The following is a 57671-nucleotide window of genomic DNA, read 5'->3' as shown; positions in this document are numbered from 1 at the left end:
ACTACATTAATGGCGGCAATTGCCGTGGAACCAATCCAGTTTCCAACAAAAATAGTGTCCACGAGAATATTAAGGGACATCACTAAAATACCTATAGATGCAGGCACAGCTTGCTTAATAAGCAATTTCCCAATAGGACTGGTACCTAACTCTACAGATGATATTTTAGCCATATTAATTTCCCATGAAAATGGAAATCTCTTTAATAGTTATACATTTTCGGAAACTGCCCAGTTATTTATCCATTTTGCAAGTAAATTAACCCAAGGTGCATCGGCATTTAAGCACGGAACAGTGGTGAAATCTTTCCCTCCCATTTCGTGAAAAATTTCTTCTCCTTCCATGGCAATTTCTTCAAGTGTTTCTAAACAATCACTAACAAATGCAGGCGTTACAATAGCCATGTTTTTAACACCTTCTTTACCTAAACGTTCAATAGTTCTATCTGTATACGGTTGTAACCACGGATCAAAACCCAAACGCGATTGAAAGCTAGTAGAATACGTGCCTGGCGCAAAACCAAGTTTTTCAGCTACCAAACGGGTTACTTCTTTACATTGATGTCTGTAGCAAAATTCATGAGCCGGTGATGGCGTTGCACAACAGCTTCCATCAATTTTACAATGCGATTTTGTAATATCACTTTTGCGAATATGGCGCTCTGGAACACCATGATAAGAAAATAATAAATGTTCGTAATTTATGCCTTCTAAATTTCGGGCTATACTGCTAGAAAGCACTTCAATATATTCTGGATTATTATAAAAAGCAGGTAAACTGTCTATTTTTATATTTGAGAAATGTTCTTGGCGAATTTCCTCAGCCAACACCAAAATAGTTTCGGTAGTGGCCATAGCAAATTGCGGATATAATGGAATAAGAAAAACCTCGTCCACACCTTTATCTACTAATTCTTGCAAACCTTTTTTAATGGACATGCTACCATAACGCATGGCTAAAGCCACTGGATACTGAATAGCTTCCTGAACTTTATCTTGCAATTGTTCAGATAAAACAATTAATGGAGAACCTTCTTCCCACCATATTTTTTTATAAGCGGCAGCAGATGCTTTTGGACGTGTATTTAAAATAATACCTTTAACAAGTAATGTGCGTGCCCAAAGTGGCACGTCAATTACGCGTTCATCCATTAAAAATTCGCCTAAATATCGCTTTACATCTTTAGGTTCTGGGCTATCTGGTGAACCTAAATTAACTAGTAAAATGCCTTTTTTCATTGAAAATGTATTTGGTTTTAGCTGTGCTTCGAAAGTGTAAAATTCAAAACTACGAAGATACGGACATTATGTATTTTTTTGGAGTTGTGCCATATTTCTTTTTAAAGGCTGCAATGAAATGACTGGAGGTGCTGTAACCTACTTTTAGCCCAACTTCATTTACATTATTGTCACCGGATTCCAGTAATTTTCTAGCTACTTCCATTTTATAGTCAAATAGAAAACTAAAAACTGTGTCGCCATAAATTTCTTTAAAACCTTCTTTGAGTTTCTTTAAGCTTAATTGAATTTCATCAGCGAGTTCTTGGAGACTTGGAGGTTCTGCCATTCTTGCAATAATAATATCTTTCGCTTTCTTAATTTTAAGCACATTGGTTTCATCTGCTAAAAAAGGACATTGCTCAATATTGGCGTCTTCACTTCTGTTGAAATATAAACTCAATAACTCATAAGCTTTGGCCTTAAAATAAAGGCTTTTAACTGATGAATTTAAATTGTAATTGATAATTTGATTCAAAACAATAGCCATGGAAGGCGAAATAGCGCTGTCTTTATAATATTTTTTATCCTTATTATCACCACTTAAAAACGTGATATAATTAGCTTCTTGAGAAAACAATCCGTGAAATTTTTGAATGGAAAATACAACTGATACCAACCAAGATTTTGGTTGCACATTCATATAAATGGGTAAATCGCGCTGCGGATTGTATAGTAATAAAGCCGTTTCCTCCTTGATATTCAATGAATAACTCCCATTATTAAACATAAAAATACTAGAACCTTTTAAACAGAAATGAAATTGAATGAAACTACTATCAATCTCGCGTTCAACTATTTCAGCCTGATTGGTGTCATTTTGATGGGTTAAAATTATAAAACCGTCTTCAACCGTTGTTTCTTTAAAAGTTCTTTGAGCGACATTTTTTGGTGTTTCTGTCATGTGGAATATTTCGTTTCTATTTAGATTCATTCTAAACTAATTGGTTCAAAGCTGCTGCTACGACTGCAAAAGTATGACATTTATCATATTAATTTTAAAAATTACGCTAAAAAACCCTTAACGACACTATTAGTTCTTTGAGCGTTACTTTATTCAACTTTACCACAATACATTTGTTTGGAATTTCAAAAACACTATGCTTCAATACCAAATTTCTAAAGGGACCTACTTCTACGCTATTGGGTTAAGCTATAAAAAAGCAGATGCTGAAATACGCGGTCACTTTAGTTTAGATGAGAATTCAAAACAAGCACTTTTAGAACAAGCCAAAGCAAACGGTGTTGAAAGCTTGATAGTTACATCTACTTGCAACAGAACCGAAATTTACGGATTTGCAGAGCATCCTTACCAATTAATTCAATTGTTGTGTGATAATACCAAAGGTACGGTAGATGAATTTCAAAAAGTAGCATATATCTATAAAAATCGTGACGCTATTTCGCACATGTTTCGTGTAGGATCGGGTTTAGATAGTCAGATTTTAGGCGATTTCGAAATTATAGGTCAATTAAAGAATGCCACAATTGCTTCCAAAAAATTAGGATTAGTAAACGCCTTTATTGAACGTTTAATTAATTCCGTTATTCAAGCCAGTAAACGTATTAAAACGGAAACGAATATTTCTTCTGGCGCTACCTCTGTTGCCTTTGCTTCTGTTCAGTATATTTTAAACGAAGTTCAAGACATTTCTTCCAAAAACATTCTTTTGTTTGGAACGGGAAAAATAGGCAGAAATACGTGTGAGAATTTGGTGAAACATTCCAAAAACTCGCATATTACGCTTATAAACAGAACCAAAGATAGAGCGGAACGCATTGCTGGAAAATTTAATTTAATTGTAAAGGATTACGCCAACTTGCAAGAAGAAATTAGCGATTCAGATGTTTTAATAGTTGCCACTGGCGCTCAAATGCCAACCGTTGATAAAGATATTATTCAAAATAAAAAACCGTTATTAATTCTAGATTTATCTATTCCTAAAAACGTGAACATTAACGTTACCCATTTACCGAATGTTTCGCTTATCCATATGGATCAATTATCTAAAATGACGGATGCCACCATAGAAAACAGACGTTTAGATATTCCTTTAGCAGAAGCTATTATTGAAGAAGTTAAGGTAGAATTCCAAAGTTGGTTAGAAACGCGTAAATTTGCACCCACTATTAAAGCATTGAAAATGAAATTAATCGATTTCAAAAATGCGGAATTAGATACACAACGTAAAAAAATTGTCGATTTTAACGAGTCGCAAGCTGAAATTATCAGCAATAATATTATCCAAAAAATTACCAATCATTTCGCTCATCACTTAAAAGATGATGCGGTTACTACCGATGAAAGCCTAGAACTTATAAAAAAAGTCTTTCAACTAGAAGAAACATTAAAACATGTCTAAAATAATACGCATTGGCACGCGCGATAGTGAATTAGCACTATGGCAAGCCAAAACAGTTCAAAGTCTTTTAGAAGGTCTTGGACATAAAACCGTGATTGTGCCTGTAAAATCTGCAGGCGATTTAGTTTTAAATAAACCCATTTACGAACTGGGAATTGTTGGTGTTTTTACAAAAACACTAGATATTTCCATGTTGAATAACGACATTGATATTGCCGTACATTCATTTAAAGATGTACCAACGCTTTTACCAGCAGGCATTGTTCAAGCAGCCGTTATTAAAAGAGGTAACGTAAAAGATACCTTGGTTTTTAAAGATAATGAAGAGTTTTTATCTCAAAAAGAAGCCGTTATCGCCACTGGAAGTTTACGTCGTCGTGCCCAATGGCTTAACCGGTATCCAACCCATACGGTTGAAGATATTCGTGGGAATGTTAATTTACGTTTACAGAAACTACAAGATAATGATCATTGGAATGCTGCAATTTTTGCAGCAGCAGGCCTTGGACGTATTGATAAAAGACCTGAAGATGCCATCAACCTAAACTGGATGGTGCCAGCGCCAGCTCAAGGTGCTATCATGGTAACAGCTTTGGAAGAAGATGAAGAAATTCGCGCTATTTGTGCTGAAATTAATCATGAAGAAACTGAAATTTGCACCACCATTGAACGTAAGTTTTTAAATCTTTTAGAAGGTGGTTGTTCTGCTCCTATAGGCGCATTGGCTTTTATAAAAGATGAGGAAATTAACTTTGTTGGTGTTCTTTTAAGCCCAGACGGAAGTAAAAAAATTGAAGTCACCCGAAATGAAAAATTAGGGGAACATCATAATTTAGCTAAATTCTGTGCTGAATATGTGATAGAACGTGGCGGAAAACGTTTAATGGATGATATTAAACGTTCGGATAGAAAAATCAATATCTTTTCAACAAAACGCTTAACGGACGATCAAAAACTTCTATTTCACACGGACGTTGTTTCAGATAGTAGTGATTTCGCAAAAATTAGTTTAAACCGTATTCACCCTAGTGTTTTGAAAAAAGAGATTCAAAACGTCATCATTACCAGTAAAAATGGTGTGGAATCTTTAACCACTAATTATTCAGCTGCCGAATTGCAGTTTAAAAATATTTACTGCGTTGGTCGTCGTACCAAACGCATGATTGAAAAACGCATCGGACCCGTTAAACATGCCTCTAATTACGCTGAAGATTTAGCAGCGCATTTGGTGGAATTTATGGATGGCACGGAAGTAACGTATTTCTGTAGTAATCTGCATTTAGATACCATTCCAAAAGTTTTGGGTGAAAACAACATCAAAGTTCACGAAGTAGAAGCTTACCAAACCAAGTACGACGGTAAAAAACTTGACGCTTCTGTTGAAGGTGTTATGTTTTACAGCCCATCTACAGTGGAAAGTTATATTCAGAAAAACGAAGCGCATGGCGTTGCATTTTGCATTGGAACCACCACGGCGGACGAAGCCAGCAAATATTTTAAAGATGTCCGTATTGCTAAAGTACCAACCGTAGAAAGTGTTGTGGAATTAGTAAACGAATTTTATTTATAGAAAGTTAAATTAAAACAATTCCTTTTTTATAGGAATACCTAGAGATATGAGCATTAAGAACGATTTATTTTTAAGAGCATTAAAAGGAGAAACCGTAGAGCGTCCTCCCGTTTGGATGATGCGTCAAGCTGGTCGTTATTTACCAGAATTCATGGAAATTAAGGCCAAGTATGATTTCTTTACGCGTTGCCAAACTCCAGAATTAGCAAGTGAAATCACCGTGCAACCAATTCGCCGTTACGGTATGGATGCTGCCATTCTATTTAGCGACATTTTAGTGATTCCACAGGCCATGAATATCGAGGTTCAAATGAAACCTAATTTTGGTCCTTATTTACCGAATCCTATTCGCACGCAAAAGGATGTAGATAAAGTTATTGTTCCTGATGTTACTGTAGCTTTAGATTATGTATATCAAGCGATTAAAGCCACTAAAGAAAAATTAAATGATGAAGTGCCATTAATTGGTTTTGCGGGTTCACCTTGGACTATTTTGTGCTATTGTGTACAAGGTCAAGGCAGTAAAAACTTTGATAAAGCCAAGGAATTTTGTTTTACGAATCCTATAGCTGCACATCAATTACTTCAAAAAATTACCGATACTACCATTGCTTATTTAAAAGAAAAAGTGAAAGCTGGCGTAAATGCCGTTCAGGTTTTTGATTCTTGGGGTGGCATGTTATCACCAGTAGATTATCAAGAATTTTCTTGGCAATATATGCAACAAATTATTGATGCTTTAAAAGACGAAACTCCTGTTATTGCTTTTGGAAAAGGCTGTTGGTTTGCTTTAGATACTATGGCAAAATCTGGCGCTTCTGCCTTGGGTATTGACTGGACATGTTCGCCTAAAAACGCCCGTTATTTAACCGGTGGAAATATTACTTTACAAGGTAACTTTGATCCAACACGTTTATTTTCGCCACCAGCGGAAATTAAGAAAATGGTGCATCAAATGATTACCGAATTTGGAAAAGATAAATACATTGTAAACCTAGGTCATGGTATTTTACCAAATATACCTTTGGATAATGCCAAAGCATTTATTGATGCTGTTAAAGAATACCGTGAGTAAACAATGTTATGAAATTATACACGGAATCGTTTTCATTGGAAGTTCTAAAACTACAAGACGCGCAAAGCTTAAGTCGGTTAATGATTTCCAATGGAAGACGATTTCAACAATTTTTACCTAAAACGCTTTCACAAAATCTTTCTGAAGCGGATTCCAAGAATTACATTCAACATAAAACTAAGCAACTTAAAAATAAAGATGAATTTACCTTTGCTATAAAAGATAATGATTCTGGAGATGTGGCTGGTTTAGTCATTTTAAAAAACATAAATCTTACTTTAAAACAAGGTGAATTTGCCTATTGTTTAGGGCAGAAATTTTCTGGTAAAGGTTGGATGACTCGAAGCGTTAAAGCTGCTATAGACTATGGTTTTAACGAATTGAATTTAGAAACGCTCCAGATTATTATTCATAAAGCTAATTTACCGAGCATCCAGATTGCAGAACGCAACGGTTTTATTTGGGTTAAAACATTGGAAAATGAGCATTTCAATGAAGAATCTGTTCTAGATATGGAACTTTACGAATTATATCATGAAAAATAAATTTTACCAATACATACAAGAATTACAGGATACCATTACAGCAAAATTAGAAACCGTTGATGGGAAAGCTAAATTTCAAGAAGATATTTGGGAAAGACCAGAAGGTGGCGGCGGCAGAACCCGCGTTATAGAACATGGTAACGTTTTTGAAAAAGGAGGTGTTAATATTTCTGGCGTGCACGGAAAATTGCCAGACAGTATGCAAAAATACTTCGGTGTAGAAGATGCCGATTTTTTTGCCTGTGGAATTAGTTTAGTATTACATCCTAAAAACCCAATGGTTCCTGCGGTTCATGCCAACTGGCGCTATTTTGAAATGTATGATAAAGATGGAAATATTGTGGATCAATGGTTTGGCGGCGGACAAGATTTAACACCTTATTACTTATTTGAAGCCGATGGAAAACATTTCCACACCACTTGTAAAACTGCTTGCGATAAGCATAATCCTGAATTTTATCCAAAATATAAGGAGCGCTGTGATGATTATTTCTGGAATTCCCACCGTGATGAAGGTCGTGGTTTAGGCGGTTTGTTTTTCGATTATTGCAAAGCAACCAACGACATGAACATGGAAGACTGGTATAATTTTGTAACCGAAGTGGGCGATAGCTTTTTAGAAGCCTATGTTCCTATTGTTGAAAAACGAAAAACGTTGACTTACACTGCTGATCAACGAACCTGGCAGGAAATTCGTCGTGGTCGTTATGTAGAATTTAATCTAGTACATGATAAAGGCACACTATTCGGACTTAAAACAAACGGCCGAATAGAGAGTATTTTAATGAGTTTACCGCCACATGTGCAGTGGGTTTATGACCACCATCCCGAACCAGGAAGTGAAGAAGAAAAATTAATAAAAGTATTACAAAACCCTATAGATTGGGTGTAATCCCGATTCAATTTAAGTTATGAATTGTTACTGCGGAAATTCTAAAACCTATAGCGACTGTTGTGAAGTATTTCATTTAAACCAAGGGAAAACTGAAACAGCAGCACAACTTATGCGATCTCGATATTGTGCGTTTGTTTTGGCTAACGGTGATTATTTAATGCAAACCCATCACAGCTCTACAAGGCCAATTTCAGAAAAAGAAGCTATTGTAAAATGGGCAAAATCTGTAATCTGGATAAAACTAGAAGTCTTAAAAACGACTAAAGGTTTAAAGAATGACCAAGAAGGCACGGTGTGCTTTAATGCTTATTTTAGTGAAAACGGTAAGGCTGACGTTATTTATGAAAATTCAGCTTTTATAAAAGAAAATGAAACCTGGTATTACTTAGGTTATGCCAAAAATCAATAAAACATGTATCCATTAAAAAGAAATAGAAGATTAAGAACAAACGAAGCAATTCGTTCATTAGTTCGTGAAACAATCATTTCACCAAACGATTTTTTAGTACCACTTTTTGTGGTAGAAGGAAAAGGCGTTAAAGAAGAAATTGCGTCCATGCCTAATTACTTCCGCTACAGTTTAGATTTACTAGAGAAAGAAGTAAAAGAACTTTGGAGTTTGGGTTTAAAATCTGTTTTACTCTTTGTAAAAGTTCCTGATAATTTAAAAGATAATAAAGGGACGGAAGCCATTAATCCCAATGGCCTTATGCAACGTGCCATTAAAACGGTTAGAAATGCCTGTCCAGATATGTTAGTGATGACAGATGTTGCTATGGATCCATACTCTTCTTACGGACACGATGGCATTGTTCAAAATGGTCTAATACTAAACGATGCCAGCGTTGATGTTTTAACGGAAATGAGTTTGTCTCATGCGCGTGCTGGCGCTCATTTTGTAGCACCAAGCGATATGATGGATGGCAGGATATTAAGCATTCGTGAAGCTTTTGAAGATGAAGGTTTTTATGACACGGGAATTGTAAGTTATTCCGCAAAATATGCATCCGCATTTTATGGTCCATTCCGTGATGCTCTAGATTCAGCTCCAGTTGATATGGCGAACGTTCCAAAAGATAAACAAAGTTATCAAATGGATCCCGCTAACCGTTTTGAAGCCATTCGTGAAACCGAAATGGATATCGATGAAGGTGCGGACATTGTTATGATCAAGCCAGGATTATGCTATTTAGACATAGTTCGTGAAATTAAAAACGCCGTTGATGTTCCAGTTGCAGTTTATCAAGTTTCTGGTGAATATGCTATGCTAAAAGCCGCTGCAGAACGAGGTTGGTTAAACCACGATGCTGTTATGATGGAGCAAATTACAGCCATTAAGCGCGCAGGCGCAGATGTTATTGCCTCATATTTTGCCAAAGATGTGGTGAAATTATTAAATTAATAATGCCCTTTTTAAACCTCACTGATTAGCCAAATTTGTGAGGTTTAGAACGTGCATTTAAAATCCAGAAAAAACCAGATGATTTTGTAAATTAGCAAGAAACAAAATTCACGTTAATGAGCACACTCATTCTTTGGGCTACTATTTCAATTTTCTTTTCCTTTCTATGCTCCATTCTGGAAGCTGTTTTATTAAGCGTTACGCCAACCTTCATCAATATTAAAAAACGAGAAGGTAAAGCCTATGCGCTTCAGTTGGAAAAACTTAAAAATGATGTTGATCAGCCCTTAATAGCCATTTTAACATTAAATACCATTGCCCATACTTTAGGCGCCATGATGGTTGGTATTGAAGCAGAAAAACTACCTTTTAAAATTGAATTTTTTGGAATTAATACCGTCGGAATTATTTCGGCAATTATGACCTTGCTTATCCTGATAGTTTCGGAAATTATCCCAAAAACTATTGGTGCTTCCTATTGGAAATCCCTAACGCCATTTACAGCAACAGCCTTACATATTTTAATATTTCCGTTGAAATACACAGGAATTCTATGGCTTCTACGTTTAACAACAAAATTAATAGGAGGCAAAGGTCATGGCAGCGTATTGAGTCGAGAGGATTTTAAAGCTATGACGGATTTAGCTGAAGAAGAAGGCGTTTTTCAAGAATCGGAAAGTAAAGTGATTAGAAATATGCTAACCTTTAAGAGCATATTAGCAAAAGATGTTATGACACCTAGAACGGTGATGTCCATTGAAAACGAGAATCAAACCGTTGAAGCTTTTTTTAAAAAAAATATGGACATAAAATTCTCAAGAATTCCAGTTTTCACTAAGAAAAGCGATAATATAACAGGTTTAGTTTTAAAAGACGATGTATTTAAAGATATGGCTTTGGGTAATGGCGATAAATTACTTTCGGAAATTAAACGTAATATTATAATTATTAAGCGTAATACGCCCATTCCGCGGTTATTTGATCAATTGGTGCAAAACAAAAACCATATGGCTTTAGTAGTAGATGAATATGGCTCTGTTAGCGGATTGGTTACTATGGAAGATGTTATTGAAACCCTCTTAGGTTTGGAAATTATGGATGAAAGCGATGACGTTGCCGATTTACAAATTCTAGCTAGAAATAGTTGGCAATCCCGGGCCAAACGGCTTGGTTTAATTCAAGATGAAGACGCCACGGATTAATGGAAATGGAAAGTTGCATCATCGAGACACCTTTAGGATTCACCCAAATAACGGGAGATGATTTGGGTATCGCGTCCATTCATATTTTAGATTCCGATGAAAAACTGACGGATGTCATTCCAGAATGTCTTCAAGATTGCGTTTACCAACTCAATGAATATTTTGAAGGTAGCCGAAAACAATTCGATTTAACTTTAAATCCAGAAGGAACGGTTTTTCAAAAAACAGTCTGGGATGCATTAGAAAAAATACCTTACGGAAAAACAGTTTCCTATTTAGAGCTTTCCAAAAAAATAGGCGATGTTAAAGCTATACGCGCTGTTGCTAATGCCAATGGCAAAAACCCGCTTTGGATAGTCATTCCATGCCACCGCGTTATAGGAACAGATGGCAGTTTAACAGGTTACGCAGGCGGTTTACATCGAAAAAAGTGGTTATTGGATCATGAAAATCCTTATAAACAGCAGTCTTTATTCTAAAGAAAAAATATTTCAAAAACGCCGCGTTTATAAAGGGAAACAGCTTATTTTTTATTAAAGGTTAATAGAACCCCCTCAATAAAATTTCCTATATTTATTTTTCTAAATTATAATATATGAAATTCCTAAAGTCCTTATTAAAGTGGGTTGTAATTGTATTTGCACTTCTTATTGCTGTTTTATACATAACCGATACTGATTATCTTCTAAAAGCCGTTAGAACTATCTATTTTAAAGGTTATACCACAGCATATTTAGAAGATTATAAGGAATTTGACAACCAAGTTATTGCAAATGGAAAACCGCAACCTTGGCCAAATCATGCTGAATATAATAGTGTTAAAGAAACAGAGACGCTTCAAAAAATTAATGAAGAAAATGGTAGTATAGCTTATGTGATTATTAAAAATGATAGTATTTGGTTTGAAAATTATTACGATGGTTTTAATGAAAATTCCAAGGCCAACTCCTTCTCTATGGCTAAAAGTTACGTTTCTGCTTTATTAGGCAAGGCATTGATGCAAGGTCATATTAAAAGTTTAGATCAGCCAGTTGGCGACTTTCTACCAGCATTTAAAGAAGGTTTAGCTGCCAAATTAACTATCGGTGATTTATCATCAATGGCATCAGGCACCGATTGGGAAGAAGCTTATTATTCGCCACTTTCTATTACAACGCGTGCTTATTTTGATGATGATTTAGATAAAGTCATAAACGGTTTAAAAGTCGTTAAGGAACCGGGGCAATCGTACACCTACTCGAGTGGCGACACGCAAATGTTGGCTATGGTAATTGAACGAGCTACTGGCAAAAAACTATATGATTATTTAACGGAATCCTTTTGGAAACCACTTGGTTCTGAAAATGAAACGCTTTGGCAAGTGGATAGTAAAGAGCACGATATGGTGAAAGCCTATTGCTGTATTGCTAGTAATGCGAAGGATTTTGCGCGTTTAGGAAAACTTTATAAAGATCATGGAAAATGGCAAGGCGAACAAATTTTAGATTCTGCTTTTGTAGCAAAATCTATAAAACCGCGATTTGAAGACAGCCCCGAATACGGTTATGGTTTTTGGTTAAAAAACATGGGCGATAAAGAATTTTTTATGATGCGCGGTCACTTGGGACAGTATGTAATTGTTGAACCAACGGATAATGTTATCATTGTAAGATTAGGCCATTCTAAAGGTCCTGGTGACGCTATTGCCACATTTACACCAGACATAACAACGTATATTGAAGAAGCTTATAAAATGTTAGAAACAAATTAAAACCCAACGTCATGATTGCGAAACTAAATCTTGAAAATATTCTATTCTTAGACATTGAAACGGTTCCAGAAACGAGGCATTTTTCAGATTTAGATGAAACCAAGCAACAGCTTTGGGAAGCCAAATCACAATACCAACGAAAAGACGAATACACAGCAGAACAATTCTATGATCGTGCTGGTATTTGGGCTGAATTTGGTAAAATAGTCTGTATTTCTGTTGGCTACTTTAAAATGGAAGGCGCTATCCGGAAGTTTAGAGTCACCTCTTTTTATGGTGAAGAAATTACCGTTTTAAAAGACTTTAAAAATCTTCTTAACACGCATTTTAACGAAAACAAACATCTGCTTTGTGCTCATAATGGTAAGGAATTCGATTTTCCCTATATAGCGCGACGCATGATAATTCATAATATAGAATTGCCGCAAAAACTGAATCTCTTTGGCAAAAAACCTTGGGAAGTGCCGCATTTAGATACTTTGGAATTATGGAAATTTGGCGATTATAAAACCTATACCTCATTAAAATTACTAACCAATGTACTCGGTATTCCGTCTCCTAAAGACGATATTGATGGCAGCGAAGTGTATCGGGTTTTCTATGAAGAAAATGATATGGATCGGATTGTGATTTACTGCGAAAAAGATACCATTGCTGTGGCACAAATATTTTTAAGACTTCGTGGCGATGAATTACTTCATGATAACGAGATTGTTCATATTTAAAAAAATGATAGTATAAAAAAAAGTCCGGAGTTTTCACTCCGGACTTTTTCGTTTGACTAATTAATTAAAATTACTCTTTAATAAAACGTTTCACTTTCGTTTTCTCTCCAATATTCAGCTGTATTAAGTATATACCACTATTTAATTCAGAAACATTAATAGACTCTGCAAAAGCACCTTTTAATACAGTTTGTCCAAGCATATTAATTATCTGGTAACTTTGAGCTTCTAAACCATCTAATGCCACATTAAGCGATTGTTTTGTTGGATTAGGATATATTTTAAACAAATCATCGCCAGAAGTTGTAGTTACATTTTCAAGAGATCTTGAAGCGCCACCAACACAGAAATTAGTGGTTTGAGAGCTACCAAAAGAACCGCCAGTAGCTAGCGTTGTGCTGCCGTCTTTTAATGTGTAGGATCCATTTCCGTATCTACAGCATATACCATCTCCATAAACATCGCGAACAACTAAAGAATAGCATCCAGCAGGTAAATCGATGTTAAGGTTTAAAGTAGAACGATCTGGTTGTGAACCATAAGTACCACCTGAAGCAACTGTAGTGCTACCTTGAAGAATAGCCCAAGAGGTTTCTTCTGGATAATTATCAAATGTAATCGCTAAATTAACAGTTGTACTGCCGCCAGAACTTCCTCCACTTACAATATTTACCGTATAATCTTCAACTTCACCATAACTAAATGTTTCACATGAGGTTGGAATACCATTATATTTCATAGATACGCGCATTCTTGTTGAACCCGTAAGAGCCGCTGTAGGAACCGTAAAACTTCCTGTTGCTGGCGTAGTTTTAGAAGCCGATTTAGACCAAACTAATTCGCCTGCACCTGTGAAATCACCATCTTGATTATAATCAATCCACATGGCATAACCTTCGTTATAGGCTGATCCAGACCAAGTAGGCGTTACAGCTAATGAATAATTACTTCCTTTAGATAAATCAGTTGAAGTTGATGTAAAGTTTGAATACGTTTGTGCTCCAGATGATTTATTGATAGTCCCTAATTGAACTCTAGAAATGTACTCATCACTAACGCTTTGTCCTTTAGAGGCACAATATTGTGGACCTGTTTGACATGGTGCACAAGAACCGCCACAATCAATACCCGTTTCATTGCCATTTTGAATACCATCTGAACAGGTTGGTGTCGGCGTACCGCTATCACATTTTGTTGAAGCGCCAAGACTTGCTCTAGAACCTCCAGCAAGTAAAATAGCACGCATTCTGTTTTTTTGACCTTGCGTATATAAGTTCATACAAGAATCATCACTATAATCCATATAATTTTGAACCATATCTGTTGTTCCACAAGAAACATGTCCTGTAGCACAACCGTAGTTTGGAGCATCAGAGGTTGGTGTATCAGTAACATAATCGTCAACTGAACAGCCACCATCGCCCCAAATGTGACGTAAGTTTAAAAAGTGACCAACTTCGTGAGTTGTAGTTCTTCCTAAATTAAATGGGGCTGCCAAATAAAATCCTGAACCGCCATTTTTACTTCCAAAGTAATTTGGACCAATAACAACACCATCCGTTGAAGAACTACCTCCAGGAAATTGGGCATAGCCTAAAATTCCGCCGCCAATATTACAAACCCACATGTTTAAATACTGAGATGTATTCCATGGATTTACACCACCTTGCGATGATTTTTTCATAGCATCGCTAGTTCCCCATGATGTTTTAGTAGAAGACTTTCTGGTAATCCCATTTGTTGGATTTCCATTAGGATCTACTGTAGCCATACAAAACTGAATTTGCGTATCCGCAGCTTGAGACCACGTATTGTTGGCATCGGTATTCATTCTTCTGAAATCGTCATTCAAAACTTGAATTTGCGATAAAATTTGAGCATCACTAATATTCTCATTGGAGTTGCTGTAAATAACATGCACAACAACAGGAATCGTTATGATAGAACCAACAATTTTATTGTTCTGCATACTCTGAATCTTGCTTTCCGTGTAGGCTTCAATTTGAGCCATTTTTTGTTCAAGACCTGGATCTTGACTCATTCGGTATTCCAAATTGTCCATGGAAGCACAATTTCGCTCTTGAGCGAAACCAAGTCCCGTAAACAGTAAGGAAAGTACTAGTAGTTTTAGGTTGTTTTTCATAATAGTTAATTGCTATTTATTAGGTTTTTATGTGAAATTATTGTGAATTTAACATACAATTATCACTTTAAGAACTTTTTTTATGCTTTTTTTAACTTTAAATTAGGCTATCAGCAAGTTTACGGTTTTACCACAATGGTATTGAAGAAAAGACCTACTTTTACGTATGCGAACAGACAAAATTTTAGAGGTAAACAACTTGAAAATTTCATTTTTCAATAATAAAATTGAGAATGAAATTATCCATGGGATTTCTTATGACTTGTTTCCAAATGAAATTTTAGGAATTGTTGGTGAATCTGGTTCTGGAAAATCCGTTTCATCTTTGGCTATAATGGGTTTATTACCTAAAGGCATTTCAAAAATCACGGAGGGTTCTATAAATTTTGATAATCGTGATTTAACGCAAGTATCTTCAAAAGCGTTTCAGAAAATTCGTGGAAATGATATTGCCATGATTTTTCAAGAACCTATGAGTTCTCTAAATCCCTCCATGCGTTGTGGTGAACAGGTTCGCGAAATAGTATTACAGCATACCAAATTATCAAAAGCAGCCGCTAAAACGGAAACTTTAAATCTTTTTGAAAAAGTAAAACTTCCCAATCCCGAACGCGTTTTTAAAGCCTATCCACATGAAATTTCTGGCGGACAAAAGCAGCGTGTTATGATTGCCATGGCCATTGCTTGTAAACCGAAAGTATTAATTGCAGACGAGCCTACAACGGCTTTGGATGTTACTGTTCAAAAAGAAATAATCCTATTGCTCAAAGAATTGCAGCAAGAGCAAGGCATGAGTATTCTGTTTATTTCTCATGATTTGGCGCTGATTTCTGAAATATCTAATCGCGTAGTGGTAATGTATCAAGGTCATATTGTAGAACAAGGTTTGGTGAAAGATATTTTTAATAATCCGCAGCATAGTTATACCAAAGCTTTAATTAATGCTAGACCCGACTTACATATTAGATATAAACGTTTAGCCACTATTAAAGATTATATAAATGACACGATTGATAAAACCGAAATCACCACGGAAAATCGCGTTGAAAATCATAAAAAGTTATATTCAAAAGAACCCTTATTAAGCGTTAAGAATTTAGATAAAACCTATTTTTCTAAATCAGGTTGGTTTAAAAAGGATGAACCTTTTAAAGCCGTTGACCAGGTTAGTTTTAATCTATATGAAGGTGAAACGTTGGGCTTGGTTGGTGAATCTGGTTGTGGTAAATCCACTTTAGCCAACGTTATTTTACAACTTGATAAAGCTTCTGCTGGCCAAATATTATATAAAGATGTAGATATTACAACCTTGCCAAAAAGTGCTATTCGGGAATTACGAAAAGACATTCAAATTATATTTCAAGATCCTTACGCGTCCTTAAATCCACGAATTCCAGTAGGAAAAGCCATTATGGAACCCATGAAGGTTCACGGCATCGGTACATCGGATGCTGATAGAAAGCAACGTGTTTTAAAATTATTGGAGCAAGTAGGTTTGGATGCCGCTTTCTTTTCACGTTATCCGCATGAATTTTCTGGAGGTCAACGCCAACGAATTGGAATTGCCAGAACTATTGCTTTAGAGCCTAAATTAATTATTTGTGATGAATCTGTTTCAGCTTTAGATATTTCCGTGCAAGCGCAGGTGCTGAATTTATTGAATGATTTAAAGGAAAACTTTGGGTTTACCTATATATTTATTTCACACGATTTAGCGGTTGTAAAATATATGTCAGATAATTTAATTGTAATGAATAAAGGGCAAATTGAAGAAATGAATGATGCCGATTTAATTTATGCGAATCCACAAACAGCATACACCAAAAAACTTATTCATGCTATTCCTAAAGGATTATAGCATGAATAATTTTTTAGTCAAATACATCATACTTCTAACGAATTGACTGGTGTTTTGAATTAAATTGTTTTCATAACGTGTAGGTTGTTCAGGTAGATTTGCTTCCATATTCATAATGTAGGTTACGTTTTTGATAGATTTGGGTTTCTTTTAAAAAGTTAAATTATGATAGATTTGGGGCTTACAATAATTCAATTTTTTAAAAGCATTTACTAAATTCATTGGTTAAGTTTGGGATTGCTAATATGACATAAATATTTGAAAGTTTCAGTTGAAATACATATATTTTCGATAAAATACATACATTTTTAACATTTAAGGACTTATTAACTCTTTTTTCCTACATAAAAATAACTTGAAATAAAAAAAGCCACTGTAAGAAGTGGCTTTTTTATTCTAATTTTAATTCTGAATATTCAATGATAATATATTTTATTATTTCTATATAAAATACAATTAATACTGTATTGTCTTAAATGCTCATTTAGTTTGGCTTTTCTATTTCAAGTTAAAGTTAAACTGAATTCGGCTAAAGCCTCATTTTATTTGGCCTGCTTATTTTAAATTAAGGGCAAATGGAATTCGCTTAAATGCTCATTTCAGGGATATCACCTTCAATAATTAAAGTTCCTTCGGTTGCTTTTTGAATTTCTTCAACAGAAACACCTGGAGCACGTTCTAATAATTTAAAACCTTTATCAGTTACTTCTATAACGGCAAGGTTGGTCACAATCTTTTTAACGCAACCAACCCCTGTTAATGGCAATGAGCAACGCTTCAATAATTTTGATTCGCCAGCCTTATTGGTATGCATCATAGCCACAATAATATTTTCGGCACTAGCCACTAAATCCATAGCACCACCCATACCTTTTACCATTTTACCTGGAATTTTCCAATTGGCAATATCACCGTTTTCCGCAACTTCCATAGACCCTAGAATGGTTAAATCCACATGTTTTCCACGTATCATAGAGAAACTCATTGCCGAATCAAAGAAACTTGCTCCTGGCAAAGTGGTAATAGTTTGCTTTCCAGCATTTATAATATCGGCATCTTCATCGCCGTCAAAAGGAAATGGGCCCATTCCGAGTACGCCATTTTCACTTTGAAATTCTACTTCTATATCGTCACGCACATAATTGGCAACTAAAGTCGGGATACCGATTCCTAAATTCACGTAGTAACCATCTTGAACCTCTTGTGCAATACGTTTTGCTATTCCGTTTTTATCTAACATGCTTTTTTAATTTGAAAATTAGTTGATTTGATGATTTGAAAATTACTCGCGAGTTCTCACAGTTCTTTGCTCAATGCGTTTTTCGTAGTTTTTACCTTCAAAAATACGTTGAACAAAAATTCCTGGAATATGAATTTGGTTGGGATCCAATTCGCCAACAGGCACTAATTCTTCCACCTCAACAACGGTTATTTTCGCTGCTCCACACATATTAGGGTTGAAATTTCGAGCTGTTCCTTTAAAAACTAAGTTTCCAGCAGCATCACCTTTCCAGGCTTTTATAAAAGCAAAATCGGCTTTAAAAGCATGTTCTAACACATACATTTTACCATCAAAATCACGTGTTTCTTTGCCTTCGGCAACTTCCGTTCCGTAACCAGCAGGTGTGTAAATTGCAGGGAAACCAGCTTGAGCTGCGCGGCAACGTTCGGCCAATGTACCTTGCGGAATTAGCTCTACATCCAACTCACCGCTTAACATTTGGCGCTCAAATTCATCATTCTCACCCACGTAAGAAGAAATCATTTTTTTTATTTGGCGTTTGTGTAGTAGCAATCCCAATCCAAAATCGTCCACACCAGCATTATTAGAAATACAGGTTAACCCTTTTACTTCTAATTCTACCAGTTTGGCAATACAATTTTCAGGAATACCGCTTAATCCAAAACCGCCCAACATGCAGGTCATATTATCGGTTACACCTTGTAAGGCTTCATTAATATCTGCAACTTGTTTATTAATCATAATCTATTTTTTTGCTTCCGAAAAATACGAAATAAAAAAGCCATTCGGAAGGGAATGGCTTTTGGAATTTTTTGAAACTAAAATATTTAATCATTATTTACAAATGCCGCATTCTGCAGTACAAGGTCCAGTAATTTTAACGCAAAGCCCTTCTCGGTTTGCACAATTTTGTATAACTGCTTGTAATGCCAATTGACACCAGTTACTATCACTCTCATTAGAATCACTAATTAAAGTGAATGCACCAACAACTAATATGACAATACAGGGCGGGCAAGCTTTCGAATTTAATTGATTATTAATATTTCCGTTTTCTAATAAAAGCGTATTATCTAAACTATTAAAAAAGTCTTGTTTACTTATTTTTTGAGAAAGCTCGATATTGTTCTTTTTGTAAAAAATATTATCCCTATACTCATCAAAAGAAACGACGTTTTCATTAAAAGCCATGTTTCGTAAATCCATTTTATGATTTGTTCCTAAAGAAGCTTTCAAACTGCTATTTTGGGAATCTGCTAATAACGAGATTTGATCTTCATATTTAAATTCAATTTTAGAAGTACCGAATTCTGTTTTTAAATAAATATCTAAATTATCTTTATCAAAATTAAAACTAAATTCATTATTATTTATAGTTGCAAATATTTCATTTGAAGTAACCCTATTGACACTATTTAGATTCTGACTATTACTTTCATTTGAAACAGATTCTTTCTTGCCAGAACAGCCAGAAATCCATGATAGAAGAATTATTAAAACGAATGAATATAGATAATTTTTCAAGTTTTATAAAATTTTTAAGTTAAATGCTTTTATTTTATAGAATAGGCTAATTAATAATCGATTTTGGCCCATATTAAAGCCTTGAAGTTTTCAATTTTGAAGTTTTGTGCACACTATCCCAAACAGAATACTAATAAAAAACTGACGCCGGTTTAAGAACGCGATCATGCTTCGAGCGAGCATTTTAAAAACTTCAAATCTAAAATACATACTCTCGGCTTTTCAAACCTAAAAAAAAAAAGAAACACCATCAGGTTTTTTGAAGAAATTTATGCACTTCATCGAAAACATGAAAAACCGTTACGGTTTTCCCGTAAAAAAGGTTTCTGTCAGCACTTTAGGGTTTTTGGATTTGTTGAAATAGTCTTTTTCATCAAAGTATTCATGCTGATGAGTAACAAATAAAAAAGCCATTCGGAAACCAATGGCTTTTGAAGTTTATGAGTCTGAATCACTTTAAATTAAAGACAAATTGACGTTATAATTTATAAGCTATTTTAAACATAAAAATACGCGGCATGATAAAGGTTTTGCTATCGCTAATATAAAAACTGGAGAAAGAATTTTGCTGTTTAAATTCGGTATTAAAAATGTTTGAAATACCCATTTCAAAACCCCAAGGACTATTTTCTGTTTGATAGAAAAGTGATGCATTAGCGTTGTAAAATTGATTATTTATTCCAGCTGTTTTATTTTTATAACTATTGAATGTATAATCCGCTTTAAAGATGAAGTTGGTCAGAAAATCATATTCTAAAGATGTAAAAATTTCATCGTTTTCAAATTTCGTTTTACTTCCAAACGCTTTATAATTACTAAAATCCTTGGTGTAGGCAATTTCGAAATTAGGCCAATTCCTAAAAAATGATTCCACGCTAATCGTGGAAGAAACACCTTTTGAACTATTTAAATTGGTTTGATTATTAACCAACTGATAAAAATCATTATAGGTAAAGCGACTTTTAAATTTGTAGCTAATTTTTTTAATTTTCTTATTAATGGCACCATTTACCGTCCAAGTATGTTCCGGTTGATTGAACATAATTTCCGAATTAAATTGTTCAATACCGTTCAACTGTGTCACGGTTTTAATTTGCTCAATTTTTTTATTAACGTTCGTTCCTAGATTTAAATAAAAACCTTTAAAAAAACTAGATTTATAATAATTTAAACTAGCTGAATGGTACAATTGATTTTCCAAATTCGGATTCCCTCTATAAACGCTATTAAAGCTAGATAACATAAAGTTACTTGCAAGTTGATCAACGCTTGGAAAACGTGCATTTAATCGATATTTAAAACTGATTTTTTCACTATTATTAAATTCGATTTTAGTTGAAAATTGAGGTAACAACAAAGCTTTATTTTTTGTTTCTCCAAGGTTATTCTGCCTAGTACTCCAGAGATAATTATGATAGTATATAGCTGGTTTAAACGTAGCTATTCCTATTTGAAATTTATATTCTAAGCCAATAAACGTATTAATTAATTGGTATTGAAAATCATTACCAAAACCAGCATTGGAAAAATCATTGATACTACCATTACTCAATAATTGCGCGTCATTTGAATACAGATTATCAAAAGCGGCATTAATACCCATACTTGTATATAAATGATTAAAACTATTTAACACCCAATAATCCTTAACAATGGCATTTGCAACATGGGTTTTAATTTTTTTAGTTTGAAGAATATTATAAAAATCATCGGTTTGCAATGGAATTAACCCTTGTAGAATTTGTTGGTTGGTTACCCAATTGGTAATGGGTTTGTCATTTTGGTAGGTGTAAGATGCTTCCAAAGTGCCAGTATGATTATCGTTGAGTTTTTTACTATAACTTACCTGCTGTTTTAAATTGATATTTTTAATATCGGACTGGGTTGCTATTTGGTTGTTTTGTGCAGGATTAATAGTTGAAATAAATCCTTGACTATCATTGTTAGTAATTTTCACAAAACTATTAAAACTTAAATCTTCATTAAAACTTGGGTCATAATCATAGGTTAGTTTTCCGATGGTGAAAAAGGTATTTACTGTGTTATTACTTGTTCTATCTTCTGTAAACGGTGTATCATTATCTAAATAAGCCGTATTGGTTTCGCTTTGCGTTTCTGTTTTGGCATTGTTAGAAATAACATAGGCACTTATATCAGAATTTGAGCTGATAGATTGCCTGATATTTGCTGCTACAAACTGATTGGTATTTGCTTTAAAATCTTCATTGATTAGATACCGTGCAAAATCGCTATTAAATAAGTCAAAATAACTTCCCGCATCTTCCAAAAGCTTACTGGTACCGCCTTCAAACTCTAAATAATCACGTAGTGTAAAACTTTTAAGTCCTGTATTATTTAAATCGCCTATAAAATTAACGGTGGTTTCTGGACTGTAATAAAAAACGTTTGGATGCACCACATAACGTTCTTTTATTCCTAAACCAGCTTCCACATCGCCAAAAACAAATTTTTTTTTATCCGCTTTCAATTTAATGTTCATAGCCAAGGTTTCACTATCTTGTAAACCTTTTAACATAGCAACTTCGTTATAATTATCTAGCATTTCTACTTTATCAATGGCATCAGCTGGAATATTGTTTACGGCTAATTTACTATTACCTGTAAAAAAGGTTTTATCTTCAACTAATACTTTGGTTACACGCTTCCCGTTGGAGGTTACGTTACCATCCCGATCTACCTCAACACCTGGTAATTTTTTTAAAACATCACGTAATTTGCGTTCCTCTCCAGTTACAAATCTATCAGTGAGATAAACAATTGTGTCTTTTTTTACAGTAATTGGAGGTGTATAATGAAGTTCTACTTCATTAAGTTGGTTTAAGTTTTCTTGTAATGCGAAGCTTTTTGAAATGGCAATTTCTTGAGTAATTAAAGACCAAGTTTTCGGAGTAAACCCCAAATAACTCACTGTAATTTGGTAGCTTTGGTTTGCTTCCAGTTGCATCAAATATTTACCTGCCTTATCCGTAATAGAAAAACGAATATCCGCATTTTCTGCCTTCGGAACGGCTAAAATATTAGCATATTCCAGTGGGTTTTGCAAACTATCGGTTATAACACCTGTTACTTCTATATTTTGAGCTGGAGAAACTACAGCCACAAAGATTAATAAAACAGACGTTATGATATATTTCATGAACTTATTTTGTGTTCTTACAATTTCTAATCTTTGCCGTGACTTTCTCTTAAAGTTGAAAAGGAATATTCATTCTGGTTTTTATAGTCTTCTTTGCTTATTGTTTTGTTTGTAGGCCAATTAATAACTTTGAGATGTTTAGGGTTTAATATTACTTTTTTAGCCACAAAATGAACGACATTATCTTTATATTCTAAAACAATGCCTGGCAAACTGCCTACATATTCTTTAGGTCCGAAGGCTACAGGTATTTGTGGTGTGTACCAAACTTCTATAGTAATCTTTTCTGCGTTTATTAATTCCTTGATAGCAATAGCCTTGTAGCAAATATAATCCCCTATTTTTTTTATATCCTTGGTTTGTTGCCACGTAATTCTTTCAAGCTTACTTTCTATAAAAAGTTCCTGGCTAGAATTATCTTGCAATACTTGTTTTTGCGTCATTAAGTTAGAATAATAAGTGCCTTGTGTTACTGCTCTCATTGCCAAAAACATTTTTCTATCTATATCACCTAATCCCATAGCATTTTCTAACTCAAATTTAGATTGAAATCTATTAAAGCTTAATTTACACTCAAAATTGGAGGCTGTTTTAGCCATATCATTAAAAATTTGTAGTCCTGATTTATACCCTTCCTTTTTAAACCGCTCTTTCATAAAGTCATTAAAAGGTTTTAAACTTACAGTGTAAGTAACGGTACCAGATAATTGATTGCTTTGTGCAAAGCTGACTAACCCATTTAAACAAACTAAAAGTAAAAAAATTATGTAATAATATTTCTTCATGTTTTCCAAAATTTAAAAGCCATATTAAGAATTCTTAATATGGCTTGATAATAAAAAAATTATTCACATTTTGATAGTTGTAATTCCAGATATTGACCAGCAAAAATATTATCGCCTGTCATAACATAAATTACTTCCGCACCATGCCAAGCCATTTCTTCACATAGACTTCTTTGAACTTCCATAGCATTTAAATTTCCTGCCATAAAAACAGTTAAAGCTACAATACTAAATACTTTCTTCATAATTTCTAAAATTTTAAACCTGTTTTCATTTTTTAGAACAGGTTGATTAATAAACGTTTTGGCTTTTAATAAAGCCTTGAAGTTTTAATTTAGAAGTTTTGCTGAAGTTTTATTTTTGAAGTTTTCATTTACTTTTCCGTATCCGGAAATTAAAAAAACTGACGCCAGTTTAAGAACGCGATCATGCGTCCAGTAATCATTTAAAGATCTTCAAAACTGAAAATAATTACCTTTAGCTTGCCAAACGTAAAAAAAAAAAACAGATCACTATGCTTTTAAGCCGCGTTTATTGCATTTCATCGAAAAGTAGTAAAATTCGTGTTTTCGAGTTACGGTTTAACCGTAAAAACACCCCCTGTCAGCATTTAGGTGTTTTTGGGTTTGTTGAGATAGTCTTATTTATCAGAATATTTGTGCTAAAGAGCAACAAACAAAAAAGCCATTCGGAAATGAATGGCTTTTGAAATTTTTATAACTTGTTGTTAAAAATAAAAGATGATATGAATTAAAAATCAAGCTCCTCCGGAACTTCTCCTGAAGGATTGGCTTCTTCATCACCAGAATCATAAGTTGCACAATTAACTTGAATAGTCAGGTTTTTAGGCGCTTCAAAATTACCTGTAGATATTTCTAAATCTTCATCTGCATAACAGCTACGCATATACATGCCCCAAATAGGTAAGGCCATAGATGCGCCTTGCCCATAAGCAATACCTTTAAAGTGCGTAGCACGATCGTCTGCACCAACCCAAACACCTGTTACTAAATTTGGAACCATGCCCATAAACCAACCGTCACTTTGGTTTTGTGTGGTTCCTGTTTTACCAGCTATTGGGTTTTGAAGTTCGTAAGGATATCCTGTAATAATTTCTGGATATACGCCACTTGTAGGCATCCAAGTACGTCTTAAACGCCCCCCTGAGCCGTTACGCGTTACGCCTTCCAAAAGCTTCACAGTGACATAAGCTGTTTCTTCACTAATTACATCGCGAGATTCTGGTGTAAATTGATATAGGACTGTCCCATTTTTATCTTCAATATGCGTTACCATTACGGGTTTGGTATAAACACCTTGGTTAGCAAATGTGGCATATGCAGCCACCATTTCATACACACTTAAATCTGCAGTTCCCAATCCAATGGATGGTACTGCTGGAATATCAGATTCCACTCCCAATTTTTTTACTAAATCTATAACAGGTTGTGGCCCTACTTTATCCATTAAACGTGCCGTAACCGTATTTACAGATTCCGCTAAGGCCGCTTCTAATGTAAGCTCACCACTGTAATTCCCATCCGAGTTTTTAGGTGTCCAAGGTTGCGGATTTCCAAACTTCATGGCTTCAATAGTTATTTGTGAACGCGGCATTTTATAGCATGGCGATAAATGCAACTGGTCTATAGCTGTAGCATAAACAAAAGGTTTAAATGTAGAACCTACTTGACGTTTTCCTTGCTTTACGTGGTCATACTGAAAATGTCGGTAATTCATACCACCAACCCAGGCTTTAACATGCCCTGTTAGCGGATCCATAGACATCATTCCAGGATGAAGGAATTTTTTATAATAACGCATAGAATCCATAGGTTTCATAATGGTATCTATTTCGCCTTTCCATGAGAAAATTGACATGGCTGTTTCTTTATCAAAGGAAGCAATAATTTCTTTATCAGATTTACCTGCCTTTTTCATAATTCGCCAACGTTCAGATTGACGCATGGCTCGGCTCATAAGAGATTCAATATCACTTTTGCTCAATTCTAAAAATGGCGCTGTTGGGTTTTTTTCTGGTGTGTTTTGTTTATCAAATGCCGCTTGCAGTCTTGGCATATGCTTATTTACCGCGTCTTCAGCATAAGTTTGCATGCGCGAATCTATAGTAGTATAAACTTTTAAGCCATCACCGTATAAATTATATTTTTCACCATCTGGTTTTGGATTATTTTTAATCCAATCTTTCATAAAACCATCTAAATAGGCTCGGAAATAAGTGGCAATTCCATCGCGGTGTGATTGTGGTGAATAGCGTAAACCAAGGTCTATTGCTTTAATTGAATCACTGGTTTTTTCGGTAATAAAATCATACTTTTCCATCTGTTCCAAAACGACATTACGACGATTTTGGGTTCCAACTGGATTTTTATGAGGTCTTGGATTGTAAAGTGATGAATTTTTAAACATCCCAACTAACATAGCAGATTCTTTAACATCTAACTCATGTGGTTCTTTATCAAAATAAATACTAGCTGCAGAGCGAATACCGTCGGCATTATTACCAAAATCGTAGATATTGAAATACATGGCAATAATTTCCTCTTTCGTATAATGTCTTTCTAGTTTGGTGGCAATAATCCACTCTTTTACTTTTTGGGTGTATTTATCAAATCCTTTTGACCGAACTCCGACAAATAATTGTCGCGCTAATTGTTGAGAAATGGTGCTAGCACCTCCCCTTTCACCTAGAAAAAAGATTGCTCTTAATGTGCCACGAGCATCAATTCCAGAATGTTCGAAAAATCTTACATCTTCAGTTGCTACTAGCGCATCCACTAAATTTTTAGGCAATTCATCAAAACTAACAGGTGTTCTGTTATCATTAAAGTAGAATTTCCCCAACGTTTTCCCATCTGAAGAAATAATTTCAGTTGCTAAATTTGTCTTCGGATTCTCCAAAACGGTATAATCTGGCAATTCACCAAAAACACCCCAAGATGCTAATAAAAACAGCAAAACAATGGCAAGAATACCTCCTAAAAATACTTTCCAAAACCAACGTACATAACTTTGAAACTCGTTGGATGTATTTGTCTGTTTTTTTGCTTCTTTCTTTGTTGCCATTGTAATTATAAAGTCGTTTTAATGGTATATTATTCTTTTGATATGTCGGCGTTTTCAATACGAAAGCCCACATCTGTAATGCCTTCTAAATTTACAACACCATTTACCTTGCCATTTTCACGCATGGCTTGTTGAATTTTAATGTTATATTCGCCAATTTCATTAAAAATAACGCCCTCTTTATACCAGAGTTTGCTTTCCTTAACATCTGAAAAACCAGTACCTAATAATTCACCATCTGGTTTGGCCATTTTATACTGTAACGTATCCTTAAAAACCTTGCCGTTTGGAAAATCCATTTCAACAATTAAATACAAATTATTAAAAGGATAATCGTTGTTATTGCGAAGGTTAACAAACAAATTATATTTATTTATAGAATCTGGTGCTGCAAAATTAAACTGAACCACCGAATCTTTATGCCATGCATTTGGCATGGATTGGTAGGTGTCATAAACCCGTTTAGAATCGCAAGCTGTGAAAACTACAAAAGCGGTAACAATTAGAAATAGAATCTTACTTCGCATCATCAGAATCGTTCTTTTTACTTTGCGGTTTGCGCTTTCTAGGGTTTGGTTTGTTAGGTTTATTCTCCTCCGTTTTTGGATTCGTATTTGCATTCCTACTCATTACTTCTTTTCTAGGATTTGGCTTGTTTCTAGGTTTGGGTTTGTTGGCAGCTGGCTTATTTCTTTTAGAATCAGTTCCATCTTTATCTTCTCTACTACTTGCTTGTGCCTTATTTTGTGGCCTATCACCTTTTGCTTTGGTACTTTTACGTTTCTTATTGTGTTTTGGACTATCAAAACGTGTTAAACTATCTTGCCCAACAACGTTTTCATATTCACTTTTAGTATCTCTTGTTAACTCAACAGCGTACTCCTCAAGGCTTGCAGGCTTTATTTTTTGCTTATTTTGCTCAATAATTTCTTTGGCCTGATCTTTAGTAATTAAATGCCAATTCATCCACTCACCTTCATAAGCGTACCACATGTGACCTTTAAAAATATCTGTTTTTTGGCAGACAGCAGAACCTTTTTCGGTGTAGAGTTTTATTTCTGTTTTTGGGAAATCTTTAATAGCATCTAAATACGTATCCAATTCGTAATTTAAACAACATTTTAGTTTACCACATTGACCTGCTAATTTAAGCGGGTTCAATGATAATTGTTGGTAACGCGCTGCAGATGTACTTACCGATCTAAAATCTGTTAACCATGTTGAACAACACAATTCACGACCGCATGATCCAATACCTCCTAAACGTGAAGCTTCCTGGCGGAAACCTACTTGTTTCATTTCAATTCGGGTTTTGAACTCTTTGGCAAATAATTTAATTAACTCTCTAAAATCTACGCGCTCTTCAGCTGTATAATAAAAAGTTGCTTTGCTGGCATCACCTTGATATTCAATATCTGAAATTTTCATGTGCAATTTCAAATTGATAGCAAACTGACGGGCTTTCACCTTCATCGGTTCTTCTAAATCGCGAGCATCAGACCAAATATCAATATCTTTTTGAGATGCTTTTCGGTATATTTTAAGAAATTCCGGGTCTTTTTCTGAAACTTTTTTACGTTTCATTTGCACACGCACGAGTTCACCGCTTAAGGTAACCATGCCAATATCATGACCGTATTCTGCTTGAGTGGCAACAATATCGCCTATGCTTAAAGTTAGACCTTCTGTGTTTTTATAATAATGTTTTCGGCCGTTTTTAAAACGTACCTCAACCCAATTAAAAGGCTCTGCGCCATTGGGTAATGTCATATTTGCAAGCCAATCAAATACCGTTAGTTTATTACAACTATCAGTACCACATGTGCCGTTATTTTGACATCCTTTTGGCTGACCATCTTTTCCTGTTGAACAACTTCCACAAGCCATAAATTAATAATATATAGTGATTCTGAAGCCATACGCTTCAGAAGACGATTAATACTCTGTTAGTAAGATGTAAATATACTATTATTCTACTGACTTGAAAAGTCTAATTTCTAAAAGGAAATTAATTGAATTCGATTTCGTAATTCAACCGATTTGGAAGTGATTTTAATTGTTTTTTCGACTTGAAAATATTGCGTAAAAGCAATTGCTGCCAGCCTATTTTTTTGGCGTGCGCATTAAAACTCTCGTGGCTCCAAGTGGCGCCTTTATACCAAAATTCTTGTGGCGAAATGTAAAAAAATGTATAATCGAAAATTAAACTAGACGTATTTATTTGTTTAGAATTTGGAATGGAATCCGAAGCTAAAAGTGTTATGTTTTTCACTCTACAACTGGCTTTTATTTGGTTAATTATTTTAGAATAATCAGCGCGTAAAGGCTCCAAATTAAAGTTGTTATATTCGGTATTTCCGATTTTTTGGATGGGACGAATTTGTAGAATATCAAAACTTTGGCCATTAAAATGTGAAAATAAATCGGCTAATTCGTAGAAGTTATCTTTGTTAAAGGTGTAATTAATGCGCACTTTGAAACTATATTTCTTTTTCAGTTTTGCGAAGGCTTTTAGCGCCAAATGGAATTTCTCATAGCTACCTTGCTTCATGAAATTTTCATAAGTTTCCTTGTGTACGCCATGAAGGGAAATGGTAAATTCATGCAAACCAGCTTTTAAAAGCGCTTCAATTTTTTCTTCGTCAAGCAAATTAGCATTCGTAGTAATAGAAATATAAGGCACGTTATAAAAGGTTCCTAGTTCCACAACTTTTACCAAATTCTTATATAAAGTAGGCTCTGTACCACAGCCAATTTGAAGTTTTAATGCCCGATTAAAAATAGTTTTTGCAATTTTTTCCAGCTCATCATCTTCCAGTTGACCTTTTAATGTTTTTATATATTCAGCATCCGTGAAATGGCACATTTTACAACGTAAATTGCAAGCCAAAACCGGATCTAAATTCACGGCCAAGTAGCGTTTATTAAAACGGTGCAATAAATAAAGCCCCAGAAATTTAATTCTGTGGCTTTTTATTTTCCTATTTAACTTTAGCAGCCTGTAAACATTCATTTAGCTGGTTTTGTTCAAGATATCAAATATATTTCTTAAATCCCTTTTGTAAGGCAAATGGTCTGTGCGTCCTTTTTTAAAGATATCGTTACTATTGCCTTGGCCTTTACGCAGGTTTTTCTGCTCTTCAAACGATAATTGAATAACCTCTTGGCAGGATGCCGAACAACAATTCTCCATTTTTTCTTTGCAAGCATCACATTGAATAAATAGTAAATGACAAGCTTCGTTAGCACAATTTGTATGTAAATCTGCCGGTTCACCACATTGGTGGCAATGGGCAATTACGTCATCTGAAATACGTTCAGAACGGCGTTCATCAAACACAAAATTCTTACCTATAAATTTATTTTCTAATCCTTGGGCTTCTACTTGGCGCACATAATTAATAATACCGCCCTCTAACTGATATACATTTTGAAAACCTTTATGCTTGTAATAAGCACTAGCTTTTTCACAACGGATTCCACCAGTGCAATACATCACTAATTTCTTATCAGTTTTATGATCTTTTAAATCGGCTTCAATTATATCCAAAGATTCACGGAATGTATCTACATCGGGCGTAACGGCATTTTTAAAATGACCAATTTCACTTTCATAGTGATTTCGCATATCCACCAAGATTACGTTTGGATCGTCAATAAGTTTATTGAATTCTTCGGCTTCTACATGAATTCCTTTGTTGGTAACGTCAAAGCTGTCATCATTTAAACCGTCGGCTACAATTTTATCACGCACTTTTACTTTCAACTTCAAAAAAGAAAAATTATCGTGTTCAATAGCGATGTTTAAGCGTACGTTTTCTAAAAAAGAAATGGAGTCTAAAAAATCTTTAAACAGATTAAAATTATCTGCAGGAACAGAAAGTTGGGCATTAATGCCTTCTTTGGCCACGTAAATACGTCCTAAAACGTCTTGCTGGTTCCAATTTAGAAATAAGTGATCTCTAAAGATTTCGGGGTTTTCAATTTTCGCGTATATATAGAAAGAGATTGTCAAGCGTTCTTTGCCCGCTTTTTCAATAAGTTCTGCTCTTTCTTTAGCGCTTAAGGTATTGTACAGTTGCATGCTATACTAATGTTTTAAGGTTAAAGATTATTTGAGCCGCAAATGTACTATTTTTTTGCGGTTATGAATTGTCACCAAACAAAAAGCACTTTATAATAAATTATAAAGTGCTTTGAGTAGACTAACTCGTTATTAATATTTTTTTTTGTTATTCAAAAAAATACCTTTCCGAGCTAACCACCGTCGGCTTTACAGTTACCGTTTAATAAAACAGCTACTGAAGCGCCTAATTCTCCTATTAATAATGTTTTTCTAAAAAATCTCATATCAAAAGTTTCCCAGCTTTATTAAGTAGATGCAAAAACAACAAAAAGGTTGCGTCATAAAATTGTAAAGTGGAAAAAGAGTAGTATTTTAGCAGCACTTTCACAAGATAAAAAAAACAGAAATGAGCAACGAAAAAGAAGCTAAATTAAAAGCACTACAACTAACTTTAGATAAATTAGATAAAGCTTACGGTAAAGGAACGGTAATGAAAATGAGTGATCAAGCCGTTGTAGATGTCGAGGCTATTTCTTCGGGTTCTTTAGGATTAGATATTGCATTAGGTGTAAATGGATATCCTCGTGGACGTGTTATTGAAATATATGGTCCAGAATCTTCAGGTAAAACTACTTTAACTTTACATGCTATTGCCGAAGCCCAAAAAGCTGGTGGTATTGCAGCATTTATTGATGCAGAGCACGCCTTTGATCGTACTTATGCAGAAAAATTAGGAATTGATATTGATAATCTTATTATATCGCAACCAGATAACGGTGAGCAAGCTTTAGAGATTGCCGACAATTTAATTCGTTCAGGCGCTATTGATATTGTTGTTATTGACTCGGTTGCAGCTTTAACACCAAAAGCAGAGATTGAAGGTGAAATGGGCGATTCTAAAATGGGATTACATGCCCGTTTAATGTCTCAAGCTTTACGTAAACTTACGGCCTCTATTAGTAAAACCAATTGTACGGTAATTTTCATTAACCAATTACGTGAAAAAATTGGGGTTATGTTTGGAAACCCTGAAACCACTACTGGTGGTAATGCATTAAAATTCTACGCTTCGGTACGTTTAGATATTAGAAGATCTACACAAATAAAAGATACGGATGGCAATGTTCAAGGAAATAAAACACGTGTTAAAGTTGTAAAAAACAAAGTGGCTCCACCTTTTAGATTAGCCGAATTTGATATTATGTATGGCGAAGGTATTTCCAAAGTAGGTGAAATATTAGATATCGCTGTAGAGTATGAAGTCATTAAAAAAGCGGGATCTTGGTTTAGTTATGGCGACACCAAATTAGGACAAGGTCGTGACGCCGTTAAAGCACTTATAAAGGACAATCCAGAACTCATGGACGAGCTGGAAGTTAAAATAAAAGAGCTCATTAAATCAGCTTAAACTAAAAAAAATCCCAATCTATTTGGGATTTTTTTTTATCTCGACGCAACCTTTTGGCTTTTAGTGCATCTACAGAGTGAAACACAGTATTTAAGGTTTGCCTCAAATTATGAAAAAATTATTTATTTGCCTGTTTGCCCTTTTATCATTAGCCTGTAGCGTTAGTGATGATGAAGTGCAGTCAAGTTCTGTTGTTATGTTACCAGTAGAAAGTACTATTGTACCAGATGAATTTGTTTTTGGTCAAGAATATGAAATTTTCCTAACCTACATTAGGCCAACGGAATGTCATATTTTCAAAGACATTTATTCTAATATTGAACCTGATGGATACATGATAGCCGTTATGAATACGGTTTTTACAGGAAGTAATGGCTGTGCAACAACGAATGAAATTGTAGAAAAATCATTTACATTCAAACCAGCTAGGGATAAAAATACGTATGTATTTAAATTTTGGCATGGCAGCAACGATGCTGGAGAGGATGAATATCTCATTTTTGAAGTTCCAGTCGTTGATTAATTAACTTTTAACTAAATGTGTTTCATGTGAGTTTAAATCAACTCATACAAAAATGTAGTAATCATGATACTCAAGCACAAAGCGAATTATATCAGCTCTTTTCGAGTAAATTATTTTCGGTTTGTTTAAAGTATTCTAGAAATTACGTCGAAGCGGAAGATAATCTGCAGGACACATTTATGACTATTTTTAAAAAAATAGGTCAGTTTAATAATAAAGGTTCTTTTGAGGGTTGGTTAAAGAGAATTGCCATTAATACAGCGTTGCAGTGTTACAGAGGACAAGGCGTTTTTGAAATTATAAATGAAGATTTCATTGAAGATGAAGCCATAGAAATTGATGATGAAGATATATCACTTGAATTTCTATTGAAAATTATTCAAGAACTACCGGACAGATATAGATTGGTATTTAACATGTATGTTATGGATGGCTATTCTCATAAAGAAATAGCCGAAATGTTAAGTATTTCTGATGGTACATCAAAATCGAATTTGGCAAGAGCACGAAAAATATTAAAAGATAAAATTGAAGCATATAAAGCGAGTTTTAACGCGCAGTCATTATAATGAGTAGTAAAAAACACATCGATAGAATTTTTCAAGAATCCTTTAAGGACTTTGAGGCGAAGCCCAATCCTGAATTGTGGTCGAAAATTCAAAAGCAGATGGCATTGGAAACAGAAACTCCTAAAGCGGGTTTTCCAGTTTGGATGCGTTTGGCTAGCATTGCCGCTGGTTTGGCATTGTTAATAACGATAGGTTCAATTGTTTTTACAGGTTCTGATAATTCAATTTCACCGGAAGAGCGAACTGTAGATACCCAAACACGATCGGGTTCAGGCCTTTTAAATCCTGATAGTTTGGAGAATTATTATGACGACAACGCAAATAAAATCAGTTTAGAAACCAATGATTCAACTCTGAATAAATCGGATGCCGATAAGTTATCAAATTTAGAAAACGAAGCGGTTGCTAATACGGAAAATGTAAACAGTGAAAGTTCAAACACTAATAAAGATGCCGAAAATAATGCAGCGGTTATCTCAAATAAATCAGTTGTAAACGCCAATAATACTAATAAGGTTGCTAGTCAGAAAACAAACTACGTTTCTGGTAAATCCAATTCTGAAAATAGAAAAGCAGTTGGAAATAAGAAAAAAAATAATGCCTATACTATTTCCACAGAAAAAGTAGCGGTAAAAACATCAGAAGGTTTAGGAAATACAGATTCAGAAAACAAAACGGTAGTTGCTGTAAATAAAAATGCAGTGTCAACTTCCAAAACAATGGAAACAGGAGCTGTTGCTAATAAATCTAAATCAGAAATAAGCGATTCTGAAAAGACTCTACAAAATAACGATAATACGGTAGCTTTAACTATCAACAGCGAGAAGGAGAATTCAAAAACGGCATCTGACATGCAGCGTGCCGTTTCTACTTCGGAAGAAAAACAATTAAGTTCAACAAAAGAACAAGATGCTATTGCAAAAAATGCAGCATCAAAAAACAATAATAAAAACGATACGCAACAAAACAACGATAATAAGGTAGCTTCAACTAACAACAAAAATAACAAGGACGCGAATACGACAAACACGGATAATCAGCAAGTCGTTTCAAATTCGGAAAACAATTTGTTGAAAGAAAAAAGCTCGCAAGATGCCATTGCTTGGAATGCTAAGTCAAGCAATATACCTCAAAATGAAAAAGAAAAAGAGGGAAACTTGATGGTTGGTGATTCGCTTAAAAGTGAATCACCTTCAATTGAGGAAGCTATTGCGGAAGCCGAAAAGACCATTGAAAAGGAAGAAGATGAAAAACTAGTAAATAGGTGGCAAGTCCAAGCGATAATTGCGCCTGTTTACTACAATTCGTTGGGAAAAGGCTCACACCTTGATGAAGAGTTTGTAAGCAATTCTAAAAGTGGCGAAACCAATACCAGTTATGGTGTGAATGTGAGTTATGCTATTAATAAAAAATTAGCTATTCGGTCTGGTGTCAATTCTTTGAAGTTAAGTTATGATACAGATAATGTTATTTTATACAATTCACCAACTACCACCAATCCTGAAAACCCAAATCCACTTCGAAACATAGATCTAGCGCCAGGAAGTCAAACATTAAGCGCCTTTAGTGGTGATAATTTAGGCTTTCAGCAAATAAATAATAAACTGTATAATGCCGCTATCAGTCAGCGTTTAAGTTATTATGAAGTGCCTGTAGAATTAGAATATAAAATAGTAAATAGCCGTTTTGGCTTGAATGTTATAGGCGGGATGAGTACCTTCTTTTTAAATGATAATGCCGTGTATTCGGAATTTGAAGAGTACAAAACTTATATAGGTGAAGCAAATAATGTAAATGGTGTGAGTTTCAGTACTAATTTAGGAATTGGTATGAATTATAAGTTTACAGATAAATTCCTATTTAATTTAGAGCCTACGTTTAAGTACCAGTTAAATGGTTTTGACAATACCTCCGGAAACTTTAAACCTTATATTATAGGGGTTTACACCGGTTTTAGTTATAAGTTTTAATTGTTAGTTGGTTTGATTAATGATGTTTTTACTAATTTAAAAAGATCATTATGAACATGAAAGCTATTCTGTGCCAAGAGTAGCTTTTTTGGTTTCAGAAGTTTTCAGAGCCTGTAAAATTAAGTCCCGCGTTTCTTTATTAAGGGCTTTGGTATCTGAAACTTGAAGGCCTTCTGTAGAAATAAAATTAAAACCTATAGCCCGCATTCTGCCTGGACTTCCACTGAAAAATGTAAATGGGAATCGTTTTTTATTATCTAAAAATACAACGGGCACTATTGGAATTTGATGATTAATGGCTAACCTAAAAGCACCATCTTTAAAATCGTCTAAAATTATAGCTTCATCAGGCACACCGCCTTCAGGAAATATACAAATACTTAAACCTTGTTTTAAACGGCGTTGTGCTCTTAAAAAAACGGCTTTTCGGCTCTTTTCAGAGCTTCTATCTACTAAAATACAGGTTCGCTTGTAAAAGAATCCGAATAAGGGAATTTTACCCAATTCCTTTTTGCCAACAAATACAAAAGGATTTTTGGAAACCACTAACATCAGCATAATATCAGCCATGGATGTGTGATTGCCAATAAACATATAGCTGGCTTTTCGCTCTAATTTTTCGGCTAAAGTAATTTGGGTGTTGAAACCCATTCCAATTAAAATAACCCGCGCCCAAATGCGCGCCAATCTATAAAAATAAGGATACCAAGATTCTTTAAGAATAGATATAACTAGCAATGGCAACATAATAATTATAGGCACTGCAACGAGCACGTAGAACCAAATGCGATATAATATCCAGAAAGCATGTTTAATAATTGTCATGGAGGCCAAAACTACTTAAATAAATTGAGCTTTTGTACTAAAAAAATTACCTTTGGTGAATTACAATAAGTTTGAACTTAAAACGAGATTCCTGCTTTCGCAGGAAATTAATATGGCAAGAATACTTACAGGCATACAAAGCACAGGAACACCACATTTAGGAAATATTTTAGGCGCAATTTTACCGGCTGTAACCATGGCTAATAAACCAGAAAACGATTCGTTTCTATTTATTGCCAATTTACACACGCTGACACAAATTAAAGACGCGGAATTATTAAAGCACAATACCTATTCCACGGCGGCGACTTGGTTGGCTTTTGGATTAGATATTGAAAAAACGGTGTTTTATAGACAAAGTGATGTGCCACAAGTTACGGAATTGTCTTGGTATTTAAGCTGTTTTTTTCCCTACCAGCGCTTAACATTAGCGCATGGGTTTAAAGATAAAGCAGGCCGTTTAGAGGATGTAAATGCCGGACTGTTTACCTACCCAATGCTTATGGCTGCCGATATTTTGGCTTATGATGCCGAAATTATTCCGGTTGGAAAAGACCAATTACAACATATTGAAATGACCCGTGATGTAGCCGCACGATTTCATGCGCAAATGGGCGAAACCTTTGTATTACCACAAGGAAAAATTGCCGATAATGAGCTATTAATTCCTGGAACTGATGGTGAAAAAATGAGCAAAAGTCGTGGGAATTATATCAACATATTTTTAGATGATAAAAAACTTCGCAAACAAGTAATGTCTATTCAAACGGATAGTACGGCCATGGAAGATGCTAAAGATTGGGCTACTTGTAACTGTTTTGCTTTATTTAATTTATTAGCATCTGAAAGCGAAATAGAAACCATGAAAACCAATTACGAAGCAGGCAATTATGGATACGGTCATGCCAAGCAGGCCTTGTTTGAACTTATTGTAGACAAATTTGCTGAACCACGTGAACGTTATAACCACTATATGAATAATCTCCACGAAATCGATGCCGCCTTAAAAATTGGTGCTGAAAAAGCAGGAAAGGTTGCTGATACGGTTATTGCGCGGGTTCGTGGGAAGGTTGGGTATTAACTAATACTTGCTACTAAATATTAATTGCATGCCGTTTTGTTCGTAATAAAACATGATTTTCAGGGTGTAATCATTTTTGTTCCATAGCATGCAAAGCGGTTTATCTTTAAATTCAACTTCCTTGGTTGAGTAGTTTCGTTTGACTAAAGATTGATTAAAACTATCTGATTTACTTACGGTTTCAAGTTTATCTTTTACAATGCAATTATCAGGAGACCCATAATTAGAAATTATATTAGTATATTCAAAAGCCGTTATAATAAAAGGGAAATTAACAAAAATGGATTCTATCCTCTTATCATCTTTAAGGCATACCAAGATTTCATTGTATTTCATGCCAGCGAAATCTTGTTCAGAACATAATTTAAATGTTTTTGTAATTTTCTCGAATTCAGTAACCAATGGAGATAATGATTCAATTGGGTTTCCTAAATATGATTCGAGTTGTAAAGTCATAAATTTTTAGTTTTTTATATAATCTCAAATAATTTCCCGGGCAACGGTCTAATCACCCCTTTTAGTTCCATATTCAGTAGTAAACCAGCTACTTTATAAGTCGGCAATTTACAATCAATGGCAATACTATCTAATTCTTCTTTAGATTTTGTTTTTAGGTAATTATAAATAATCTGTTCGTCCGGTTCCAATTCTATAAATAATTGTTTTTGGATACTTGGTTTTTGTTTAGTTTCCAATTCCCAATTCAACATGTACGGAATATCCAATGGGTTAGATAATAAATGAGCTTTCTGAAATTTAATTAAATTATTACAACCCACACTTTGACTATCCGTTGTACGTCCTGGAACCGAAAACACATCCCGATTATAAGAGTTCGCAATATCAGCAGTCACTAAACTTCCACCCTTTTCAGCAGATTCAATAACTATGGTTGCTTCACTAACACCGGCAATTACCCGATTTCGTTTTAAAAAATTATTTCTATCAAACGGATCTGAACTCCAGAAATCGGTGAGGAATCCGCCGTTTTTTTCCACATCTACCATATACTTTTTATGCGTTTTTGGATAAATCTGATTTAAACCATGAGCTAAACAACCTATAGTTTGTAAACCGTGTTTTATTGCGGCTTTTTGAGCGGTAATATCTGTTCCATAAGCAAAACCCGATACAATAATGGGATTAAATGGCGCCAATTCTTCAATCAGCTTATTACAAAAATCGACACCCGATGTTGTAATATTTCGCGTTCCTACAATACTGATGATACGTTCGTTCTCTAAATTTATATTACCTGCTTGAAATAATAAAATTGGACTATCAATGCAATGTTTTAGACGCTGAGGATACTTTTCATCCATAAAATATATGCAGGTAATGTTATTTTCAGAAATAAACTGCATTTCAGCTTCTGCTGCTTTAAAATGTTCTTTATTATATAAATCGCGAATCACATTCGTGCCAATTCCATCAATTTGAAGTAAATGGTGTTTTTTCTCTTTAAAAATTGCTTCTACAGAACCGCAATGATTAATGAGTTTCTTGGCAGAAATATCTCCAATAAACGGCACATGCTGAAGCGCCAAAATATGTAATAAGCGATTATCGGTCATGGTACTGTTTTGATTTTGAGTATACAAGTAAAGAAATTTTCAGATGTTAATAAATTGTTAGCAAGATTTTTTGTTGGTATGCAAAAATTCCTAACTTTGTTTTTATGCAATTAGAACCTTACATAAGCGATTTACTCTACCGTTACGAATGTGTGACAGTGCCTGAATTTGGCTCGTTTTTAACACGTCGTGTGTCGGCAACGATACATGAAACAACACATGCCTTTTATCCACCAAAAAAGGTATTGTCTTTTAATGAGCAAATTCAAGAAAATGACGGCTTGTTAGCACGTTATATTGCTGATGTTGAGAAAATTCCTTACGAAGAGGCTTCTAAAAAAATTAAAAAACGCGTTAAATACTTAAAATCCTATTTAGTTGAAGGCGAAACCATTGCTTTTGAAAACATTGGTAGTTTGTCTTTAAATAATGAAGGTAATATGTTATTTGAACCGTCTTATAGTTATAACTATTTAACGGATGCCTTTGGTTTGTCACAATTCACGACGCCAGAAGTTACACGTGAAACGCATAAAAAAACGGTAGAAGCCATTGAGAAAGTTGTTCCTATTAGCGTTACGCCAGAAAGACGTCAATCTCTCGGCTATTTAAAATATGCAGCTGTTGGATTAATTGCTTTAACTATTGGTGGTTTTGCTGCTTCAAATTATTATGTGAATCAAATTGAAACGCATAATCAATTAGCGCAAGAAGAAGCCAATACGCAACTTGAAACTAAAATTCAAGAAGCAACCTTTGTTATTAATAATCCATTGCCTGCCGTAACGTTGAACGTTAAAAAACAGCATGGGAATTATCATATTATTGCTGGAGCTTTCCGTTTAGAGGAAAACAGCGATAAAAAAGTGGATCAACTGAAAGACTTGGGTTATTCTGCACGAAAAATCGGCACGAATAAATATGGTTTACATGAAGTGGTTTATGCCAGTTTTGAAAACCGCATAGACGCTCTTAACGCTTTAAGAGCCGTTAAAAAAGATCACAATAACGATGCTTGGTTATTGGTAAAGCAATTGGAAGAGTAGTTTTTGTTCTCATTTAGTTGTCGTTCTCGATACTTTCATTTTCGCTTTCGCTTAAATGAACACTCGAACTGACGTGGACTGCTAAACCAATTACAATAAAATTATCCGTCACTTCGAGTTTCACGACTTTTTTATTGTGATGTATCGAGAAGCCGCTAAAATAAAGACTGGAACTGACGTGATAGTTCAAATTAAATCCTGCGTCACTTCGAATGATTTCGAGGCACGAAAGATTGTATCGAGAAGTATCATTCCCCAAACCATAATTCCACTTTTTCATCTTACCTTTGCAGCGCATTTAAAAAATGGCAAGATGACACCAAAAACACCAGAGCAATCTAAAACCATAATGACTGACTTGGTACTGCCAAGTGAAACCAACCCGTTAAACAACTTATTTGGAGGTGAACTATTGGCGCGTATGGATCGTGCAGCTAGTATCGCTGCTAGACGTCATAGTCGTCGTATTGTAGTTACCGCTTCTGTAAACCATGTAGCTTTTAACCGTTCAATTCCTTTAGGAAGTGTTGTAACTGTTGAAGCTAAAGTGTCACGTGCGTTTAAAACCTCTATGGAAGTGTTTATTGATGTTTGGATTGAAGATCGTGAATCTGGTTTACGCGATAAAGCAAATGAAGCTATTTACACCTTTGTGGCTGTTGATGAAACAGGAAGACCTATTCAAGTTCCTGAAATTACACCAGAAACCAAATTAGAAAAAGAGCGTTTTGTAGCAGCTTTAAGACGTAAACAATTGAGTTTGGTTTTGGCTGGCAAAATGAAACCAAATGAAGCAACCGAATTGAAGGCGTTGTTTCAATAAGCCATTATAACTTATAATATTGATTATAAAAAAATAGCCTGAATGTTTCATTCAGGCTATTTTTTGTTTTTAACTTATAGATTAATCAACACTTTTAACTAGAATAGTGTCTTTTTTAATTTCTAGTTTATATGATTTAGTCAAGGGTATTCCGTTTGAATAATAACCAAATAATTCAGCTCGTACCGAATTTTCTGAATACACGTGAACACCAAATGAGCCATCCTGCTTCGGATTATATTCTTTAAAATCTAGAAACGTTTTGTAGATCTCTTGAGGCTTCAAATCAAATATTTTTACAGTATTAAAGCCGTTTGTAATAGTTAAGGAATCAATTTGGGTATTTGTATTATTTTGAATTTCGAAATCTACTCCATAACTACAGGATGTTATTAGGGCAAAAATGAAGAGAATAAAGAGGCTGTTTTTCATATTATGATTTGCGGCAATAAACATAGATTTATAAGGATTTAAAAAATGAATTTTAATTTTTGAAACGTGAAGAATCTAGGTTAAGATAATCAGATTTTAAGTTTCTTTTAATAATTTTCAAAAACCATTGTCTTTTATAGTAAATACTTTCTCCCAGTTATCATTTTTAAAAGAATACACATCTATAGGTAAATAGAATACGACGTTTGATTTATTAATCTTGTAGTTATAAATTAAAGCATACTTTTTATTAATTGTATAAATTGGTTTAGAAACATGCAGTCTATCTATATAAACTGAATCACATAAGACAACTTTTGGTAATTTTAAATTATGAGACCAATCACCAATACTGATTTGACTTCTGAAATTAGATATTTCTTTTTGTGACGTTAATAATTTAAGAATAGAATCATCAATTTTACTTGAATCTCTCAATGAAATCCTTTCCGTTCTTTCAACTAATTCTTTGTTTGAATTATTACTATCTAAAAATATGGTGTCGATTTTGTTCTCTTTTTTGTATTCAGTTAAATACGTTTTTAAAAGATTTTTTTCAAGTGAACTTTCTTGTGCATTACACGAAAACACTACTATAAAAAAGATTAGTAGGAAATTACTAATCTTAATATACTGCCTTTTATGCATTATTATTTTATAAACCATTTTGATTAAGACCAATTATAATTTATCGAAAATAAATAGATTCCTGCCTTCGCAGGAATTTTACATCCTATAAATCCATTCCGCTGGATTCACGGTTTTCGTTTCTTTAAAAATACTGAAGTTTAGTATGGTTTCACCATTTGCTGGATTGGTAAAAACTTCACCAATAGCTTGCTTGGTGCTTACTTTATCACCTTTGTTTACATATATTTTAGCCATGTTTGAATAGGCTGAAATATAGTTACCATGCTGAATTAAAACCGTTGGATTTCCGTTTTTAGATGAAATAATTCGTAAAACTTCACCATTAAAAATAGCACGAACTTGAGCATTTTTCTCTGTGGCAATTCGCACACCATTACTTTGAATGGTAACAGATTTCACTACCGGATGCGGTTGTTTTCCAAAACGGACTTTAACCACCCCTTTTTCTACAGGCCATAATAACTTTCCTTTATTGGAAACAAAATCTTTAGCCAAGGCAGCGGCTTCCGGCGTTAAGGCAAACCCACTAGATGCCGTGGTTGTTTTACCGGCTTTTTTATTGGATGCCGCAATAGCTTCACGAATAATTTTTTCAATTTCTTGATCAATTTTTTCTGCTTCGTTTTGCTTCTTCTGTATTTGAGAGGTATAATTACTTAAATTCTTATTGATAGACGCCATCATTTCCCGATGTTGCACCAGCTCCTTTTCTAGTTCGCGTTGTGCCACACGGTTTTCATCAATCAGCTTTTGCTTATCGCCTTTTTGCCTTACTAAATCCGTATTTGTTTCTTGGAGTTCGGTTGTTTTAGATTTAATAGATTCGCCTTGTTCCTTCTGATAATTCGCATATTGATTCAAATATTGAATCCGTTTATAGGCTTGTTTAAAATTGGTAGATGAAAGTAAAAACATCACGCGACTTTGCTCACTTTTACTCTTGTATGAAGTTTCAATCATCTTGGCGTAGCTAGCTTTTAGCGTTTCCAGTTCATCACGTAATTCAGTAATTTTATTTTGATTATCGTTTATTTCACGCGTTAATAAATTGGCTTGCTGATTGGTAACTTGAATCAAATTTTTACGCACATTTACCCGATAATTCATATCTTCTATCAAGGTTATTTGCGATTTCTGCTCGGTTTTACCCTTAAAAAGCAAATCGTTAATTTGCCTGATTTCAGTACGTAAAGCTTGTCTGCGCTCCTCTAATTCCTGTTGTTTTTTACTTTGAGAAAAGCCCAAAGCTGATATTAGCAGAAAGCCAAAAAGTAATAAATATGTTTGCGTTGGTTTTATCATGATTATTTTAAATCAATTGCATCAAATCCCGAAGGAATTTTAAACGGAAAACGTAAAGATTCATTCAAACTAATAGATTTTAACTCTATTTCAATAATCGTTTCGCTATCGGCTTCCAAAGCTATTATTTTTAATTGTTCTGGTAAACTTTGTTTCTCTATAATTTGATATTTTAAATAATCAACATGTAAGAATCTAGCTTCCGTTACTTGCTGTAATTGCTGTGAATTTAATTTGAAATGGGCCGGATTAATAATATAAAAAAGTTCAAAAAGCGGCAATTGTTCTTTAGGTTGAAACAAGTAAGCTTCTTCAAAAACGGTCATGTTGTAATGGTTTTTATCGATTTCGAAAATAGCATTTCCCAATAATAAATTCTGAACTTTAGTGTAATCTAATTCCGTACCTAGCAAATCACTTAAATAACTGAAATCACCATCAAAATAGGTATTGTCTAATTTGTTATAAAATTGAACTTTTTCTGGTGTAATCATGACACGAATTAAGTTTAAGGCAGAATTTATCCAAATAACCTTATCCTTTTCCATACGCAACGAAACCGTATGTGTTTGCGATTTCTCGCCTTCGCTATACACCACGCGTACTTTGGCCTGCAAGGTTTTAAAAACGGGTGTAAATTTATGATGTGCCTTTAATACCTCTTTTTTGGACAGCGTTAAATCCGCTTCGCCAGAGGTTAAAGTTGCTGTAGACTTACAGCCCATTACCATTAAAAGAACCATGGAAAGGAGCCAGGACATATTTATATTTCTATTCATCAATTCGAGGACTCAAGTTGTTGGGCTTTGTATAAAAACGTTTTAGCCTTAGTTGTATTGTTTAAATTTGTGTATGCTATGCTTAATTGTTTGTAAAAATCAGCTTGCATTTTAGTGTCGTCAATTATATAATCTAAACCAATTTCCAAAGTATCAACAGCATCTTTAGATTTATTAAGTTCATTTAAAGCCACGCCATTTAAGAGATAAAATATAGGTTGAGATGGATATCTATTCAATGCTGAAGCGCTCATAATTTGAGCTTTATCGTAATTTTTTAAGTCTATGTGTAGTAAAAGAATATTTCTAATGAGGCCAAAATTATCAGAATCCTTTTTTAAGGCATCTTCATAATAAGACAAGGCTTTATCCTTTTCGCCCTTTTTAAGGTAATACTGCGCAACTTCTAATGCCGATTTTCCCGTTTTATCATCTGTAACAAGGGTTGTAGCTTCTATTAAATCAGATTCATATTCGGGGTTTTTTGAAACAAAGTGAACAAAATCTGAAAGGACCATAATTTTAGCCGCCGGTTTAATTTGCGGACTTTCAATAACTAATTTCATCGATGCAATGGCTTGTTCGGCCTTGTTATCTTCTATATAAAATTTGTAAAGTGCTAAATGTACTAATTGTGAATTCGGCTTGATTTCCAATAATTTTTTAGCCGTTTCAAAAGCTTTATCTTTCTCGTTATTTTCACTGTAACGATAAATAAGTGCTAAATAATTGGTTTCCTGATCGGGATTGTCTTCCACACGTTCTTCCAAATTTTCTATTTGCTCTTTCTTCTGACCTGTAATGTCATAAATTTGATTTCGAATAAGATCTCGCGTCATGGAAATACCTAATTCAGTATCCATTTCATCTAAAACCTTTAAAGCATTTTTATAATCTTTGGTTTTAACATACAAGGTTGCCAAATCCTCCTTGTAATCGGGATGGTATTGCACCAACTGCTTTAAGACTTTAATGGCTTTAGGAAAATCGTCCTGCTGGGCATAAATGTCATACAATTCATCTAAATACCACTCATTTTCTGGCTCCATTTTAACGGCTTGTTTAAGCGCATCTTCAGCAGCACCGAAATTTTTAAGCTTATTATAGTTTTTACCTAATTCAAAATAGTAAACCGATTTGGATTTATCTAATTCTATGCACTTAAGAAGCGCTGCAGCCGCACGATCATAATTTTCAATACCCTTTTGTTTAAGAGCTTCAAAGAAATAATCTTGTTGCAAATCTTCAAAATCCCCTAAATCATCTTGATTGATTTTGTTATAATCTATTTGCGCATAGCTTGTCTGCGAAATAGTTAACATTCCGAAGAGCAATAGCACTAAATAGATTTTTTTTTTCATTTTCAAGATTAAATAGGCTGAATGAACGTATTTTACTTATTCTAAAACCGAATAATCTCCGATACTTACTTTGGTAAATTCACCATTATAAGTCACGTGATTGCCAATCATAGCCTCGTCTAAATTAGCATTTTTTATAGTGGTGTGGTTCTGAATTAAGCTATTTTTAACGGTTGATGATTCTATAATACAACCATCACCAATGGATACATTGGGACCTATTATAGCATCTTTAAGAACAACATTCTTGCCAATAAAACATGGTTGAATAATTTTAGAATTATCAATTTTCAAGTCGTCTGCAATAAGCTTCTCCCCATCTGCATCTAAAAATCCCAACATCCGCGCATTTGTTTCTACTGTTACGGCTTTATTTCCGCAATCCATCCACTCATCCACTTGACCCGTTTTAAAAACCTTACCAGCTGCCATCATGCGTTTAATACCATCGTTAATTTGGTATTCGCCGCCATTAACAATATTATGATCCAATACATGTTGCAAAGCCTCTTTTAAAACGCTCACTTCTTTAAAGTAGTATATACCAATAACGGCTAAATCACTAACAAAGAATTTTGGTTTTTCAACCAACTCTATAATTTCATTAGAGTCATTTAATTTTACTACACCAAAAGCTTCCGGTTTATCTACCTTTTTTACCCAAATAACAGAATCGGCTTCTTGATCTAGTTTGAAATCGGCACGAATTAAAGTATCCGCATAAGCAATAACAGTTGGACCCGATAAAGAATCTTTGGCGCACATTATAGCATGCCCAGTTCCTAAAGGTTCATCTTGGCGATAAATAGATGCTTTAGCACCTAAAGACTCGGCTAAAGCTTTTAAACTGCTTACTACATCATCACCAAACCAAGCAGCATCGCCTAGAACGAAAGCAATTTCTTCAACCGGTTGGTCTAGAACTTTAACAATGTCTTTAACCAAACGGTGAACGATGGGTTGACCCGCAACAGGAATTAATGGTTTTGGCACGGTTAAACTATGTGGACGAAGGCGAGAACCTCTTCCTGCCATTGGTACGATTATTTTCATTCCTCTCCCTAACCCTCTCCAAAAGAGAGGGAATTTTTGTTATAATTAAAAATATATTTTTATTTCTTTATCGCATAATTGCGAAAACTTTAATGTTTGTGCAGGTTTAAGCTCCCTCCCGATGGGAGGGTTGGGGTGGGACTATTTTAGACCCGTACTCCCAAAACCACCTTCACCTCTATCCGTTTCAGATAGACTTTCTTCTACTTGCCATTCCGCACGTTCATGCTTTGCGATAACTAATTGGGCAATGCGTTCCCCGTTTTGAATGGTAAAATCTTCATTGGATAGGTTAACTAGAATCACGCCAATTTCACCACGATAATCGGCATCAATGGTACCAGGAGCATTTAAAACGGTAATCCCATTTTTAGCTGCTAATCCGCTTCGTGGTCTTACTTGGGCTTCAAAACCGATAGGAAGTTCAATAAATAATCCAGTTCCCACAATGCTGCGCTCCAATGGTTTTAAAATTCGTGATTCTGAAATATTCGCCCGTAAATCCATACCTGCGGACGCCATAGTTTCATAGTGAGGCAAGGCATGATTGGATTTATTGATGATTTTAATAGTCATATTATGATTTTAATAATTGTCTAATTTGTTTGTGCTCCCACATATATACGATGCCCAAAAATACAATTAACATTGGGATTCCGATGGCAAAGTTACCTCTAAAATAGTAAAACGATATTACAGAAAGTCCAATGGAAAGTATCATGTAAACACCAATTTTCTTTAAATTATAAGGAATTGGGTAATATTTACGGCCATAATAATACGATAGCAACATCATGATGGTGTACGCAATTAAAGTGGCAATAGCCGATGCTTTATAACTGTACGTTTTAATAAATAGTATGTTTATCGCTAAAGTTATTAAAGCGCCGATTATGGATATATAAGCACCAAATTTAGTCCTGTCCGTAATTTTGTACCAAACGGATAGGTTGTGATAAATACCTAAACAGAAATTCGCAATTAAAATAATAGGAACAATCCACATGGCTTCCCAGTAATCCTCACTTCTTACAATATAAGGTTTCAACACATCTGCAAAAACGACCACAGACAGTAAAATAATCGATCCCGATGCGACAAAGAACTCTAAAATACGTGCGTAATTTTTTTGCGGGTTCTCGGTTTTCGCATGACTAAAAAAGAAGGGTTCAATACCTAAACGATACGCGGTTGCAAAAAGCGTCATAAACAGCGCAATTTTATAACAAGCGGAATACATACCAATTTCGGTATCGGCAATATCGTTGGGTAACAAGCGATCTAATAAAATACGGTCAAAAGTTTCATTCACCGAGAACGCAACACCTGCAACTAAAACGGGAATGGCATAACGCATCATTTTTTTCCATAAGGCAGTATTGAAACTATAGGTGATTTTAGTGTAGAAAGACACCATAAATGCTAGCGTAACACCACTTGCAATTAGGTTTGCTATAAATATGTAGCTGATTTCAAAATTTGGTAAATAGATGCTTTCAAAAAGTGTTTTCTGCTCTGCTAAATCGGCCAAGTATAATAAAAAGAAAATATTGAGACCCAAATTAATAGCGACGTTTAATATTTTTATAATGGCATACCGCATTGGGCGCTGGGTAGCGCGAAACCAAGCAAATGGTATAATTGCCAAGGCGTCCAGTAGTAGAATCCATATAACCAGTTTGATGTATTTAACATCAATATCTATAAATGCCGCAATCTGATTTTGAAATAACAAAGCCAGAATGAAAAAGCCAAAGGATGATATAATTAGTGATATGGCTGATGTACCAATAACCGAATCTTGATTTTCATCCTTATTAAAAAAGCGAAAGAATGCCGTTTCCATACCATAGGCTAAAACAACATTAAACAGCACAAAGTATGAGAAAATTACCGAGATTTTGCCATATTCTGCTACAGATGATAATACACCTTCCGTTGTGTATAGTGGTACCAAAATAAAACTTAACATACGGGGTAAAACCGTCGCTAATCCGTAAATAAAAGTTTGTTTAAAAAGTGCTTTGAGTCCGCCCAAAATTAAGTAAATGTGTAGCTCTAAATGTATTGAATTACCAACACCTATGAAAGTCTTTGGTTAATGTTTTTAATTTGACAATATCTTTCTAGTCTTTATTAGAAATAAAAAGACCTTTCAGGTTTTGAACTTGAAAGGTCTGATATAGAATTTATAAAAATTACGTTCTAAAAAAATTCTTAATTATTAAGCGCTTCTGCTCTGTTTAACATTTGACTCCGCTATCGCAGCGTCTAATTATTTAAAGCTTCGGCTCTGTTTAACATTTGACTTCGCTATCGCTACGTCTAATTGTTTAAAGCTTCCGCTCTGTTTAACATTTGACTTCGCTATCGCTACGTCTAATTGTTTAAAGCTTCCGCTCCACCAACAATTTCCAAGATTTCGTTAGTAATAGATGCTTGACGTGCTTTGTTATAAGTTAATTTTAATTGATCGCGTAACTCGGTTGCGTTGTCCGTTGCTTTGTGCATAGCTGTCATACGTGCGCCATGTTCTGAAGCGAAGGAATCTCTAATACCTTTATATAATTGTGTTTTTAAAGATTTTGGTATTAGTTGCTCAATGATTTCAATTTTTGAAGGTTCAAAAATATAATCTAATGTTACATTTTCATCCTTTTCAATTGGAACAATTGGTAGAAACTGCTCGACCATAATTTCTTGAGTAGCTGCGTTTTTAAATTTGTTATAAACGATTTCGATTTTATCAAATTCGCCAGCAACAAACTTATCCATTAGCATTTGGGCAACATCAGCAACATTTTCGAAGGTTAAATCTTCGAAAATTTCACTTTTATTAGAAATAATGCATCCTGTTTTTTTGAATGCATCGTTTGCTTTTTTACCAATGGCTACATAGGAAACTTGTTTTCCAGCATATCTTTCAGTAGAAATTCTGTTAACGGCCTTAATAATATTTGAATTAAAAGCACCACACAAACCTCTATTTGAGGTGATAGCTACAATAAGAACTTTGTTCACTTCGCGCTGTTCTGAAAATTTACTTCCAGTTTCAGCGTCTAAAGTTGCGCTTAGATTTTGTAATAGCTCGGTTAACTTATCTGCATAAGGACGCATAGCTGTAATAGCATCTTGTGCCTTCTTTAACTTTGCAGCCGATACCATTTTCATGGCACTGGTAATTTGCATCGTTGAGGATACGGATGTTATTCTGTTACGTATTTCTTTTAAGTTTGCCATATTTTCCTCTCCTAACCTCTCCAAAGGAGCGGGATTGATTCGTTCAAATATTTAATTCTTTCTCTGTTTTCTCCCATTAGGAAGTTTTAGAGAGTTTACTTTCTATATTTAGCTGATAAATCTTTAGCTACCAATATTAAGGTATCTGTAACTTCATCAGTTAATTTTCCTGCTTTTAAAGAGGCTAACACATCACTATGTTTCGCTTTTAAGAATTCTAGGTAATCACGTTCAAATTCTTTTACTTTTTCAACTGGCACATCTCTTAATAAGTTTTTAGATCCAGCGTAGATAATTGCTACTTGATCTTCAACTGTAAAAGGATCATTTTGTGCTTGTTTTAAAATTTCAACGTTACGTTTTCCTTTGTTAATTACATTTAAAGTAACCGCATCTAAATCAGATCCAAATTTCGCGAAAGCTTCTAATTCACGGTATTGTGCTTGATCTAATTTTAAAGTACCAGCCACTTTTTTCATGGATTTAATTTGGGCGTTACCACCAACACGAGATACAGAAATACCTACGTTAATTGCTGGACGAACACCAGAGTTAAATAAATCACCATCCAAGAAAATCTGACCATCTGTAATAGAAATAACGTTTGTTGGAATATATGCTGAAACGTCACCTGCCTGTGTTTCAATAATTGGCAATGCCGTTAAAGAACCACCACCTTTTACCATTGGCTTTAAAACGTCTGGTAAATCGTTCATTTCTCTAGCAATATCATCATTGTTTATAATCTTTGCAGAACGCTCTAATAAACGAGAGTGTAAGTAGAAAACGTCACCTGGATACGCCTCACGTCCTGGTGGACGACGTAACAATAAGGATACTTCACGGTATGCAACAGCTTGTTTAGATAAATCATCAAAAACAATTAATGCTGGACGACCTGTATCTCTAAAGTACTCACCAATTGCAGCTCCTGCGAAAGGCGCATAAACTTGCATTGGAGCAGGATCAGATGCATTAGCTGCAACAATAGTTGTATAGGCTAAAGCTCCTTTTTCCTCTAATGTTTTTGCGATTAAAGCTACTGTAGACGCTTTTTGTCCGATAGCAACATATATACAATATACAGGATTTCCTGCATCGTAAAATTCTTTTTGATTTAAAATAGCATCAATACAAACCGTAGTTTTACCAGTTTGACGGTCACCAATAACCAACTCACGTTGACCGCGACCAACAGGAATCATTGCATCAATAGCTTTAATACCTGTTTGTAAAGGTTCTGTTACAGGCTCACGATAAATAACACCTGGTGCTTTACGCTCCAAAGGCATTTCATAAGTTGTACCAGCAATTGGGCCTTTACCATCAATAGGCGTTCCTAATGTATCCACCACACGACCAACAATACCTTCACCTACATTAATAGATGCAATACGGCCAGTACGCTTAACTATTGAGCCTTCACGTACACCAATTGAAGGTCCAAGTAATACAATACCTACGTTATCTTCTTCAAGATTCAGTACAATACCTTCTAATCCACCGTCAAATTCTACTAATTCTCCATATTGTGCATTTGAAAGTCCGTAAGCACGTACAATACCATCACCAACAGTTAATACTGTTCCTACTTCGTCCAATGAAGCACCTGCTTCAAAATTCGAAAGTTGTGCTTTTAAGATTGCTGATATTTCAGCTGGTTTTACTTCTGCCATTTTAATAAAGTATTAAGTCTTCAGTATTAAGATATAAGTACCGAAACTGTATATTTAATTTATTGTAAATTCTCTTTTTAATTTGTTTAATTTATTGGAAATGCTTGCATTGTATTGAACGTCTCCAACGCGTAAAATGAAACCACCTAAAATGCTTTCATCCACTATATTTTTAACTGTTACTTCCTTATTGGTTAACTCTTTAATTTTAGCCAATACTTTTATTTCCACCTCTTCGGTCATTGCCACAGCCGTTGTTACCGTTGCAGACTCTTTACCATTTTGAATATCAAATAACTCTGAATATTTATCTGCTATAGCATCCACTAGGTAAAGACGCTTATTAGCATCTAAAACCTTAAAAAGCTCCATTGTCATTGGATTAACATCTGGAAAAACTTGTAATAATATGGCTTTTTTAGTCTCCGATTTTACTACTGCATTTTTAAGAGAATCATCCAAATTTTGATTATCCTTAAGGGTTTTTGAAATTAAAACCATATCGGTATTAATAGCTTCGGTAACCTGTTTTTCGGTTGCTAAACTTAATACTGCTTTTGCATAACGTATTGCTGCTCTTGTTCCTGCCATGTTTTCCTATCCTAAATCCTCTCTTCATTAACTGCGCTACACACAGGCTTGGTAAGGACTTCGTTTAATAATTAATTACTCAAAGTTGCTTCACCTAACATAGACTCAACCAATTCCATTTGTTTGTCTTTATTAGCTAATTCCTGACGTACTACTTTTTCAGCGATTTCAATAGATAAAGAAGCCACTTGCGTTTTCAATTCTGCAATAGCCGATTTCTTTTCATTTTCTATAGCATCTTTAGCTTGCTCAATCATTGAATTTGCTTGTACTTGCGCTTCATCTTTTGCTGCTGTAATCATTTGGTCCTTCATTTCACGAGCTTCTTTTAACATGGAATCTCTTTCCAAACGCGCCTCCTGAAGTAATTTTTCGTTAGATGCATTAAGATTCTGCATTTCTAATTTTGCACTATCAGCAGCATCTAATGCTTCCTGAATTCCATCTTCTCTTGATTGCAAAGCATCCAAAATAGGCTTCCAAGCAAATTTTCTCATCAATAAAATAATTATTAATAAGATAAGAGCTTGCATAAAAAACAAGCCTACCGAAAAATCGTTTAATAAAGTTTCCATACTATATAGATTACTAAAATTCTCTTTTGTTTAATTTAAAACAGTTTCTGCAACCAACCGTTGCAGAAACGTGTTTCTTTGATTTTAGGAAATTCTTATTTCCCTAGGATTAATGCACCGAATGCTAAACCTTCTAATAAGGCACCGATGATGATCATGGCAGTCTGAATTTTTCCAGCTGCTTCTGGTTGACGCGCAATACTTTCCATTGCTTTTCCTCCAATCATACCTAAACCGATACCACCACCGATTACGATTAATCCTGCTCCAATTAAATTGTACATACTAATTTGGTTTTATAAATATTAATTAAACAACTCTTTTTTAATGTTCATCGTGTTCCTCAACAGCCATACCTATAAATAACGATGATAACATCGTGAAAATAAAGGCTTGTAAAAAGGCTACTAAAATTTCAATAAACATGATAAATAATGCTAACACCAATGACATCCCTGTTGATGCTATAGGTCCAAAAGAAGCTTTAAGCGTAATCATTAAAGCTACTAAACTCATTACAATAAAGTGACCTGCCGTTATGTTTGCAAATAAACGCAATAACAATGAAAACGGCTTAATCAAAATAAATCCTACTAATTCGATAACTGCTAAAATTGGTCGTAAAACATAAGGTACACCTGGCATCCATAAGGTATGTGCCCAAAAATCTTTAGTACCACTAACCATATAAATAACCATAGTAAAAATAGCTAAACAAGCTGTTACCGCTATTTGCCCTGTTACGTTAAAGCCAAGTGGCGTTAAACCTAACATATTTAAAATCCAAATAAAGAAAAACACTGTTAGCAAAAAGCCCATGAATTTACGGTACTTTTTCTCACCAATATTTGGGCGTGCAATTTCATCTCGCACATAAATAACTAAAGGTTCTAATATTCTTGAAAATCCTTTTGGAATGATTTTACCTTTCTTATAACCTCTTGCTAATCCACCAAAGGCTAGTAACATTAACAATCCCGTTAATAACATACCGAAAACACTTTTAGTAATAGAAAAATCTAAAACTTTGCTAGCGTTTGTTGGATGATTTGCATCATCAAAGCTAAGCGCTGTTGCATTAGCTTCTAATTCGTATATTTTAGAATGGTACTTTACTAATTTTGTATTGTCCTTGTCAACAATAATAGTTCCGTTGTCATCATGCTGAAATGCCGAAGACATAAAGGCTTTCAAACCATTACTAGTCCAAACCATTACTGGCAAAGGGAATCCATAATGTACACCCGTTTCATTGTTGGTGTATAAATGGAAATCGTGAGAATCTTTAAGGTGGTGCGCAATATACGCCTGAATCTCGTCTGGTGAATCTATTAAATTATTTCCAACAGTATCATCTTGCGCAAATGCCGAAAAAGAAGTTAATGCTAAAACGAATACTACTAAAAACTTGATAGATTTTGTTGCTACCATCATATTTTTTCTAACTAATGAAATTTATGCTCTCCTAAATTTTGTGCAAAGGTAAGTAATAATTTAAAAATCGAACCCCTTTTTAATTAAGTTTTTTTTGTTTTTAATAAACCAGAATAGCGATCTATTTACAAGTATAACTATTTGTTATTTAACAACTTTGCCACTGCAATACCTTCTGTCAGTAAAAAAATAAACAATGGCACAACTAAAGCTATACGTTCGGGCTGTGATAAATTATCGTTTTCAAAAATTGCGTTTTGAAAAATTAATAAAAAGAATCCTATTTTAAAGCACATTAACATGAGGTACATATAACCAGCTTGAGTGGGTATAAGTTCAGCAATAAATTCTATAGCAACATATATTATAAAAACAGCAATAGCATGAAATAAGTACACATGGAACAATGAAAAACTTAAATCTGTGCTGATAAGTTTGGAATGCGTAAAGTAGCTTACCGCAAACAATAGCGTTAAGGTAATAAGCATAATAACAATTCGTTTAATCATCAGAATCTTTATTAGTTAATTTCAAAACTTGATATATTACGGAGGCAATAGCTATGAAAACAGCTATTAATGAAACGATTTTATAATATAGTTGATCGGTGTTATTAAATTTAACATCCAGCCATTCGCCTAACTTACTACCTAAATAAATAGTTAAGCCCATTTGCAAACCTATAGATGTAAATCGGATGTATTTGTTAAGCGGTTTGCTCGACTTGTTTTTTTGTGGTTCTTTCACGCTCACTTTGATTCATTTCTTTGGAAGCACCTTTCATAGCGCAATTAACATTAAATGTAGCTCCTGGCTCTACGGCCAATTTACCTAAAGTAACCTCACCTTCAATATATGCTGTGCTTTTCAAGGTTAAAGTTCCTGTTAGCGATAAAGTGCCTGAAAATTTGCCTTCAAAATAAGCATCTGCTCCTGTTATGGTTCCTTTGACAATTCCTGATTTCCCAACTACAATTTTTCCCGGCGTTTTAATACTACCTTCTACGGTTCCGTCTACTCTAAAATCGCCGTCACTTGCTAAATCACCAATTACAGTAGTACCTTGCGCAATTAGGTTTTGATTAGAAGATGTTTCTGGTTTGGATTTCGTTTTTTTGTTTTCTGAAAACATGGCTATTTATTATTTTGGGGTTTAATTCACTGTCATATAGGAATCCATATTTTTATGGATTTGAAGTGTAGCATAATTGGTTGAGGAAATGCCGAAATGTTGATGCTGAATTTTATCCTTTTTCTTTTCTTCTAATGAAGCAGCATAACCCATTGCACCTTCTTTACTTTTTAATCCATGGACTATAACAAACGTTGTTTCTGGACTATATATATCCGTAGAAACTGTTAAATCGAACACATTTACGTCTTTGGTTTCTTTTTCAAGTTTTTTTACAAATTCTGAAATTCCTTTTTCGTCAGATGCATTAAAATAATACACCACTTTATAATTTGTTTCATCTGGATTATCTACAAAATCCGATTTGCTAATTTTAGGTAATAAATTATCAATAATATCTTGCGCTTGTTCACCTTCTTCGGTATTAGCGTAATTATAGGCTACAAAATTTAAGGCTTTGCTATAGGCTTCATAACCATATAAACGGCCTGTTGCACGTGCTTTTAATAGCTCGAATTTTGGCACTAAATCCTCACCTTCAAAAATAGAAATATAGCGGTCTGCTTCATCAATAACTTCTTGGTATTGCTGATTTTCTGAAGCTGCATATAGGTTTTCATAAACGCTTTCTGGGCTGCTATTATCTTTGGCTAATGCTGATTCTGGATTACTTAATATCAAGGCATAACGCGAATCTGGATAATTTGCAATAATGTCATTTTGAGCAATTTCTGCTTCGGCATTTTGATTTTGAAGCTGATAAATTTTATACAAGTTATACTTACTTGGAACCACTAATTTTTCATCTGGATTAAAAGCTAATAAGGTTTGAAATTTCTCTTTAGATAAATTATATTCCTTAAATTTCTCCTTATAAATAAGTCCTAATTGGTAATAAGCACGGTCGCGTTCACGAACAATACTATCAATAGCTTTTTCATCGGTTGGAATTTGAGCCAAGTAAAATTCTGGGTTAAAAAGTTCATTTTCCACCTCATCTTCTTCCAAAATGGTAATTGATTCATTGGTTTTAGATGTATTAATGCTAGACCAACGCCAGTTATCTTTTAATTCCCGATCGCCCCAGTTTTTTATAAATTCATTTTTACCATAAGAAACGGTTGTTGGATTATAAAAATAAAATTCTGCAGCGCCTCCTGGAGTCGGTCCGCTCGGTTGTCTGACTAAAGAACTTGATGATCCGAAATTATTATTATTTACTTGAATTAAACCTTGCGTACGTTCGCGCTCTGCTTGGCGCTCTTTTTCGGCTTCCGCTTGCACTTTCAAGTTTTGGGTGTAGGTTTCAAAATACGCCGTTCTATCATCAGTAGACATAGCCACTAAACCTAAAATACTATCGTTAGCAACTGCAATATCTTCATAAAGAATGACGTCATCCAAATTTTCGCGTTTACGCTTAATAATTCGGTAAGGTTTGCTATTCATTTTCATATTAAGCATCGTGCTGTCATAATAAGCACCAGCTGTTTTATATTTGGCATCATCAAAATAGATATTACCTAAATTTTCGTAGTCATTAGAAACTAAAATCTTATCAGACGGATTGGTGCGTAAAGATTTATTGTAAAAAGTAGTCGCTAAAGAATCAGCACCATTTTCTAAATGGTATTCAGCAATTTGATAGTAAATCTTGCTTAAAAACGGTCTGTTTTCACGATCCTCCTCTAATTCATGAAGTAATTCTAATAAGGCTACTTTATCGCCTTCCGTAAAATCAAAATTACGTGCTTTCCCCATATAAGAAGCAATACGGTAAGGTCTTGGCGTTTTTCTATTTAAGGCAATTACCTTATCAAAAGCAATATTGGCGCTATCTTTTAACTGTAAACGGTTGTACAATTGAGCTTGAATAAAACGGTATCTACCCGTTTCATCGCTATTTTTAGTCGTATTAGAAGCAACTTCTAATTGCCAAACGGCGCTATCCAAAGATTTGGTGTTTATATAGGCTTGGGCCAACATGGATGAAGCATCAGCTAAATCCTGATCTTCCAATTTCTCAAGATCTATTAAACGTTTTAAATTGGAAATGGCTAAATCATCATTCTCTAAACGAATGTTGGTTTTTTCTCGCCAAATTTTAGCTTGATTAATTTTATCACTTCGCGGATATTTGTAAAGAATGTAGTTGAAAGCTTCTAAAGCAGGTAAAAAACGCTGATCAAAATAACGCGCTTTTCCTAATAAAAGGTAAGCTTCATCAATCTGCGGGTTTTTCTCTTTCCCCTTAATATTCATGCCATGCTTCTGAATAGCTTTAATCGCTTTTTCTTCGGCACGCTCAAAATCTTGGTTTTTAGATTGACCAGGAAGCATGATTTCTTCAGAAATTTGCATGCGTTCTATTGGTAAAATTTCCCAATAATTATCGTCATACGAATCATTCACACTTTTTTGACCACTTTGTAAAGCCAGATGTCCATTGTACAGAATGTTATATTTTGTGGACATCGCATGCATATTGCGACTTAAAAAAGAATCTTTTTTACGCGAGCAACTAGTAACTACTAGCGTGATACTTAAAAGAAAAACTAGGATTCTGAACGAGGTCTTCAACGTTGGTCGTGTTTGATTATACATAACTAAAAACAGTTATATATATTATGTATTGCCGTAAAAATAAGCATCTTTTTGAATTAATATAAAAAAAGAGCAGACTTTTAAAAAGTTGGTGTTCCAGCAAAGTGCGCTTCTAGTTCTTTTAGCGTGGCTGCACTGGTTTTTAAATCTTTAATAATTTCCCCTTTTTCCAGTACTACAATGCGTTCACAAACTTCTGTAACATGTTGTAAATCGTGACTAGAAATTAAAACGGTTACGCCTTTTGTTTCGGCTAAATCTTTAATAATACCTTTTAATCTAATTTGCGTGGTTGGATCTAAATTTGCAAAAGGTTCATCTAAAATAATAACTTCTGGGTTACCAATTAAAGCGGCAA

At 34.4% G+C, this 57671-nt stretch carries 56 protein-coding genes (2 of these 56 cut by a window edge); 19 read left to right on the top strand and 37 right to left on the bottom strand.

The genetic code is table 11. The features are described from left to right. The 3 genes in view from ES674_RS03385 to ES674_RS03375 are tightly spaced (at most 49 nt apart) and all read right to left on the bottom strand, a layout consistent with a single transcriptional unit that may run on beyond the window. Window positions 1-173: the 5' portion of an MATE family efflux transporter gene (locus ES674_RS03385; RefSeq protein ID WP_148402569.1), read on the bottom strand. The gene continues 1192 nt to the left of window position 1, outside the view; the window shows 173 of its 1365 coding nt (coding positions 1-173); the start codon lies at window positions 171-173; its stop codon lies beyond the left edge, outside the window. A gap of 36 nt (window positions 174-209) precedes the next feature. Then, window positions 210-1238, bottom strand: coding sequence for a ferrochelatase (gene hemH, locus ES674_RS03380; protein ID WP_148402568.1), 1029 nt, complete (start codon window positions 1236-1238; stop codon window positions 210-212). Window positions 1239-1287: 49 nt separating this feature from the next. Next, window positions 1288-2181, bottom strand: a complete 894-nt coding sequence (locus tag ES674_RS03375) for a helix-turn-helix transcriptional regulator (protein WP_148402567.1) — start codon at window positions 2179-2181, stop codon at window positions 1288-1290. Between the two features lie 196 nt (window positions 2182-2377). Between ES674_RS03375 and hemA the strand changes: the two genes are divergently transcribed. The 11 genes from hemA to ES674_RS03320 all read left to right on the top strand — a co-directional run bounded on the left by hemA (window position 2378) and on the right by ES674_RS03320 (window position 12804). Beyond that, window positions 2378-3640, top strand: coding sequence for a glutamyl-tRNA reductase (hemA, locus tag ES674_RS03370; protein WP_148402566.1), 1263 nt, complete (start codon window positions 2378-2380; stop codon window positions 3638-3640). Further along, window positions 3633-5210, top strand: a complete 1578-nt coding sequence (hemC, locus tag ES674_RS03365; protein WP_148402565.1) for a hydroxymethylbilane synthase — start codon at window positions 3633-3635, stop codon at window positions 5208-5210. Before hemA ends, hemC begins: the two co-directional genes overlap by 8 nt. Window positions 5211-5256: 46 nt before the next feature. Then, window positions 5257-6285: a uroporphyrinogen decarboxylase gene (hemE, locus tag ES674_RS03360; RefSeq protein WP_148402564.1), complete on the top strand. Its 1029-nt coding sequence runs from the start codon at window positions 5257-5259 to the stop codon at window positions 6283-6285. Between the two features lie 8 nt (window positions 6286-6293). Further along, window positions 6294-6830: a GNAT family N-acetyltransferase gene (locus ES674_RS03355; RefSeq protein ID WP_148402563.1), complete on the top strand. Its 537-nt coding sequence runs from the start codon at window positions 6294-6296 to the stop codon at window positions 6828-6830. Next, on the top strand, window positions 6820-7722 hold the full coding sequence (hemF, locus tag ES674_RS03350; protein ID WP_148402562.1) for an oxygen-dependent coproporphyrinogen oxidase: 903 nt from the start codon (window positions 6820-6822) through the stop codon (window positions 7720-7722). Before ES674_RS03355 ends, hemF begins: the two co-directional genes overlap by 11 nt. Window positions 7723-7741: 19 nt before the next feature. After that, on the top strand, window positions 7742-8134 hold the full coding sequence (locus ES674_RS03345) for a YchJ family protein (protein ID WP_148402561.1): 393 nt from the start codon (window positions 7742-7744) through the stop codon (window positions 8132-8134). Window positions 8135-8137: 3 nt separating this feature from the next. Continuing rightward, window positions 8138-9127 (top strand): porphobilinogen synthase, encoded by a 990-nt coding sequence (hemB, locus tag ES674_RS03340; protein ID WP_148402560.1) that lies wholly within the window; start codon window positions 8138-8140, stop codon window positions 9125-9127. Window positions 9128-9243: 116 nt separating this feature from the next. Beyond that, window positions 9244-10329, top strand: a complete 1086-nt coding sequence (locus ES674_RS03335) for a CNNM domain-containing protein (protein WP_148402559.1) — start codon at window positions 9244-9246, stop codon at window positions 10327-10329. Window positions 10330-10334: 5 nt separating this feature from the next. Further along, window positions 10335-10808, top strand: a complete 474-nt coding sequence (locus ES674_RS03330) for a methylated-DNA--[protein]-cysteine S-methyltransferase (protein WP_148403627.1) — start codon at window positions 10335-10337, stop codon at window positions 10806-10808. Window positions 10809-10924: 116 nt separating this feature from the next. Next, window positions 10925-12079: a serine hydrolase domain-containing protein gene (locus tag ES674_RS03325; RefSeq protein WP_148402558.1), complete on the top strand. Its 1155-nt coding sequence runs from the start codon at window positions 10925-10927 to the stop codon at window positions 12077-12079. 11 nt (window positions 12080-12090) lie between these two features. After that, entirely contained in the window at window positions 12091-12804 is a 714-nt protein-coding gene (locus ES674_RS03320; RefSeq protein WP_148402557.1) for a 3'-5' exonuclease, read from the top strand. Between the two features lie 70 nt (window positions 12805-12874). Here the strand turns inward: ES674_RS03320 and ES674_RS15540 are convergent, their stop codons facing one another. Continuing rightward, window positions 12875-14947 (bottom strand): GEVED domain-containing protein, encoded by a 2073-nt coding sequence (locus ES674_RS15540; protein ID WP_246125964.1) that lies wholly within the window; start codon window positions 14945-14947, stop codon window positions 12875-12877. Between the two features lie 166 nt (window positions 14948-15113). On the opposite strand from ES674_RS15540, the gene ES674_RS03310 reads away from it, so the two are divergent. Then, window positions 15114-16805, top strand: coding sequence for an ABC transporter ATP-binding protein (locus tag ES674_RS03310; RefSeq protein ID WP_148402556.1), 1692 nt, complete (start codon window positions 15114-15116; stop codon window positions 16803-16805). Between the two features lie 586 nt (window positions 16806-17391). On the opposite strand, the gene ES674_RS03305 is transcribed toward ES674_RS03310, so the two are convergent. The 11 genes from ES674_RS03305 to trhO form a co-directional block, all read right to left on the bottom strand. Next, entirely contained in the window at window positions 17392-18045 is a 654-nt protein-coding gene (locus tag ES674_RS03305; RefSeq protein ID WP_148402555.1) for a CoA transferase subunit B, read from the bottom strand. A gap of 42 nt (window positions 18046-18087) precedes the next feature. Then, entirely contained in the window at window positions 18088-18789 is a 702-nt protein-coding gene (locus ES674_RS03300; RefSeq protein WP_148402554.1) for a CoA transferase subunit A, read from the bottom strand. A 93-nt stretch (window positions 18790-18882) separates the two neighbouring features. After that, window positions 18883-19572 (bottom strand): hypothetical protein, encoded by a 690-nt coding sequence (locus ES674_RS03295; RefSeq protein ID WP_148402553.1) that lies wholly within the window; start codon window positions 19570-19572, stop codon window positions 18883-18885. Between the two features lie 478 nt (window positions 19573-20050). Next, entirely contained in the window at window positions 20051-22729 is a 2679-nt protein-coding gene (locus ES674_RS03290) for a carboxypeptidase-like regulatory domain-containing protein (protein WP_148402552.1), read from the bottom strand. Window positions 22730-22755: 26 nt separating this feature from the next. Next, complete coding sequence (locus tag ES674_RS03285; protein WP_148402551.1) at window positions 22756-23514, bottom strand: GLPGLI family protein; 759 nt, start codon at window positions 23512-23514, stop codon at window positions 22756-22758. Window positions 23515-23573: 59 nt separating this feature from the next. Then, a complete protein-coding gene (locus ES674_RS03280; RefSeq protein WP_148402550.1) occupies window positions 23574-23759 on the bottom strand; it encodes a hypothetical protein in 186 nt (61 codons plus the stop codon). Window positions 23760-24264: 505 nt separating this feature from the next. Then, the gene (locus tag ES674_RS03275; protein WP_148402549.1) at window positions 24265-26598 is read right to left on the bottom strand and encodes a penicillin-binding protein 1A; all 2334 of its coding nucleotides are present in this window, start codon (window positions 26596-26598) and stop codon (window positions 24265-24267) included. Between the two features lie 29 nt (window positions 26599-26627). Beyond that, window positions 26628-27125 carry a gliding motility lipoprotein GldH gene (locus tag ES674_RS03270; RefSeq protein WP_148403625.1) on the bottom strand — a complete coding sequence of 166 codons (498 nt, stop codon included), beginning with the start codon at window positions 27123-27125 and terminating at the stop codon, window positions 26628-26630. Further along, complete coding sequence (gene ricT, locus ES674_RS03265; protein ID WP_148402548.1) at window positions 27115-28485, bottom strand: PSP1 domain-containing protein; 1371 nt, start codon at window positions 28483-28485, stop codon at window positions 27115-27117. The genes ES674_RS03270 and ricT overlap by 11 nt, the downstream gene beginning before the upstream one ends. Window positions 28486-28606: 121 nt before the next feature. Then, the gene (locus tag ES674_RS03260; RefSeq protein ID WP_246125963.1) at window positions 28607-29506 is read right to left on the bottom strand and encodes a radical SAM protein; all 900 of its coding nucleotides are present in this window, start codon (window positions 29504-29506) and stop codon (window positions 28607-28609) included. Window positions 29507-29611: 105 nt separating this feature from the next. Next, the gene (trhO, locus tag ES674_RS03255; protein ID WP_148402546.1) at window positions 29612-30682 is read right to left on the bottom strand and encodes an oxygen-dependent tRNA uridine(34) hydroxylase TrhO; all 1071 of its coding nucleotides are present in this window, start codon (window positions 30680-30682) and stop codon (window positions 29612-29614) included. Between the two features lie 388 nt (window positions 30683-31070). On the opposite strand from trhO, the gene recA reads away from it, so the two are divergent. The 4 genes from recA (at window position 31071) to ES674_RS03235 (ending at window position 35134) form a co-directional block, all read left to right on the top strand. Continuing rightward, a complete protein-coding gene (gene recA / locus ES674_RS03250) occupies window positions 31071-32072 on the top strand; it encodes a recombinase RecA (RefSeq protein ID WP_148402545.1) in 1002 nt (333 codons plus the stop codon). 109 nt (window positions 32073-32181) lie between these two features. Then, window positions 32182-32595 (top strand): hypothetical protein, encoded by a 414-nt coding sequence (locus ES674_RS03245; RefSeq protein ID WP_148402544.1) that lies wholly within the window; start codon window positions 32182-32184, stop codon window positions 32593-32595. A 26-nt stretch (window positions 32596-32621) separates the two neighbouring features. Next, window positions 32622-33164 (top strand): RNA polymerase sigma factor, encoded by a 543-nt coding sequence (locus ES674_RS03240; protein ID WP_148402543.1) that lies wholly within the window; start codon window positions 32622-32624, stop codon window positions 33162-33164. Next, a complete protein-coding gene (locus ES674_RS03235; protein ID WP_148402542.1) occupies window positions 33164-35134 on the top strand; it encodes a hypothetical protein in 1971 nt (656 codons plus the stop codon). Before ES674_RS03240 ends, ES674_RS03235 begins: the two co-directional genes overlap by 1 nt. 63 nt (window positions 35135-35197) lie before the next feature. Here the strand turns inward: ES674_RS03235 and ES674_RS03230 are convergent, their stop codons facing one another. Beyond that, a complete protein-coding gene (locus ES674_RS03230; RefSeq protein WP_148402541.1) occupies window positions 35198-35959 on the bottom strand; it encodes a lysophospholipid acyltransferase family protein in 762 nt (253 codons plus the stop codon). A 112-nt stretch (window positions 35960-36071) separates the two neighbouring features. On the opposite strand from ES674_RS03230, the gene trpS reads away from it, so the two are divergent. After that, window positions 36072-37040, top strand: a complete 969-nt coding sequence (gene trpS / locus ES674_RS03225; protein WP_148402540.1) for a tryptophan--tRNA ligase — start codon at window positions 36072-36074, stop codon at window positions 37038-37040. Here trpS and ES674_RS03220 read toward each other — a convergent pair whose 3' ends face one another. Both ES674_RS03220 and dprA read right to left on the bottom strand, forming a co-directional pair. Next, window positions 37041-37496, bottom strand: a complete 456-nt coding sequence (locus ES674_RS03220; RefSeq protein ID WP_148402539.1) for a hypothetical protein — start codon at window positions 37494-37496, stop codon at window positions 37041-37043. A 14-nt stretch (window positions 37497-37510) separates the two neighbouring features. Continuing rightward, the gene (gene dprA / locus ES674_RS03215; protein ID WP_148403624.1) at window positions 37511-38614 is read right to left on the bottom strand and encodes a DNA-processing protein DprA; all 1104 of its coding nucleotides are present in this window, start codon (window positions 38612-38614) and stop codon (window positions 37511-37513) included. Between the two features lie 104 nt (window positions 38615-38718). On the opposite strand from dprA, the gene ES674_RS03210 reads away from it, so the two are divergent. Then, window positions 38719-39660, top strand: a complete 942-nt coding sequence (locus ES674_RS03210; RefSeq protein ID WP_148402538.1) for an HU domain-containing protein — start codon at window positions 38719-38721, stop codon at window positions 39658-39660. Window positions 39661-39973: 313 nt separating this feature from the next. Next, on the top strand, window positions 39974-40483 hold the full coding sequence (locus tag ES674_RS03205; RefSeq protein WP_148402537.1) for an acyl-CoA thioesterase: 510 nt from the start codon (window positions 39974-39976) through the stop codon (window positions 40481-40483). Between the two features lie 81 nt (window positions 40484-40564). Here the strand turns inward: ES674_RS03205 and ES674_RS03200 are convergent, their stop codons facing one another. The 19 genes from ES674_RS03200 to ES674_RS03110 form a co-directional block, all read right to left on the bottom strand. Then, window positions 40565-40915, bottom strand: coding sequence for a hypothetical protein (locus tag ES674_RS03200; protein ID WP_148402536.1), 351 nt, complete (start codon window positions 40913-40915; stop codon window positions 40565-40567). A gap of 117 nt (window positions 40916-41032) precedes the next feature. Beyond that, window positions 41033-41563, bottom strand: coding sequence for a hypothetical protein (locus ES674_RS03195; protein ID WP_148402535.1), 531 nt, complete (start codon window positions 41561-41563; stop codon window positions 41033-41035). Between the two features lie 78 nt (window positions 41564-41641). Beyond that, a complete protein-coding gene (locus tag ES674_RS03190) occupies window positions 41642-42868 on the bottom strand; it encodes a murein hydrolase activator EnvC family protein (RefSeq protein WP_148402534.1) in 1227 nt (408 codons plus the stop codon). Window positions 42869-42870: 2 nt separating this feature from the next. After that, complete coding sequence (locus tag ES674_RS03185) at window positions 42871-43629, bottom strand: DUF4292 domain-containing protein (RefSeq protein ID WP_246125962.1); 759 nt, start codon at window positions 43627-43629, stop codon at window positions 42871-42873. Window positions 43630-43646: 17 nt separating this feature from the next. Then, window positions 43647-45008, bottom strand: coding sequence for a tetratricopeptide repeat protein (locus tag ES674_RS03180; protein WP_148402533.1), 1362 nt, complete (start codon window positions 45006-45008; stop codon window positions 43647-43649). A gap of 36 nt (window positions 45009-45044) precedes the next feature. After that, window positions 45045-46061, bottom strand: coding sequence for a sugar phosphate nucleotidyltransferase (locus ES674_RS03175; RefSeq protein ID WP_148402532.1), 1017 nt, complete (start codon window positions 46059-46061; stop codon window positions 45045-45047). A gap of 141 nt (window positions 46062-46202) precedes the next feature. Then, entirely contained in the window at window positions 46203-46637 is a 435-nt protein-coding gene (gene dut, locus ES674_RS03170) for a dUTP diphosphatase (RefSeq protein WP_148402531.1), read from the bottom strand. Window position 46638: 1 nt separating this feature from the next. Next, on the bottom strand, window positions 46639-48099 hold the full coding sequence (locus tag ES674_RS03165) for an oligosaccharide flippase family protein (RefSeq protein ID WP_148402530.1): 1461 nt from the start codon (window positions 48097-48099) through the stop codon (window positions 46639-46641). 341 nt (window positions 48100-48440) lie between these two features. Beyond that, window positions 48441-49301: an ATP synthase F1 subunit gamma gene (gene atpG, locus ES674_RS03160; protein ID WP_148402529.1), complete on the bottom strand. Its 861-nt coding sequence runs from the start codon at window positions 49299-49301 to the stop codon at window positions 48441-48443. Between the two features lie 95 nt (window positions 49302-49396). Beyond that, the gene (gene atpA / locus ES674_RS03155; RefSeq protein WP_148402528.1) at window positions 49397-50977 is read right to left on the bottom strand and encodes a F0F1 ATP synthase subunit alpha; all 1581 of its coding nucleotides are present in this window, start codon (window positions 50975-50977) and stop codon (window positions 49397-49399) included. Between the two features lie 54 nt (window positions 50978-51031). Continuing rightward, the gene (gene atpH / locus ES674_RS03150; protein WP_148402527.1) at window positions 51032-51568 is read right to left on the bottom strand and encodes an ATP synthase F1 subunit delta; all 537 of its coding nucleotides are present in this window, start codon (window positions 51566-51568) and stop codon (window positions 51032-51034) included. A gap of 71 nt (window positions 51569-51639) precedes the next feature. Further along, on the bottom strand, window positions 51640-52143 hold the full coding sequence (locus ES674_RS03145) for a F0F1 ATP synthase subunit B (RefSeq protein ID WP_148402526.1): 504 nt from the start codon (window positions 52141-52143) through the stop codon (window positions 51640-51642). A 95-nt stretch (window positions 52144-52238) separates the two neighbouring features. After that, a complete protein-coding gene (gene atpE, locus ES674_RS03140) occupies window positions 52239-52427 on the bottom strand; it encodes an ATP synthase F0 subunit C (RefSeq protein WP_148402525.1) in 189 nt (62 codons plus the stop codon). Between the two features lie 40 nt (window positions 52428-52467). After that, the gene (atpB, locus tag ES674_RS03135; protein ID WP_148402524.1) at window positions 52468-53577 is read right to left on the bottom strand and encodes a F0F1 ATP synthase subunit A; all 1110 of its coding nucleotides are present in this window, start codon (window positions 53575-53577) and stop codon (window positions 52468-52470) included. A gap of 137 nt (window positions 53578-53714) precedes the next feature. After that, window positions 53715-54086, bottom strand: coding sequence for a DUF6168 family protein (locus ES674_RS03130; protein WP_148402523.1), 372 nt, complete (start codon window positions 54084-54086; stop codon window positions 53715-53717). Beyond that, window positions 54079-54324: an AtpZ/AtpI family protein gene (locus ES674_RS03125; RefSeq protein WP_148402522.1), complete on the bottom strand. Its 246-nt coding sequence runs from the start codon at window positions 54322-54324 to the stop codon at window positions 54079-54081. Before ES674_RS03125 ends, ES674_RS03130 begins: the two co-directional genes overlap by 8 nt. Further along, a complete protein-coding gene (locus ES674_RS03120) occupies window positions 54284-54709 on the bottom strand; it encodes a bactofilin family protein (protein WP_148402521.1) in 426 nt (141 codons plus the stop codon). Before ES674_RS03120 ends, ES674_RS03125 begins: the two co-directional genes overlap by 41 nt. A gap of 21 nt (window positions 54710-54730) precedes the next feature. Beyond that, entirely contained in the window at window positions 54731-57313 is a 2583-nt protein-coding gene (gene porW, locus ES674_RS03115) for a type IX secretion system periplasmic lipoprotein PorW/SprE (RefSeq protein WP_456236617.1), read from the bottom strand. An 80-nt stretch (window positions 57314-57393) separates the two neighbouring features. Continuing rightward, window positions 57394-57671, bottom strand: partial view of an ABC transporter ATP-binding protein gene (locus ES674_RS03110; RefSeq protein ID WP_148402519.1) — the final stretch only. The gene runs 430 nt beyond the window's last position; 278 of the gene's 708 nt are visible here — the last part of the coding sequence; its start codon lies beyond the right edge, outside the window; its stop codon occupies window positions 57394-57396.

Origin of the sequence: Bizionia myxarmorum, from assembly GCF_008086205.1 — a bacterium.
In the GTDB taxonomy this organism is placed as follows: Bacteria; Bacteroidota; Bacteroidia; order Flavobacteriales; family Flavobacteriaceae; genus Algorimicrobium; species Algorimicrobium myxarmorum.
The sequence above is the reverse complement of the archived record's forward strand: the minus strand, read 5'-3'. Positions and strand labels throughout refer to the sequence as shown.

What these genes read in the sequence shown, in the direction of transcription:
- hemH (WP_148402568.1), bottom strand. Translation starts at nt 1,238, where the DNA reads ATGAAAAAAGGCATTTTACTAGTTAATTTAGGTTCACCAGATAGCCCA.
- ES674_RS03375 (WP_148402567.1), bottom strand. Translation starts at nt 2,181, where the DNA reads ATGACAGAAACACCAAAAAATGTCGCTCAAAGAACTTTTAAAGAAACA.
- hemA (WP_148402566.1), top strand. Translation starts at nt 2,378, where the DNA reads ATGCTTCAATACCAAATTTCTAAAGGGACCTACTTCTACGCTATTGGG.
- hemC (WP_148402565.1), top strand. Translation starts at nt 3,633, where the DNA reads ATGTCTAAAATAATACGCATTGGCACGCGCGATAGTGAATTAGCACTA.
- hemE (WP_148402564.1), top strand. Translation starts at nt 5,257, where the DNA reads ATGAGCATTAAGAACGATTTATTTTTAAGAGCATTAAAAGGAGAAACC.
- ES674_RS03355 (WP_148402563.1), top strand. Translation starts at nt 6,294, where the DNA reads ATGAAATTATACACGGAATCGTTTTCATTGGAAGTTCTAAAACTACAA.
- hemF (WP_148402562.1), top strand. Translation starts at nt 6,820, where the DNA reads ATGAAAAATAAATTTTACCAATACATACAAGAATTACAGGATACCATT.
- ES674_RS03345 (WP_148402561.1), top strand. Translation starts at nt 7,742, where the DNA reads ATGAATTGTTACTGCGGAAATTCTAAAACCTATAGCGACTGTTGTGAA.
- hemB (WP_148402560.1), top strand. Translation starts at nt 8,138, where the DNA reads ATGTATCCATTAAAAAGAAATAGAAGATTAAGAACAAACGAAGCAATT.
- ES674_RS03335 (WP_148402559.1), top strand. Translation starts at nt 9,244, where the DNA reads ATGAGCACACTCATTCTTTGGGCTACTATTTCAATTTTCTTTTCCTTT.
- ES674_RS03330 (WP_148403627.1), top strand. Translation starts at nt 10,335, where the DNA reads ATGGAAAGTTGCATCATCGAGACACCTTTAGGATTCACCCAAATAACG.
- ES674_RS03325 (WP_148402558.1), top strand. Translation starts at nt 10,925, where the DNA reads ATGAAATTCCTAAAGTCCTTATTAAAGTGGGTTGTAATTGTATTTGCA.
- ES674_RS03320 (WP_148402557.1), top strand. Translation starts at nt 12,091, where the DNA reads ATGATTGCGAAACTAAATCTTGAAAATATTCTATTCTTAGACATTGAA.
- ES674_RS15540 (WP_246125964.1), bottom strand. Translation starts at nt 14,947, where the DNA reads ATGAAAAACAACCTAAAACTACTAGTACTTTCCTTACTGTTTACGGGA.
- ES674_RS03310 (WP_148402556.1), top strand. Translation starts at nt 15,114, where the DNA reads ATGCGAACAGACAAAATTTTAGAGGTAAACAACTTGAAAATTTCATTT.
- ES674_RS03305 (WP_148402555.1), bottom strand. Translation starts at nt 18,045, where the DNA reads ATGTTAGATAAAAACGGAATAGCAAAACGTATTGCACAAGAGGTTCAA.
- ES674_RS03300 (WP_148402554.1), bottom strand. Translation starts at nt 18,789, where the DNA reads ATGATTAATAAACAAGTTGCAGATATTAATGAAGCCTTACAAGGTGTA.
- ES674_RS03290 (WP_148402552.1), bottom strand. Translation starts at nt 22,729, where the DNA reads ATGAAATATATCATAACGTCTGTTTTATTAATCTTTGTGGCTGTAGTT.
- ES674_RS03285 (WP_148402551.1), bottom strand. Translation starts at nt 23,514, where the DNA reads ATGAAGAAATATTATTACATAATTTTTTTACTTTTAGTTTGTTTAAAT.
- ES674_RS03280 (WP_148402550.1), bottom strand. Translation starts at nt 23,759, where the DNA reads ATGAAGAAAGTATTTAGTATTGTAGCTTTAACTGTTTTTATGGCAGGA.
- ES674_RS03275 (WP_148402549.1), bottom strand. Translation starts at nt 26,598, where the DNA reads ATGGCAACAAAGAAAGAAGCAAAAAAACAGACAAATACATCCAACGAG.
- ES674_RS03270 (WP_148403625.1), bottom strand. Translation starts at nt 27,125, where the DNA reads ATGCGAAGTAAGATTCTATTTCTAATTGTTACCGCTTTTGTAGTTTTC.
- ricT (WP_148402548.1), bottom strand. Translation starts at nt 28,485, where the DNA reads ATGGCTTGTGGAAGTTGTTCAACAGGAAAAGATGGTCAGCCAAAAGGA.
- trhO (WP_148402546.1), bottom strand. Translation starts at nt 30,682, where the DNA reads ATGCAACTGTACAATACCTTAAGCGCTAAAGAAAGAGCAGAACTTATT.
- recA (WP_148402545.1), top strand. Translation starts at nt 31,071, where the DNA reads ATGAGCAACGAAAAAGAAGCTAAATTAAAAGCACTACAACTAACTTTA.
- ES674_RS03245 (WP_148402544.1), top strand. Translation starts at nt 32,182, where the DNA reads ATGAAAAAATTATTTATTTGCCTGTTTGCCCTTTTATCATTAGCCTGT.
- ES674_RS03235 (WP_148402542.1), top strand. Translation starts at nt 33,164, where the DNA reads ATGAGTAGTAAAAAACACATCGATAGAATTTTTCAAGAATCCTTTAAG.
- ES674_RS03230 (WP_148402541.1), bottom strand. Translation starts at nt 35,959, where the DNA reads ATGACAATTATTAAACATGCTTTCTGGATATTATATCGCATTTGGTTC.
- trpS (WP_148402540.1), top strand. Translation starts at nt 36,072, where the DNA reads ATGGCAAGAATACTTACAGGCATACAAAGCACAGGAACACCACATTTA.
- ES674_RS03220 (WP_148402539.1), bottom strand. Translation starts at nt 37,496, where the DNA reads ATGACTTTACAACTCGAATCATATTTAGGAAACCCAATTGAATCATTA.
- dprA (WP_148403624.1), bottom strand. Translation starts at nt 38,614, where the DNA reads ATGACCGATAATCGCTTATTACATATTTTGGCGCTTCAGCATGTGCCG.
- ES674_RS03210 (WP_148402538.1), top strand. Translation starts at nt 38,719, where the DNA reads ATGCAATTAGAACCTTACATAAGCGATTTACTCTACCGTTACGAATGT.
- ES674_RS03205 (WP_148402537.1), top strand. Translation starts at nt 39,974, where the DNA reads ATGACACCAAAAACACCAGAGCAATCTAAAACCATAATGACTGACTTG.
- ES674_RS03200 (WP_148402536.1), bottom strand. Translation starts at nt 40,915, where the DNA reads ATGAAAAACAGCCTCTTTATTCTCTTCATTTTTGCCCTAATAACATCC.
- ES674_RS03195 (WP_148402535.1), bottom strand. Translation starts at nt 41,563, where the DNA reads ATGCATAAAAGGCAGTATATTAAGATTAGTAATTTCCTACTAATCTTT.
- ES674_RS03190 (WP_148402534.1), bottom strand. Translation starts at nt 42,868, where the DNA reads ATGATAAAACCAACGCAAACATATTTATTACTTTTTGGCTTTCTGCTA.
- ES674_RS03185 (WP_246125962.1), bottom strand. Translation starts at nt 43,629, where the DNA reads ATGTCCTGGCTCCTTTCCATGGTTCTTTTAATGGTAATGGGCTGTAAG.
- ES674_RS03180 (WP_148402533.1), bottom strand. Translation starts at nt 45,008, where the DNA reads ATGAAAAAAAAAATCTATTTAGTGCTATTGCTCTTCGGAATGTTAACT.
- ES674_RS03175 (WP_148402532.1), bottom strand. Translation starts at nt 46,061, where the DNA reads ATGAAAATAATCGTACCAATGGCAGGAAGAGGTTCTCGCCTTCGTCCA.
- dut (WP_148402531.1), bottom strand. Translation starts at nt 46,637, where the DNA reads ATGACTATTAAAATCATCAATAAATCCAATCATGCCTTGCCTCACTAT.
- atpG (WP_148402529.1), bottom strand. Translation starts at nt 49,301, where the DNA reads ATGGCAAACTTAAAAGAAATACGTAACAGAATAACATCCGTATCCTCA.
- atpA (WP_148402528.1), bottom strand. Translation starts at nt 50,977, where the DNA reads ATGGCAGAAGTAAAACCAGCTGAAATATCAGCAATCTTAAAAGCACAA.
- atpH (WP_148402527.1), bottom strand. Translation starts at nt 51,568, where the DNA reads ATGGCAGGAACAAGAGCAGCAATACGTTATGCAAAAGCAGTATTAAGT.
- ES674_RS03145 (WP_148402526.1), bottom strand. Translation starts at nt 52,143, where the DNA reads ATGGAAACTTTATTAAACGATTTTTCGGTAGGCTTGTTTTTTATGCAA.
- atpE (WP_148402525.1), bottom strand. Translation starts at nt 52,427, where the DNA reads ATGTACAATTTAATTGGAGCAGGATTAATCGTAATCGGTGGTGGTATC.
- atpB (WP_148402524.1), bottom strand. Translation starts at nt 53,577, where the DNA reads ATGATGGTAGCAACAAAATCTATCAAGTTTTTAGTAGTATTCGTTTTA.
- ES674_RS03130 (WP_148402523.1), bottom strand. Translation starts at nt 54,086, where the DNA reads ATGATTAAACGAATTGTTATTATGCTTATTACCTTAACGCTATTGTTT.
- ES674_RS03120 (WP_148402521.1), bottom strand. Translation starts at nt 54,709, where the DNA reads ATGTTTTCAGAAAACAAAAAAACGAAATCCAAACCAGAAACATCTTCT.
- porW (WP_456236617.1), bottom strand. Translation starts at nt 57,313, where the DNA reads ATGTATAATCAAACACGACCAACGTTGAAGACCTCGTTCAGAATCCTA.